We start from the raw sequence: 57,671 nt of genomic DNA on the forward strand, positions 1-57,671 counted from the left end.
GGGAATATTTAGATCAATAAACTATTTCAATCTGCACAATACCGTTTATACAGATCGACTTCATGGCTTTATTCTTGCCTATTTATTGGGCAAAAACATTAAACTTTTAGACAATTCCTATGGCAAAAACTTGAATTATTTTAAGCAATGGATTAATGATGAAAATCTTGTAGAAGTATTGGCACAAGAACAAAAAATCGATTAGCAAAGCGGGTATTAAAGCTTCATTTACAGCTAAAAACTGACAGCGACTATATTCAAATAGTTGCTGTCAGCTTAGTTAAACAGCGCCCTTCACAAAACCATCATTAACAGTATCATCCACATCTATTAAAAAAACTGTCCAAAATATGTTTCAACACATTGAGCTTTACTTATTTAGCCCAAGCCATGGCCACTACGTTAGCTTTTCTTTAAAGTATCTACCAATTTATTATAAAATCTGGGTGACATAATACGCAGACGTTCTTTAAAAGTTAATATACTATTAAATGTAGAAATGAGTTCAATTTTTCTAGTAAAACTCATATGGCCCTGCCTGATTTCCCTCTCGATTTTAATTCCTGTGTAAATCATATAATTATAATATTCAGATAATTCTTTCGATTGAATTGATTTCTCCGATAACTCTTTATGAAGAATTGCTGCCGTTTCATAGTAACCAGTAGCGTGTTTCATAGACAGTGAACTCGTTGTAATCGAGTTTTTACGGATACGTCGTTGAAAGAATCGATCGGTTAAGACATGGATGTTGGAGGAACTTAAAAATAGTGACGTACTAAAGTAATGGTCTTCATGCAGAATACCCTCGATAAAACGCAGAGCAGGATGGCTGTTATAGCGATAAATGTAGCAACAAGACTGCACAATGTAAGTACCTTCACATCTTGAGTCTACAAACAACTGATGGCCGTTATTATAGTGCTCTTTAGGAAGGTTTCGAGTGTAATCAAGTTTGTCTAATAAACCTACAGGCATATCATCACAAAATGCCTTGGCATTAAACACAACCAAATCGGAATTATCTTTGACCAGCGTATTTACACATTTTTCTAAGGTGTCAGTTAGGATCCAATCATCGCTATCGAGAAAGTAGACAAATTCGCCTTTAACTTTGTCTAACCCCGTATTTCGTGCTGCCGACAAGCCTTTGTTGGGTTGCTCAACAACTACTAATTTTTCAAGAAACTTATCTTGATATTCTAATAATATATTATTCGAATTATCTGTAGAGCCATCATTTACTGCAATTAATTCAAAGTTACGATAACTTTGAGTCAAGACCGAGTCTAAGCATTCAGCCAAATACAATTCGACGTTGTAGACTGGCAATATGATACTTACTAACGGTGATTCTTTCATGGTTAAATTCAACTCTACTTTGCTATCTTAAGAAGCCAAAACCTTATTATTGCTGGTAAAAAAATATCACATCGCGTTTTATAATAAGGTTTTGGCGTTAATATCATTAAGAACAACCGACACAGTGTCGTTATAAAAAACTAACAATAATTCAACTATGGATTAGAACTCGTTCCAGAGTTAAAATTGTAACTGACTTTCTAAATTCTAAACTAAAAATTATATTTGCGATCCAGCCTAAATTTTAGATAATTTTCGGTAAAAAATTGATTTTAAAAAAATTAGGATTTAAGTTTCTTGCGACCGAAAAACATATCGTTAATTTCATTAACTTGTTCCTTTGTATTCTTATAAAAGAGAATAAAAGCGAGTAGGGGATACGAAATCCCGCCTATAACAATTAACACCATAAGCAAGACTATGTCGTTAGCAATAAAATCATCAAGGTAAGTTTTACTACCTGACACACATAAAAACAAGCCTAACGCACATACAAAAGGTGGAACAAGTGTCTTAATCAGTTTCTTGATATCGATATCGATATGGCGAGCAACAATACTGAAGCGCAATGGCAATATCAGGAAGTTAGTGATGACTAAAGCGGTGAGCATCACTGTAACACCAAACCATATAGTTGCCCCGGCAACCAATATATTACTCAGCACACTAATCAGCGTCAGCTTGAACGCCTCTTTGGTTTTTGCTCTGGATATTAATAAATTAGGTAAAAACCAAGCAACGACTGACGGGAACATAATAAAGGCAGAAATCGTCATATAAATTGCGCTGGGGGCAAATTTATCACCGAAGGCGACCACTACAAACGGGTCAGCTATAGCCGCTAAGCCCATAAAAATAGGCAGTACTAGGGTTGCGGTAATCGCCACCATTTTAATATACAGGTCGCCTATATTCGCGCTCTCTTTGGCACGAGAAAAGCTCGGCACCACCATCGAATTAATAGAGCTCATAGTGATTTGATTGATGACTAATTCACCCTTTTTAGCTGCCGCTAATAGTGCAAAACTTGCTGGCCCTAACACGATACCGGTAAACATGTTACTGGCTTTGCGATGAAAGAAGGTCATGATCGTCATCCATAGCAGGGGTAAGCAGAAGCTAATTAGCTCTTTATTGTCTTCTCGGTCGAAGTGAAACCTTGGCTTGAACCCAGAAACATAGGTGAGCAAGGCGAATTCCAGCACGGCATTGACCAACTTACCAATGACCAACGACCACAAGCCATAACCCATTTCCGCTAAGACGATGATCAATATCCCAGAGAAAACAGTGGCAATAAACTTGGCGGTCCCCATTTGCTTATTTTTAAACTCACGCAGTAGTTTACCTGTTACCACCACCTGTAAACTCATAATAATGGTTATGGGTGCCAAGCTGGCCACTACATAAGCGGCTACGGTAGAGTATGAGTAATGGGCGATAGGCGCACCAATAAAGACTAAGCACGCAGCCACCACTAAGCCCATACCAGAAACGAATGTCATGGTACTGGCGGCATATCCGTCGTCCCAGGTTTTACGCTGTACTAAGTTTTGGTTGATACCGGCATTGACCAGAGTATTGGCAAACTCGATAAATAAGAAACAGAAACCCACCAGGCCAAATTCTTCCAGGGTGAGAATACGCGCCAAATAGGCATAAACGGCAAAGTCTATGACGTTCATGCCTGTGCGGGTGATTGAAATCCACATACTGCCTTTTGTGGCTTGTTTTTTAAGTGGCATTGCTTATTTACTCATCCATTTAATCTGCGTGTATCAGTGTTGTTGTATAGCGTGTTATTAATTTTAGGCTTTTATGCTGCCACTCATTTTCTTAAACTCTGTTTGCCTCTTTGCCCCACATTAGCTTTATTAATTCAGCTAAGCTGATGGTCATAATTTGCAGTAACAGGTACACGAGTTGAATCCGCCGCTGGGTAGATAAAGAGGGGCTGGTTAGTACTTTTTTACTCCGCCCGAGAAACATTTTAAGCAGTCGCCAGCAAAAGTGTAATTTTGCCCCTGCCCCACTGGTCGCCAACTGTGCATCCCATGTACCGCCAATAATACGCTGGCGCTTAATGAGTAATTCGCTGACGTTACGTGAAGGGTGCGTTACCAGTGCTTTTTCGCAATAAATAACCTGACCACCGCCTTTTACCACCCGGGTGCTTAGCTCTACATCGCCGCCGGATTTAAGTTTTTGATCGAAGCCATTATATTTTTGCAACAAGGCCATTGAACAGAAAAAATTGGCAGTGATGCATTTTCCATTTTGGGCATTTTGGTCTTGCTTCATGGAAAACAAATTTTCGAAATCAATCGCACTTTGCTCTGTGTGTTTGTTTGGGTCAGGGAAAAACGTCATTTTACCCGCCACTATCACATCACCCGCGACGGCATTGGGCTGTGATTCAATCACTTCTAACAGCGCGGTTAACCACTGGGCTGAGACAATGCAATCAGAGTCAGTAAATGCAGCATATTGCCCATTCATTAAGGTTAAACCGTGATTTCGTGCAGCGTACGAGCCGGGAGTTAGGCACTGAGTTACGGTAAAACCGACATTAGCACTGGGAGCTGTGATTTGTTTTAACAACTCGTAGGTACCATCTGTCGACCCATTATCAATGACGATAATTTCATAGGTATCTCGCGACATACTTTGTTTTTCAAGGGAGCTTAAGCAAGCTTCTATCCGGTCAATATCATTATAAACCGGTATCAGCACACTGATTTTTGGTGATGTAACTGTTGTATTAACGCTGGTATCCACTTTGTTTCCTTTTGTATCGGGTATTTAGCTGTGATTTGACGTTAGTACGTTTGCCCACGCTGCAGATACTTGTTTTTCGCCGTAACACGCCAGCGCTTCTCGCATTACCTGTGTACGGTCTACATAAATCGCGTTTAAATATTTGCGGGAGGTAACCGCCGGATCGAAAATGGTTACAAATTGATGTTGTGATGCTTTCGCACGCCCGAACTTAGTGTCACTGGCAATAATATTACACCCTTGGCCAATTGCATGATAAAACGCTCCGGAACTGATAACAGTCGAATCAGCATGGGGGAGTAACACGAATTGAGTCTTTTTCAATAGGTCGTCCAATTCATCGTTATGCAAAAACTTATTTAGCCATTGCACCTGTAACCCTCGCCGTCCAACTTTTTCTTGCAATAAAGAGTTGTAGTCTGCATCACTACAACGACCCGCTATCTTGAGGGGAATGTCTTTGGGCCAAGTATCCAGTACGTCGTGCAAATTTTTATACGGTTTTACCGTGCCGAAAAACGCTACGAGATAGTCTCGCTTCTCATCTATTAGCAAAGGCTTGTTTATATCTGCAATTAAAGTCGCGTCTTTTTTATATAATGGATGTAATAATGAAGGTTTAGAGCAGTACGCTTCTAAGGAGGTCGCTTTAATCCCCATCACCTTATATAAACCACATAAAAACTTATAGCGGTAATTCGTTTTGCTACCATTATGGGGTTGAAAATTATGTCGCACCCAAATAACTTTTTTAGCGAACAGTTTTGCGAAAATGATCAGTGCTACCATCTTAAAAAAATATTGGCATACCGTTTTGTAGGAACGTCCATAAACACGATCTTCTACCCAGTTCAGTACCACTATGCTGTCTTTTTTAAAACGTAATAAATCAAAAACAAACGAGTGATCTATTTTTTTAACTGGAAAATCAAGACTGCGTAACGCATCTTTATTCAATTCTAAGAACTTGTTTTTGCTACGTGTTGGGTAGATATATAAATTCATACTCACGGCTTACCAAATATTTAAAGCGTCTTAATATTAATGAAATTGGATATCGGTTTTACATTTATCTTTAATGTTAGGGAAGCTTACTTTTACCCAATAATTTTGGCATCAATCTTCGCATGATAAGCGCATTCCAGGTCGCGACCAATCCCGCTTCTTTGATCGATACCCAGATCCACTGCAATTTATTCGATTTGTCACCGATAAAACTCAACACTTGCTCTGACACCCTCTCGCTATATGCATGGGAGCCTAAAAACGCTTTATGCTTTTTAAATGCCTTTAATCTGGGGTAAACCTTTTCGATGGGCATGCTCTTCACTTCGGTCGAAATACTGACGTGCCCCCGGCGATAGTGATAAATGGGTTTAGGGATATTTACGAAAGTTGCCCCCTCAAGTGTGATACGTACAAAGAAATCCCAGTCTTGGCTATTTTTCAGTTCGACGTCAAATTTAAGCTTTTTCGCCAACTCGGCTTTGCAGGTCATGCCACTCATACCGCAAAACTTATTGCCGTTTTTAATCACTTCTTGGGTGATATTGATGATGGGGTTAATGCGGGTTTTGTCTGGGGTTTCCAAGAAGCGAAAGCCGCAAGTCACAGCATCGGCGGTTTGCAGCTCAGCTAAATGTTGTTCAAGATAATCATTATCCCACACATCATCGTCATCAAGAAAGGCAATCACGTCCCCAGTGGCTAGCTCTAAACCGGTATTTCGTGCCACATTAGCACCAGAGGGCTGTTTCAATTTAATATATTGAAATGTGCTGCGATCAAACTGGTCAAGCACATCCTGATAATCCTTTGACGAGTAATCATCAATCACCAATATCTCTTTAGGTTTTACCGTTTGATTAAGCGCCCCTTTGAGTGACTCCAACAGGTAGTCTGGTCGATTGTAGGTCGTGATAACCACGGTAAAGCTGTATTGTTTCATATTTTTACTCAATTCAAATGTCCCTACATAAATAGGACTATATAATTACCTTAACGGGGTGCGACTAGGCGGTTACGATACTTGCAAAGCTAACGTGCCCAAATAGCAATTAAACAGATTTCGCTAATTCACCATTTCATCAATCACGTCTTTATATTGCAATGCCACTGCCGCCCAACTGAACTTACTGGCCTGAACCATGGGCTTGCTTTGCCAATCGGTTTCCAGAGCGGTTGTTAGTGCCTGTGCGTATTGTTCGCAGCTCTCAACATCACACACTATGCCTGCGTCACCGATAATAGTACGGCGCATGGCATCGTCAGGGGCAACGACCGGTGTACCACTGGCGAGCGCTTCAAGGTATACCCTGCCAAACGGTTCGTTAGCCGACGGTAGGGTGAACAAATCAACACTGCGGTAGAGTTTGGGCATTTCATCAAAGGTTAATGACATTTGCATGAAACGGTCTTCGCCCAATAATTCATGCCCTAGGGCGATATAGTAGTCTTTGTCGACGCCGTCGCCGCACAATACCAAGCTGGCTTGAGGTACGTTTGCCATCGCGCTAATAATGAGCTCCATGCGCTTGTGATTTTTGCGGTTTAGTGTGCCCACGCACAGCACTAACTTGCCAGTTAGCGAAAATTCAAATTTGTCGCCGTTTGTGGAAAAACGGCTTAAATCCACACCGTTTGGAATAGCACTAACAGCTTGATCTGGGTACCAAGCGTTAACGGCTTTCACCGTATCTTCGTTGAAGACTACCAAATGATCAGGCTTAAATTTCATGTTGCGCTTAAGAACATGACCATCGCTTAGTAAGCCCGCTCGCTCGGTATACAGAATTTTACTGCCGATAAGGCGTTTTAATACCCATGCGATAGCCAAGCCCCCATAATCATTATTTGGGTAGACGACATCGGGTTTAGACTTTAAAAGGTGAAACAAGTAAGGGAAAAAGCTGGTAGCTGCTTCAATCACCATACCTGGGTAGCCAAACATTTTGCGAAATAAGCCACCGATAAAAGACGTAGCAAGCCAGTTGGCTGAACGTCCTCTTGGCACGCAGGGTAATACCACACTGACAGTGCCGACTTTTTCAGCGCACAGTAGCTCAACATCGTAATGTACCGCCAGGTGCTCGGCCATTTCATAGGCGCTGATTTGCGAACCGCCGTTCCAGCTCACGCCACACTCAGGGTGAATAACCGCGATTTTAATCCGTTTGTTATTTTTATTCGTGGGACTCATGATTTGTTTACCGCCTGGTTCAGCATTAACAATGAATGCTGGGCGATTTGATCCCAATCATATTTGGCCAAAATGTCAGCTTTTGGGGCTTTAGGTATATCAAGCGCTAACTTTTTGGCTAAATCAGCATGGTTGCCCACTTTGAAATAATGCTCTGCTCCTAACTCGATATCGAGGTTAGGCATGATATCACTGAGTAAAACAGGTGTGTCAGCACTGATGGCTTCTAGTGCGACTATGGGTAGGCCTTCGTGGTAAGACGGCAATACAAACAACTTGGCAAACTTGTACAAGGCTTTGAGCTGAGCGCCTTCCCGGCGACCAGCAAAAATAACTCGCTCTGATGCCTTACTAAGCAACTCACGTGAATATTCGTCTTGGTGATCAGTGCTGCCCACTACGACTAATTTTTGCGTAATATCAGTCATCAAATATGCTTGCACCAGATCGTGAAAGCCTTTTTCGGGCACTAAACGCCCTACCGTCACTATGTAGTTTTGTGCCTCGAGTGCCAGGCCCGTTGCCTGCAAATCGTCGAGTGTCACATTGTTATCAAAGTCAGCTAGTGCGCCGTTAGGCACAAACTCAATTTTATGCGCCTGTTTCGGGTTTTCTTGCTTCAGCCTATCTGTTAATGACTTACCCACCACTAATATTTTATTGGCAAAAGTAATGGCCATGGTTTCGCCTGTTTTTAGCAAACCTTTGGCAAAGGCATTCCATTTTTGCCTGTCGTAATCAGCGCCATGGTGGGTTACCACGACTTTCATCCCCAATAAGCGGGCTAGTGGGGTAAATAATGCTGGGCCAATAGCATGTAAATGGATCACATCAGGGTGCACAAACAAACGGGCATAAAATATGGCTACAAAGGTATGCAAAAACGTCTCTAGAAATTTATGCCGCATAGCCCATACAGGAATGACCTTCACCCCTTGGTATTCATAGGGAGTGCTTTTCACATAGGGTGAACGCGCCAATATGGTGACTTGGGCACCTTGGGCGACTAGGCGTGGGTAAAGCTGCTGACAATGGGACTCTATACCGCCCATGACATCGGGTATTCCCCGCAATCCTATTGCACACAATTTCATACTGCTATTACCTTTAATCTTAAATAATCTTCTATTCGTGTAGCGTTTAAATTCGAAACGCTACACGAATGACTGCAAACTTAATGTATCCACACCGAATGCCGTTTAGACGGTCTCTCGGGATATAGGTGGTTGCCCTTTGGCAAAAATGGCACCGGCGATGAGCGCGTAACAAATCAAGCCTTCTATGTTCCATAAAGGCATAGTAGATAAGTTCATGACCATGATACCGAGCACCGAAAAAAACAACTTTTTACCCAGCACTTTTGAGCGATTATTCAATGCTTGCTTGAGCAAGTAAAAGTTCATTCCCAAGAAAAGCGTAATCCCTATATAACCGTATTCGTAGATATATGACACGTACGCGTTATGTGCATAGTGGCTAAATCGTCCGGACCAGTGTTCCGGCCCTAACCCAACCCATTGATTTATCCAGTCAGAAGTAAAAAATGCATATAGGTACTGACTCCATAGGTACACCCGAGATGAGAAAATATCTTTGTCTGCCTCAGAATAATAAATTGGGGCCTTTAGAAGACTGTCGAAATTGGTAAATACCAGGGTAATATCACTAAAGCGCTCGGCCAGACTAGATGACACAACTAAGCCAATGATAATAAAAGGGATCGATGCGAAAGCCAAAATCGGTAACTTGTATTTTGACTCGAATCGCTCACTTAACATGGTTAAAATAAAGATAAGCACCACAGGTAATACTGCCAACATGGAGGTACGATAGTTAACCAATACCAGCAGAAACACGGCTAAAAAAAATATCGGCGCATGAAATCTTATGGTTTTTCGCTCTAACCAACCCAGCACTAAAATAAAGCCAACAATGATCATTGAGAAGGCCGCTTCGTGGTTGTAACCACCTATATAACTAGCAGAACCGTCTGCTTCTGTTGCTTTCACTTCACCCAATAGTATCGATAATATTTGCAGTGATACGGGTAATAAAAATGGTACCAAAAGGGTCTTAAACACTACTTTTGCCGACTGCAAACGTAAAGCCAAGAATACCCCTGCGCTCAGTACAAAAAAGTAGCCCCACTTTACGAGTACGTTAATTAACCCTTTGTATTCTTGATTGATGACACCACTTACAATAATTACGGCAAAAAATGCGTAAAAAATTAGGTATTGGCGCAAGCGAAACGTAATGTTCGGTAGTATTAAAATACCCAACAGCACCACCGAAATTGAACCTAAGGCATTAAGTGAGAACCCGGCAATGAAAGGGTCATAGGTGATTTGATGAAATGCAGATAAGGTGTAACGCAGCCATAAAGCAAAAACGACGAATATCAGGTATTTATTCGCAGTATTTTTGCAGGTTCTAAATACAATTATCCCGCAAATCAAAGCCATAATTATTTTTACAATATCAAACATAAACGAGAGTTCTCATTTTTTGCAAAAACGTCATGATTATTTCTTACCCGAATCGCTTGATAGGCCTAAACTAGATTTCTTCAAAATATCAAGAGGCCCTTTTTCCGAGATAACTTTCGCAGGTATCCCCCCAACAGTGAGATTGCTATCGAAAGATGTATTTACCACTGCGTTAGCCCCCACTGCAACATTGTTGCCTAATGTAATATCACCGTATATTTTCGCACCAGGACCAATATAACAGTTGTCGCCAATCACGGGCGGGTTAGCTTTTTTCGACAATCCCCCTCCAACATTGACGCAAACATGAATTCGACAATTTGCACCGATCTTACACCTTCCGTTGATTACTATCGTTCCTGCGTGAGCAATAGAAAGACCTGGACCAAAAACATTTGCAGGTATTGAAAACCCCAATTTTCTTCCTAAGCGCCTGACTTTTAATTGTAAATAAGCGGCATAACTTTTTGTAAGGATATTTGATGCGGTGTTTTTTACAAATTCAAGCTTACGTAGTGCTTTTTGAAAATGCCAGATGTCATGCGTTAGGTGATCTTTTAAACTACCTTTTACGTTCAGCGCCATGCGATCTTGTTCTAAATAATGATAATAGTCAGATTTTGTTTTAATCATTTGTCGTTTCTTTAATTTCAGTTTTTTTAAGCGCCTTATTCATTACATTACTAAAGGTCGCCTGCATATGTTGATATGAAAAATCCAGCGCTCGTTGTTGGCTTTTTTGCTGGTATTTTTCAATCGAACCTTGTTCTTCCATGACATTGATGGCGCTTTTAACTGCATCAATATCATTCACTTTACATAAAACCCCGTGCTCGGCCGCCAAGTAACTCTCTGTTCGGGTGTTGTTGTCCCCGGTGAGTATTTCAGCTGGGCCAGATTGGCAATTCGTGGCAATAACGGGTTTACCTAAACACATGGCCTCGGCAATACCGTTCGGAAACCCTTCCGCGTTAGAAGTAGAGACTAAATAATCGGCATTGACTAAATAGGGGTACGGGTTTTCTCTGAAACCGAGTAAATGCACTCTTGATTCAACGCCCTGCTCTTTTGCCAGAGCTTTAAGTGCTGGCATGTCTGGCCCTTGGCCTAAAATCACCAAATCGCGCTGACTGTCGCTTTTCGCAAATGCCTTGATCATTAAGGTGAAGTTCTTGTTTGCCACTAAGCGGCCAATCCCAATGCAATAGGTTTTTTGCGGCAAGTCATTGACGGTTATTTGAGATTTTTCGAGTAGGCTTGCCTGATCATAAGCGTTATACATTACGCTGCATTTCACTGCAGGAACCGCGTAGTTGTCGACTAAGTCTTGCATCACCCCTTGGGACACAGGCACCACACATGTGGCTTTAGGGTACACGGCTTTGACCATGAATTTACTGATGAAACCGGTGCGAGATGTCGCAAAATGGCTACTGGTATTGACCCGTTCGCTTATTACGCTCGGAATATTTTGCCGCTTACCAATGATAGTACTGACCACATTACTACGTGTTAAAAAGCTAACGAGTAAATCAGGCTGAGTTGTTTTTACCCATTGACTCAACTGGCGATAGCTGGGGATTAATTTACCCTTAGCATTTAAGGTAACCTTTTCAACGTAATCTGGACACTGCTGTTCTTCAGGTAAATCATCCAGCAATAATAGGTAAACTTTACACTTTTGACTGGTAAAAGTGTCTTGCATGGTGCGTAACAAGTTGCAAATAACCCGTTCTGCTCCGCCGCCTTCAAGGGAATTGATCACAAAGGCGATAGATTTATTACTGTTATTAAACATTGAATGCTACATCTCTAAATTAAATCAAAATCCATATTGCTTTAGTGGCAGCAATGCATGATCACGCTTGTTTGTTGTTGCTTCACCTTGATTACGAGATGCGACAATCTTTAGCCTTCAAGCAAGCATAATACCAAAATTATGCAGCGAGCACATAAAAGACAGAAGGCTTTCTTATTCGGGTTCAAGTTAACCCAGCAACCATGCTCATTATTCATCTGGTATATTGCCCTCGCTTTATTATGAGCGTAGCGCTTGTGCATTTAATTATTATGACACGAGCATTCGGTTATTGTCGTGATGACGGCTGCAATCGCTATAAGTTAGGCGTTAGGCGTTAGGCCCTATACGATAGCCGCTTTGCACAAAAGCTCACCGCAATCACGATGAGTGTTACTATGCATGATAGTCACCTAAATATGATTGCCGTAAATTTCTGCGCTAACGCGCGTCAATTTCAACACCTAAGGCTAGTGATAATCTTTAAACCACTGAACAAAATTATTGATCCCGTCTTGTAGTTTTGTTTCTGGCTTGAAGCCTATTTCTTTTTCTAAGTTGGTAATATCAGCAAAGGTTCTGACCACATCACCGTCTTGCATAGGTAAATAGTTTTTGACAGCTTTTTTCCCTAATGCATTTTCTATGCAGCGAATAAACTCTTCTAACTCTACAGGCGTGTTGTTGCCTATGTTATACAGTTTATAAAAGGGAGATGATTCTGACGAAGCTGCCGCCTCTGTGTTTGGCTGAGGTATCACGTTCTGTATGCGCAAAATGCCTTCCACTATATCGTCTATATAGGTGAAATCTCGCTGCATCTTGCCTTGATTAAACACTTTAATCGAGCGGTCGTTGACCACTGCATCAGTGAAAAGGAACGGTGCCATGTCTGGGCGCCCCCAAGGGCCATAAACAGTGAAAAAGCGTAAACCGGTTGTCGGCAGAGAATACAAATGGCTATAGGTATGTGCCATAAGCTCATTGGACTTTTTCGTTGCTGCATACAGTGACACAGGGTAATCGACCCGGTCATTTTCAGAGAAAGGGATTTTTTTATTCGCGCCATAAACTGAACTGGAAGACGCATACACCAAATGCTCAACGTTATTATGCCGACAACCTTCAAGGATTGTGGCCATTCCCGTTAGGTTCGAGTCGATATACGCCATTGGGTTTTCAATCGAGTAACGTACCCCTGCTTGCGCCGCTAAATGAATAACTCGCTCAAACTTTTCTGCAGCAAATAACGCGGCAATAGTGTCTCGGTCAGAAATGTCTAACTTTACAAAGGTGAAATTAGTGAAATGCTCAATACGTTGCAGGCGGGCTAATTTTAGTTTTGGATCATAATAGTCATTCAGGTTATCGAGTCCGATCACCTCATGCCCTTGTGAACAAAGTTTCTCAGCAACATAATTACCAATGAATCCAGCGGCGCCGGTTACTAAATATTTCATATGTGATCTCGTTAAAAATGTGTTGTGAATACCAACTCATACGGTGACAAGTCGCTCATCTTGCCTTGGTAGGCTTGGTATAGCGCAATTATGCGGCTATTGATTGTTCTAATGCTGCCAGAAGTGCATTATCTCAAAGCCGAAGGCTTTAATGTAGTTAAATATCGCTGCATCAAAGAATGCATTTATCTTATTCATATACCTTTTGCATAGATTGCCCCTGCACATATTGCACCATTTCACGCTGTGGAATAACAGGTTTGTTGCTATCCACTGGCTAATCAAGTTCGTTTTGGCTGCGATGAAATACCCCCGAATGCCCCGAAGCAAGATGATGTTGCCGCCAACATAAAGGCGAAAAATAAGAATGCTTTGCCATTGCCAATTAGGTTAACGTACTATCCATTCTCAATATTAACATATTGTATTGCGTCGGCTTTATGGTGAGCATAGCGCTTTTGCGTTTTATTATTATGCCATGAGTGCTCGGTCATTGTCGCCTCGAGCAATCAGGTTAATCACGTTTGATTGCATTATCCCCAACCGTTGTTTAGGTGGGTAAAGGATTTCGTTAGGCCCATGCGTTTTTTTTGTTTCATCATTACTACAGTGTTGTTTTTATTCCTGTTACGTGCGGTAGCGGATAGCAATATTGTATTTAATGACGCGCTGTTTAACAAAATTCGTGATCAATACGATGACGACGCCCTTGAGCGCGTGCAGAACTGGCAACAGTTGTTGAACGACAGCCACGCCCTGCCCATTGATGAAAAACTCTACCAAATAAATAACTTCTTTAATGAACTTGATTTCGTCGATGACATTGAACATTGGGATCAAGATGACTACTGGGCCACACCGGTAGAGTTTTTAGCCACCCATGGCGGCGACTGCGAAGATTTTGTGATCGCTAAATTTTTTAGCTTGAAAGAGCTTGGCGTACCCGCTGAAAAGTTGCGTTTAATGTACGTTACCGCAACCCGCATAAGGCAAGCGCACATGGTGCTGGCCTACTACGAAGAACCAAATTCAGTACCCTTGGTACTCGATAATATCAACCGCCGTATTTTACCCGCTTCGCGTAGACGTGATTTGTTGCCAATTTATAGCTTTAACGGTGACGGTTTATGGTTGGCGAAAGAGCAAGGCCGTGGGCAAAAAGTGCAGCAAGGGGGCAACAATAATTTATGGAACGATTTAAACAAACGAATGCAAATGGGCGATTAATGATGCGTAAGGAAATCTGTTATGCCGTTGTCTAGACAACTGGGGTTAAGCCTACTGGCTGTGCTGATATTGGTGTTTATTGGTACGCTTTGGATCAACGTAAACAACACCCGTGATTTCGTCGCTCAGCAGCTCGCGTCACACGCGCAAGACACGGCAACGTCCTTGGGCTTGTCAATCGCACCTTACATGGCTGAAGCCGATGACTTGCCTGTGGTTGAAACCATGATGAACGCTATTTTCGACCGAGGCTTTTATCAGAGCATGGTGTTACGTGACGCCAAAAAACACATTTTGCTCGAAAAACACAATCCTAATAACGTTGAAGATGTGCCTAAATGGTTTCGGGAAATGCTGCCCCTTGAGCCCCCTGAAAGTGCCACCGATATTAATGACGGCTGGACGATGGCAGGTTCCTTAACCGTAAAAAGCCATCCTGGTTTTGGTTACCAACAATTATGGCAAAACGCGGTGCAAGCATTTTGGATGATTTTAGCCGTTTTCATCACAGCGCTGTTGATGTTATATGCCTTGGTCAAAATGATCACCACACCACTGTTGGCGGTGGTAAAACAAGCCGACGCCATCAGTCAGCAACAATTCGAGCAAATCAAACAGATACCCCGCACACCAGAGCTCAAACGTATTGTGACGGCAGTTAACCGCATGTCCGCTCAACTGGCTAAATTATTTACCCAATTAACCAATCAGGCAGAACGTTACCGTAATTTCGCCTATCAAGATCCATTAACGGGTGTGGCCAATAGACGTGCCTTCGAGCTGGCTTTTGAGCAACTGTTAGCTGATTCAGAGCAGCACTCTCAAGGCTACTTATTGCTCATCCGATTAACCAGCTTAAATGAAGTCAACAGCGAACAGGGTTATCAAGCCGGCGACGAATATGTGAAGCTGGTCAGCCAAGAATTAAAAAACGCACTCAAGCAACCCGAACTAAATGGGGTTTTATACCGTGTGTCTGGGGCTGACTTTGTTGTCTTGCTTGAAGACGCCGCAAAACAGCCTTGCATTAGCTTCACTCAGGCCATTATTGCCCAGCTAAATGCCATTGAAAAAAGTGAGTATAGATTAGGCACTGCACACGTAGGGGTGGGCTCTTTTAGTTTTGGTGATTCACGAACCGATGTATTAGAGCGCGCTGACACGGCATTATCTGGCGCCAGTGTAAACAGCGAAAAATGGCAACTGGCCCAGCAACATGATGTGCAACACAGTAATACCCAGTGGCGCACTCAGTTGAATGCCATTTTACAGCAGAACCACGCGGATTTTGTCGCCCAACCGATCAAAAACCACAAAGGCGACACATTATACGCTGAGTGGTTTGCCCGTTTTAGTACCGGCCAAGCGCAGGGCTATTTACCCATGGGACAATTGGTCCCGGCATCGGTGCGACTGAACTATGCTCAAAAATTAGATGAACTGCTGATTGCCAGTGCCCTCGCCCAACTAAATGACACACCACATGTCATTGGTTTGAATGTGTCCCGTTTATCCCTTAGCCAAGCAAGCTTTCATCAATGGTTAATGAATACTCTACCCCAAGATGGTGCGACGTGCGCCAAGCTGGTGCTAGAAATACCTGAGCGTGCGCTTGTTAACGGCACCCAAGACCTCGTCCATTTTATTGGGCAGTTAAAATCTCGCGGCGTGCGAATCACTGTTGAGCGGTTTGGCGCACAATTAGCCGCGATCACCCATTTACGTAAAATTCGCCCCGATTATTTGAAACTAGATGGCCGCTTTGTTCGTAATATACATAACGAACCGGATAATCAGCTATTTGTGCAGTCGCTGGTTAATATTGCCCATGGGCTAAATATTCAGGTGATTGCCGAAATGGTCGAGTGTGATGCAGAGGCGCAGTGTTTGCTGGACTTGTTTGTAGACTACTTACAGGGCTATCACATTGGTATGCCTACCGATACCAGCGTATCGACTTCAAACGTTAGCTAAAAATGGAGTCCTATTAACTAAATAACGACCGCTAATATTTATAAGCCTTTATAAATATTAGCGAAATAGTCAGCTAACCGTTACTTGATCGTTAATAATGACCATTAGCAAATCACTGAAAAGGTACGTTTTTTTACCTGGTCGACCTTAGTCTAATGTTGCTTTTTCAGTCAACTAAACTTATCATCCCAGTGTTGTTAGTGAGATCCACGCTCACACACTTATATATTGGAGCTTTTATGCGACGTTTACTCATTTCCTTATTGTTGTCTGGTGTCATGATTGCACCTGTCGCGCTAGCACAGCAGGCTGGGGTAAAAAATCAGCCAGCACAGATAAATGCTGAACAGCCCGCTACAAAAGCTGCGCAACCTGACGAGCCGCAAAACATATTGTTTGGTGATGACAAGCAACCAGGTCGCACTATCCATTTAAAAATAATCGAGTTAACCACCAGTGGTATTGCCTTAAATGACGCGGTAGAGCAAACGATTGCCAATGTCACTCGGGAAGAGGATGCTTTATTGAGCGGCACGGCTAGGTTAGTGGTGGGCTTGAATAAAGGAATTAGTGCCAATTTCATGCGCAACATGGTGAATTTCAATAAATTAACCGATACCACCAAAGGCTCAATCGAAACATTTCCAGGCGATGCTGCCAACATTATTCAGCTTGCGGTAACGCTTTACCCTAGTTTTGCCCAAGACGTCATCGACGCCGCTATTACGACCGGTGAAGTCGAGCCCAATGATGCGTTATTGGCCGCTATTGCTGCAGGTGCGGATCCAACTACTGTATCTTCCGCTACAGCTGCGGGTGGTAATGTTGCTGTTGCTGGTGTCCCTGCGGGCGCAGGTGTCGGTGCTGGCGGTGCTGGCGGTGGCGATACCACTGCCTCAACGAACTAGTCTTATTCTGTTTAACAAAAGCCAGGTTTAAAACCTGGCTTTTTTATTTATAATCATTACGTTATAACCAATATCTATTTTCCAAGCGGCTAAAATGGCACAAAGGGATCTTTTGAACACCAAACTTCATCGCTACTCATTTTACGTCTTATTAGGTTTGCTTATTTGGCTACCTATTCCCCTAGGTTCAAATCGCCCTTGGGCTTGGGGGTTAATGGAATTAGTTATTTTTTCGCTATCGTTAACCTGTGCTTATTTACGCAAACAACAAGCATGGATGGGTTTACGCGCCTACAGATTACCCATAGGACTATGGTTAGCATTTTTAGCCTTAGCAACGCTACAAGTTATTCCAATGCCGGCGCAGTTAGTTGCATTTTTAAGCCCCACCAGTTACGACACTCAATTAGCTTATGGCGTAGCGCAATTTCACCTATCGCTGGATGTGGGGCAAAGTCAGATAAATTTACTCAAAAGCCTGAGTTATTTTTGCTTGCTGATTGTCGTTTTGGTATTGGTTAACACGGAAAAACGTTTACGCTTGATATTGCTGACCATACTTGCCAGCGGCGCCTTACAAGCACTGTATGGTACCTTAGAAATATTATCAGGCACGCAATACAGTTTATTATTCGGTCTACCTGTTGCTGACGTCGCCACGGGCAGCTTTGTGTATAAAAACCATTTCGCAAACTTCATCATGCTATGTTTGTCCGCAGGCATAGGCTTGATGGTTGCAACACTGCAAGGTAACCAAGGTGGCACCCGTCGTGATTTTATCCGTTCTATTCTTTCGACACTTTTGGGCAGTAAGGCGCTGATACGAATTAGTCTAGCCATTATGGTGATTGCTTTGGTTATGTCCCGTTCACGTATGGGTAATGTTGCGTTTTTTGCGGCTATGACACTGATTGGTATATTGGCTTTGCTCATCATCAAAAACCGCAGCCGAAGCTTGTCTATTTTAATTATAAGCATGTTTGTGATCGACGTATTTATTGTGAGTGCTTGGTTCGGTTTAGATAAAGTACAGGAGCGCTTAGAGGCAACTAGCCTTAGCCAGGAGGGGCGCGACGAAGTGGTTATCGACGCTTTGCCCATGGTACAAGACTTCCCCGTATTTGGTTCCGGTGGCGGTAGTTTTTACAGTACATTCCCAAGCTATAAAGTGGCCAATATCAATTCGTTTTATGACCATGCCCACAATGACTATCTGCAAATGGCCATAGAATACGGCTTATTTGCAACGTTACTATTAGCCATGTTGGTCATTTGGTGTTTCTTAAAAAGTATCCGGGCCATGCGAAAGCGTAGGCCGTCGATATTTAAAGGGACTGCCTTTGCTTGCTGTATGGCAATGCTTGGTATGGCGATCCATATGACGGTAGATTTTCCGCTGCAAGCTCCGGCCAATGCCTGCTATTTTGTGGTTTTTTTGGCGCTGTCATTGTCGATAAACCAATTAAAAGTCACAACGGGTAAAAAGCGCCGCGTTAAACAGGTGAGCACATGAGTACTAAGTTCAGTGGGCCGATAGAACAAGACCCCGCGATTGTGAATTTGCTTGAACGCATGCCTCCCGCGGTGCAAGCGTCATTTAGCGAAGAGCAGTTATCCCACCTTAGAAATGCGGTCAGTAGTCGTCAGTGGGGTCATCATCCTATCGATTTACGCGGCACTATACCTTGGCTTAAATATCGTTATTACTACGTGATACTCGCGGGGAAAAACCACCGTAATATGACCCGAGCGCAATTGCGTGCAAGCCGATTCGTTAACGCACTCATGTTAGCTGGGTTTATGACCTTCTCTGCCGTGATAGGGTTATTATTACTGTACTTATTGAAATCAGCCGCAGGTATCGACTTATTACCCGATTACTCATTTGGGATTTGGGACTGGTTTAAGAGCTAACGTATTTGCCTTAACGCAGGTATTTAGCTAGGTCTTTTCGACTTGGACAATGAGGGATCATGCGCTGAACAGACAAAGGTTCGTTTCTAAGCCATCGGCAGACACGTTTATCTGCTTGGTATTGTTTTATCAAAGCTAGCACTTTTGCTCTACTTTTCGAGTCGCGCAAACCTAAGCTTATGCGCTGGTAAAACGTTTCACGAATAGACAATAACATAGGGTGATTGGAGGCATATAACGCCATACCTAATTGCACATAGAGCAGATGTACTTCAGGTTTTTTCGGTCCCAGCGCATTGGCATGCTGTAAATAGGTCAGCATTTCGTCATCAAACTCTTGTTGGCGCCATTTAATCATAGCCAACGACGCCCAGGTAACGGGCCATAACGGACGCAACTGGGTTGCTTTTAAATAATGTGCTTTGGCCGCACTGAGCGCTTGTTCTTTGTCCTCGTAGCCTGCTAACGCACCCCACTCATAGACTTGGCCTAATAAATCCTGATAAAGCGCATGACTAGGCTGGCTATCTATAGCTGATTCAATTGCTGTTTTGGCTAACTGGTATTCACCCACTGTTTGCTCGTTGCCCTGCTCTTGCCAAGAAGCCAAGATATTGCGCACTTGATAATAATCAAAGCTGGCCGCGGTAAACTTCAGGGCAGCGATAAGACAGACAAAGGCCAAGAATGCAAAACACAATACCGCCACATACTGCTTAATAAATACTCGAGCGTCAGTAATCGTGCGGGGAAATGCTATTGCCATTGGTTACCTTGGGTAATCAACCAGGGGGTGGTTTTAAATAAACGCTGGGCACAGTCCTTGCCATTTAACGCTGCGACTTCCATATAAGCTTTATCCATATCATTTGGCCGGCGATGTATGCTATGCGTATCGGACGCCACATAAGTGATCAGGTCCTTTTGTAAAAAGACTCTGGCGGTCTCACGCACTGCATCAGAGAAGCGTCCAATGAAAGCGCCTGCTGTGATCTGAAATAAACAACCGATGCGCTTAAGCATATAGATACGCTCAGGATTGGCAATAATCTCACGGTTGCGTTCAGGGTGAGCGATAACCGGCTGAATATTATTCTTAAGCAGCCAACGTAATAAATTTTCTGTGCCTGGCGGAATATGACTATGGGGCAACTCAAGCAACATAACGTCTTTGTCGTGCCAGCGCCCTAAGAACGGAATTTGTCCTGTTTTGTGCCACAGCATAATATCTGGGGTAATTCTCAACTCTGCGGCAAAGGATAATTTAAGAGGACATTGTGCTTGGGCTAAATGTGAAACAAGAGATTGGTAGGCTTGGGAGATTGTACTTGGGTCATTATCAAAATAACCTTGATGGATATGAGGAGTGCACACCATGTGTGTCACCCCCACCGCAACCGATTGCTCTGCCATTGCTAACGACGCAGCTAAATCAGCGGCGCCGTCGTCAATTCCGGGCAATATATGGCTGTGTAAGTCGATCAAGATTGTTTGCTATTTTCGGCCTTCATGTCGGTATTATAACTGTGATATCCATACTGGTCATAAAAACCTGTGTATTCACCGTGTTTTTTTGCTTTGCGCAAATCAACTTGGTTTAACACCACACCATCGACTCGGTGACCCATTTGCAAGAAACGGCTCAAACCGCTGGTTATCAACTTGTCACTGGTACTATCAGCCTTAACCACATACACAACAGAGTCACATACTTTAGACACCACTATGGCATCACTGACTGCTTGGGTTGGCGCGCTATCCACGATTATGTGCTCGTAACGCCCTTTCAAGTCTTGCATCAAAACTTTAAAGCTGTCAGAAGCCAATAGCTCTTGCGGGTTTGGCGGTACAGTACCTGCACAAATTAAATCAATCCCTGACATTTCGTCAGTCACTATGCACTCTTCCAACGTATGGGTGCCTGCAATTAAATTAGCAATACCTGGCTGAAAGCCCGGCAGACCAAATTGACTGGCGAGCGTTGGGCGGCGCAAATCAGTGTCAATTAATAACACTTTACTCAATTGGCCTATAGCGAATGCTAAGTTAATAGATACGGTACTTTTACCTTCTTTGGGCACACTTGATGTAACCAAGATGGTTTTTGAAGGCTTGTCGATATTCAGTAATTGTAAACTGGTTCTTAAGGTACGCACTGCTTCACTAAAGGTGTGTCGTTTGCCGTCGAAGAAATGCCTGATAGATAAGTTTTTCTTCTTATTGTGTGCTTCCCATGGGATCAAGCCCAACATACGTTGGCCCAGTTTGCGCTCCACATCTTCCACTGAACGTATGCCGCTATTGAGTGCATCCATGGCAATGGCTAAGAACACACCAAAGCCCAGACTGACAATAAATGCAGCCGCAATGATGAGGCCTTTTTTAGGTTTAAACGGACCGCCTGGCGGTACCGCTAAATCGAGCATACGCGCATTGGCTGACTCAAAACCACCTAATTCAGACGTTTCGTTGAGACGAGTGAAAAACGAGCTATACAACTGCTGGTTGATGTCCACTTCGCGCTGCAGCGCTTTATGCCGACTTTCGAGATTGGTTAAACTACGGAAGTTCTCTTTGTTGTCATTTACTTCTCGTTTAAGGGCAGCTAGTTTAAGTTTAGCTGTGCTGAATTCAGTATTCACCCCTGAGACCAAAGAACGAATTTGATCGTTCAAGCTGTCTTGAATTGAACGCAGTTCTGCTTGAGCGGCAATCATCTTAGGATGCTTGGGGCCGTATACCTTATTTAATTCAGACACACGACTTTGGGCACCTATTTGCTCACGCTTAACATTTTGCACCGCAGGGTGATTAATGACTTCGGGTAAATCAGCTAACTCACTGATTGTGGCACCTGAATTAACTTGATTGTATAGGGTCTCAGCGCGGTTATAGGCGGCTTGGGCACTAAGCAGTTGTTGACTGAGTTCTTGCAGTTCATCTGCCGCTAAACCAACCACACCGTCTATGTTCACTAACTTTTCAGTTTCATAAAACTCAGACAGGCGCTTTTCCGCAGTGCTTAACTTGGTGCGCAACCCTTGCAGGCTTTCGTTTAACCAAGTGGTCGCTTTGGTGGTCATATCTAATTTAGACTCAAGGTAATTTTCGATATAGACATCACCTACTGCATTAGCCGCAAGGGCGGCAAACTGACGATCTTCGTGCTCGAAACTTATCTCAACAATTTGCGTATTAACTAGCGGGTTAATCTCCAGCGCCTGCATCACTTTGGCTGTGGCATATCGTTTGCGTGCATCAAGTTGCTGCGCTTCGGTCAATACCACAGTCTCTTTTTGCGGTAAAAACGGCAATGCACTGATAGCACTGGCTTTAATCGCGGCCAGTTGCTTGCTAATAAAATTTGCTTGGCTATCTGCGTACCCAGGTGCAAAGGTAGGATTCTCATAAAGTTTCAGCTTTTCAACTACTTTTTCGGCGATTTGACGAGATTTTAAAATTTCGTATTGAGTTTGAAAGTACTCTTTGCGACTGGAATCAAGGCCGTATACTTCTTCAATCGAAAGCACCTTAGCTTGATTCGATTCAATCAGTAATTTAGCCGTTGCCTTATATTCTGGCGTGATCGACATCACGATAAGGGCTACCAGTACGGTAATAAAAACCGCAAGACTGATTATACGCCACAAATAACGACGAATAGTTTGCCAATAATGGCCTAAATCGATCATTTCTGAACTCAGCAATTTCGCCTCTAATTGTCCGTTTGATTGCGCTGACATAGTTATCTAGATACCTTTTAAAAGAAGCTTTGCTGCACGGTAACAATGTCACCCGGCAATACCACATCAGTAGATCGAGCGCTCAACTGTTCTTGTTGACCTGACTCATTCTCCCTGCGTATGAAAATTTTTGTTTTTGAGGCTCGCTCTGTGTAACCTCCCGCCAAAGCAGCGGCTTTATCCACTGAAAGACCAGGCTGATAAGGGTAACCACCGGGTCGTTTGACTTCACCATCAATAAAGAAGGGGCGATAATCAATCACAGTCACGGAAACTGAAGGCTCAATGAGGTAATCCCCTTTAAGACCCGCATACAGCTTGGCCTCAAGTTCGGCCCCAGTTAAACCAATAACGCTGAGGTCCCCTAAGAATGGGTAATTTATTACGCCATGATTAGGTAACTTAGTCGTCAAGGATAAATCGGGTTGGCCAAAAACGGTTACTTTTATTACATCCCCTGAACCCAGTTTATATTGACTCAAGCTTGCATCTAACGACCAAGCTGCACTGCTAAAAAGCACAAGCCACAACCATAATACGGTTTTTGCTTTCATGTTTACTCCAAAAAGGGATGAAGACTAAAGGGTCACTTTTGCCGTTAAACGATAAATATTTTGATCAAAATCAATAACATCTTGGTTACTATCACGTTCGCTGTAGGTGTAACCTAAATTAAGCGTTAACCAACGTCTAAACTCATAGATTACAGCAAAGTTCAGATCAGTAATATCGTCAGTGCGCCCACTTCCCTCGTAACTGTCGTCACCTACTGCCACACCCGCTTCTGTTCTTAAGCGTTGTAGCCATGCATGACGCCAACGTAAAGAAATATCTTTGCGTCGAATAAAGTCACCATCTCCGTTGGTTTCTCTCGCTTCATTTTGCGAATCAAGAATAAAGCTTGTGCGATCTATAGGCTCCCAAACTATGCCGGCTTGCCATTTCAGACCGCTAAAGCTAGTGCGCCCTGCGGCATCAAAATCTTTATTTTGATAACCAATCTTGGCATATCCAGACGTTGACGCTGTGGACTGCCACTGAGCACCGACCAAATAACTGGTTTCAATGCTGTCTCGTGTGGCTGTTCCTTCAGGTAAAAATTTATATTCTACGTTGGATAACGTCGTTTCAAAAAGTAAATCAGTCGCTGAACCAATGTTGTAATAAAAGGTTCCACCAACTGTACTTTTGGAACGATCACGAGCCATATAAGAGTCAGTATCAATTTTGTAATCTAAATCACGATAATTGACGTTGAGATCCAATCTTGCTTGGGCGCTCAACGCGCCGTATGAATATGTAAAATCGACTTCACTCTCTTTAAATTCATCAGGTGATGAAAGTTCGGCTCCTGCTCCTCGAGAAAATGCGGTCCCGCGACCATCATGACCATCTTCGAAGTCTATACTGCTTTTAATGCGATGCCGGCTGTTTAACTCATAATCTACTGCTGCGAATAGCAAGTGATCTGTGTAATCATCAGCAGAACTGGAAAAATAATCGCCTCGGGAAAGCTGGTATCCAAAACGCAAGCTATTCAAACCAAAGTTATTGACCAGGGTAAACTTGGGCACAACGATGCTAAACCAACTGTCTATTTCTTCTTCATTAGCCCGAGATTGGGTTACGTTGTCATTAAATCCAACGGTAGTGGTTAAAGTAGGCACTAATTCAAACGCACCTAAGTCAATTCCCACTTCTTCTTGAGCAAATGAAGATGAACATACACATGCCAATCCTATAGCGCTTGCTAATTTAGTCTTACTCATTCAGTCATCTCTGTTTTAAAAGTTAAAATGTCATTTTAATGAAACTAAGTGTATCAATTATCTAATGAAATTAGTGTTTTGTTAGTTAAAATTTGTGAAATTTTTTTACTAATAAAGGTTTCAAAGTAAACAATGCGAAAATTACATAAGGCAGTCGGCTAAGCGAAATCTATGCCATAAAGCGTATGTTCGCTTAACTAGTGCTATATAGCCTTTAATGATAAGCCGAGCTTGTTAAACCAAGACGACGCCATGTAAAGCATGTAACTATTGCAAAATACGGATGACAAATATTCCTGCGGCTCACTCATGTAGTGGGTTAGCAAACCCATGATCATCCAAGACAAAGCCATTTTGGCGCTTATTGGCGCCTTAATTTGACGATTATATTACGGTTAGGTTTTAAACAAACAAGACTTTTCTGTTTATTTTTCATACGCTTCATGTCATCCAATATTCATATTTTGGCGCTTTACTAACATTAAGTGAAGCTCTTCCATCGAAACTTTGGCCTTATTTTTGCTTAGAGATTAACAGACAAACAGAAAAACCATGGCTCATTAAGCGAATAGGTTGAAGACGGCAAACGATAGCATGCTTTATTTAGCAATAATTTCTCTGAGTGTCATAAAAGAAACAGAAATATGTCGTAATTATACAACAGAATAGCGTGGTATAATGGGCAATGCTGATTTGAGGCAACTTCAACTTTTCATCAAGATGTTGAAGTTAAATGGAATTTTTTAAATTTATAGATTTATTAATGTTGGAAATTAGCGACATTTGCGTGTCGCAAAATAAAGACAACATTTATTCGAGGAACAATTATCTTCGAGTCCTATGAATTTAAATCGTTGTACGTAACGTTTATGGTAGAGACATCATGCATAATAAAAGCCCTGGTGGCATTATTCAAAGTAACCAAAGCAGCTTTTCAACTCTTTATCGTTTAGTCGATATGGTTATCATTACCTTAGTGTATTTCCTTGTTCTGTTATATCAGGGCTTGCCCATAACATCTTCCGAGCTATTGTTACTTTTTGTCAGCATTATCTCTTATATGTTATGTGCTGAAGCCGTAGATTTATATCGCTCGTGGCGCACCGCACCCAATACCATGATGATTAAATGGGCAATGATCGCCTGGGGCGTTTCTTCTCTTGCCACCACCACTTACGCCTTTATTTTCCCTGACAGCATTATAGCGTCAAATTTCGTTATTTTAGCGTGGCTGGTAATGTGCGCACCGACGTTAGTTGGCTGGCGAGTCGCATTTCGCGAAATCTTATTTCGCCATCGTAAAAAAGGTCATAATACCCGCAAAGCGATCGTTATTGGTGCAACGCAATCTGGTTATAGTTTAGCGACGCAAATAATGGAAAATGATCAATTGGGGATCATTTTCAAAGGTATGTACGACGACCGTGCACCTGCCCGTATACCCCATGAAATTCAGCATCAAGTGATGGGAAATGTTCAAGACGCCATCACCCTAGCCAAAGAAAGTCAAATCGATTACATCTACATTGCTATGCCCATGAGCGCTGAAAAACGCATCATGCAGATATTGAACATGTGCAGTGATACCACAGCAACGGTTTATATTATTCCTAACTTCTTTATGTACAACCTGCTGAATGCTCGTTGGCAGAGTGTTGGCTCTATTCAAACCTTGAGTGTGTTTGATACCCCCTTTCAAGGCGCTGGTGACGTGACAAAACGTCTCGAGGATATAGTGGTTTCATCGCTTATATTAACCATGATAGCCATACCCATGCTGTTTATAGCGCTTGCGGTAAAATTGACATCCAAGGGACCGGTTATTTTCAAACAGAACCGCTATGGATTGGATGGCAAGAAAATAAAAGTCTATAAGTTTCGCTCCATGACGGTGCAAGATAACGGCGATAATGTTCAACAGGCGACCAAAAATGATGTACGTATTACGCCTTTAGGTGCCTTTTTACGCAAAACGTCGTTAGATGAATTACCCCAATTTATTAATGTGCTGCAAGGCCGTATGTCAGTGGTTGGTCCCCGCCCTCACGCAGTAGCACACAACGAAGAATATCGTAAGTTGATTGAAGGCTATATGTTACGCCATAAAGTTCGCCCAGGTATTACCGGTTGGGCACAAATTAACGGCTTTCGCGGTGAAACTGAAACCATCAATAAAATGATTAAGCGTGTTGAATATGATTTAGATTATATTCATCGCTGGTCGGTATGGATGGACATTCGCATTATATTAGCCACTGTGACTCGCGGTTTTATCAATAAGAATGCTTATTAACTCTGGTTAATTCTTTACCAATGAAACGCCGAGCTAGTCGCTCGGCGTTTTTGTATGCGCTTCAATAATTTACGCTATGGTTACTCATTTTCACTCGGCTTATAAATTTTAAACTCTCCACCAGCATGCAAAAGACCAAACATATGCAATAAACCATCGTAGTAACGATACATGCCTGTTGGCGCATCCTGCTGCCACAAGTAATTTAACATTTCGGTGGAAAACGGGTTTTCACTAATAGATGCGCCCACGCCGTTCATTGCGGTGCGTCCGTGGCTGCGATAATCAATACCTGGCTCTCTCGTACCATCGACTTCGTAAACCGCAATGAAGTCTCCGTATTGCTGTACTTCACTTTCGAAGAAACTGACTTGGCGCTCAACCAATGCTTTTAACTCTGATGATTGACTGACCCAATGGTAATCCATGGCCATATTGCCCATTACACGAAATGAGTCATAAGCACTTTTATGACTATCAGGATTGAAGCTTGTGGGCTGCGGTAAGCCGTCATGGCTTGCATAATCACTGAACAAACCCGTTTGTAGATGGGCCGCTTTTAGTAAGTACTGGCGACTGATTTCAGCGGTTTCATGCCAATAATCGTTGTTTTCATCTGCCCACAAAGCCCACATTTCATAGAATGCGGGTAAGTGATATGACGGATCAGAGAAACTTTCCACGTTGGTGGTGGTAACAAACTCCACTTGTTGATAAACAGGATGCATCATTAGCCGCGTGCTGCTGTTATCAGATTTAGTAAAAATCATGTCATGGAGTATGTCATTCGCTTCTTGCTGGTAATCAAATATACCTTCGCGACTTCCCCAGCGATTATTCGCAAGGAATAGCGCCATCGCAAAATATTCTTCGCCATCAGGTGCAGGGTTAGTATCGATAGCGATGTAAGGCGCATTTGCGCTCAACCGCCACGCGAAAAAGTCTTTGCTGCTACCGGTCTTGTTTTGCATTTTCGCTTTAGTGAAGCGCCACAATTTGTCGAAGGTATCTTGATCGTTCATCATTACAGAAATCATCATGCCGTATGACATGCCTTCTGAGCGAATATCATCAGAATCAATGGCTTTAATAAATGCCATATCATCACCGACACCAAACAACACACTAGTGTCAGATAATTCAGGTACAGGCTGACTTGGCATGTCCCCAGCGATGAAAAAATTGTCGACTTGTATATCTTGCGACACGTCAGCCGCTTTGCCATTAGCAACAAATTGCACTCCAATACCGCGCAACTGACTAAAGTCGAAAGCATCACTGATGTAGCCAAAGTCGCTATTAGCGCCCACGTGACTAAATCTTAGGGTGACAAATTCATCCGCCGTGAACCCCGCCACCATGGTGTACCCCAAATAAGCAGGTTGATAATTGGCGTCTTCTAAAAAGAGTTGTAGCGCCATATTGCCATCTTGCACATAAGCAGATGGTAGTTTGATATCAAAACTGATATCTCGGCCTTCGTTTATATCTAACGCTGGGAATTGCTGGTACTTGACTGTAAATGCATCGTTTTCGGTAAGCCAATTTGGTTTGATTGCCAAAACATTATTATTTGCGCTATCAATTTCGTCTGCACTAATATTACGCACCGACAGACTAGGCGCAATAACACTCCCGTTATCGACTGACACGTTCCATTGGCCTAGCCCTTCATCAAACGAATCCTCGAAGCCTGGACTGGTATCACTGCCGTCTAAACTTGGGGGTTGGTAAATACTTACTTGTGAAACGCCTATTTCTCCACCGACTTCAGTACTTTTGCCATTACTTAAAAACTGAAAGCCAAGTTTCGCTACATGACTAAAATCAAATCCTTGTGAAAGATAACCAAAGTTTGTATCAGGCCCCACGCCATTAACCGAGATGGCGTTTGTCGCAGATTGCGTTAATGCACGATAAGCGAAAAAACCTATCCCACCAGATGTGCCTTGAATAAATAGTTGAACCGCCATCATGCCATCATCGGCATATGCCTGAGCAATCCCCATCTCATACTCTACGTTTACCCCTTCGGTAGTATCTATCGGGGTAAAATTATTCGACACAACGGCCAATGTATCGCCGTTGCTTTGCCACGAAGGAGTGATAATCAGGGCACCTTCTCTTTGCGATAATTTAGCATCAACTTGTGTGCCGTTGTCAGCATACCATTGCCAATTTTCAGTGTTTTCTGCAAAACCAGCATTATAAACTCGCTCACCTCGGCTAACTTCTGGTGGCTCTTGATCTGGCATCAACTCAAACAATTGCTGATAAGTGGCATTAATTTTGGCCGTGACCTGTTCTTGTGTCGCTAAGCCTCGCTCGACAAAATAATTATTGTACTGTCCAGTATGGTAAGCAGAGCCTGACGAGAAATCATCACTGATCCTATTCCCCATTTGCTGATAATCTATCTGCCAGTTAAAGTCATTCTCATTGAATCTGACTCTTCGGTTCTGAATGAGAACGAAGGGAGTTCCAAGCTCCAATGAACTATTGGCCGCAATATCGTCAGCGTGCAGCGACCCCGTCACAATATTCGAATTGGGATTAGACGACGTAACATCAATAACTACGTCTTGTACTGGGCCAGCGTCGTTTTTAAGCATCACTAGAAACTCATAGCGATAATCACTGCGCCCTACCCGACTTTTACTTTTTAATGTTAACCCTTCAACACTGACTTCGCCGTATGACAAGGTACTAATTGACGAGCACAAGACTGTCCCCAGAGCGAGAAGAATGCCTTTGCTGACGACACTTGGCTTCATAGAAGGAGTTACGCTGGTGTATTCATTCAAAGGAGTGGTTTTCATGGGGCTTCTCCTTTACCGATCATAAGCGCGTGTTGATTGCGACTATTCTTGCTCGCCTGACGGGATCTTCTTGACGTTACAAAAACGAGGCCAAATATACAGACACTTATCAAATACAATGCCACCCCACTTGGCGCGTTAACGGCTTGTACTTTATTAAGTTGGAATTGACCTGCACTTGTCACAGCAAATGTATTGGCATCATACGTTTCAAAGCGCTGTATCGTTCCCAGTGCATCTAATGCCCCTAGCCAATCAAACATAACTGACATGCCGCTTAAAGTTTCACCCGCAAGTAAAGGAGAGGCAAGTGCAAGGCCATCAACGAAACCGTCTTCCTGAAAGCCAAATATGTCTTGTGCCGGCGCAACAAACATATCCCAATCGATGGGACTGCTTAACAGCGCTAGGTTGTCGAATAACCCATATTCGAAATATACGATAAGTCCATCAATGCTACTTTGACCATCGTTGTAAAATTGATAGTTCGCTTGATATTGTTGATCGTTTAATTTAGTTACATCAGTGCGAACCAGCAGCGCTTTGGCATCTAAGCTGCTAAATAGAAGGGTGGTTGTAAGAGCCAAGAACAGTATTATTTTCATCTAATTCCTCTTTTATATCTTCTCGTGTGTAAGTTATGTCGTGATGCGTTTCAATTTTGTACAAGGTGCAGTCGATAGTATTTGCATCAATGCTACTGATAGAAACATGCCGCCCACCTTATAGTCACAAAGACTACTCCGACCAAGACAGGAAATTAACACAAAATTTACATTTGGGGTTTTTCATAAAAGTAAAATAAGACTGCATAAAAAATGAGCGCCTTAATATCTGTGACTTTTAAGCATAAAAAGCCGAGACACATCGAAGATGTGCTCGGCAAAAGGTGTTACACAATGAAATCTTTTTACGGGTAACTATTAGGCCGCCTCGATCTCATCGTTCGCACTTTCATCTGGGGGAGCGGAGTAAGTAATCAAATGCGCCGAGTGTCGTTTGGATCCATCGCCCGTCGCAATAATAATTTGTTTGTAGAGGGGAGTAGTGACATCAACGGCAGCAAAAACACCTTCAATAGTGGTTTTTCCTCGCTGACCCACTTCAATCTCACTGCGTGCGGTCAATTCGATATCGCCTTTGAGCTACTCCATGTCTGCCACTAGAGCGATTTGCATAAATATTCCCATCAACACGACTTGTTTATTACCTTGGCTCACTCGGTTTTGATAGGTCAACCCTGTTACACGTTTACCATCACTAATAACTTAAGTGGTCATAGCAAATAGATAATATGAATGACTGTAAATTGCTTAAATTAATTAAAATCGATTATCCCCACAGTCAGCTTTATAAATAAGTGTGAACGCTAGATAGAAAAAAACCGCTTAGCAAGATGCATAAGCGGTAAAAATATCTCTGCTAACGCGCCGGAGCACACTAGAATTATTGATTTTATTATACTGAGTGAACTTGAGAAATGTTATCGATTAACCTCTCGTAAAAAGCGCTTAACGAGAAAGCGAAACGGTGAGCTTTTCAGCGCTGACTTTTTCGGTTTCAACAAACTTAGACCATTGCTGAGCCATACCTTTACTGCTTTTAAACGCTTCGGCTTTGGCAAGCTCATTTAGTGCTTCGTTATATTGGCCTACATTGAAAAAGGCCATGCCTTTAACCAAATGAACGGTACCTTCGTTACGCAAACCACCCTTGCTAAGTGCAGCTTCAGATGCAGCAATCGCTTGTTGCCATTTTTCCATGTTCAAGAAAATTTGCCCTAACTGAGCATCTAACTCACCGTCGTCAGACAAGTCCGCTGCGGCTTTCATCACGGGAACCGCTTCATCGTTTTCTTTGGCCAACACCCAACATTGAGATAAAAACTTGAGGTTTTTAAGGTTTTTCTCTAGCGCACCACTGTCAAAGCCTTTCTCAATCAATCGTGCTCCTTTAAAGGGCATTTGATGGTAATAGTACAACTGCGCTAGATTGAACATATCAGAACCGCTTTGAATATAACCTTGTTGATAGGCCGTTTCTAAAATAGCAAGCTGCTGTTTTTCTTCCCCTAACTCACCATACATGCCACCAAGTTGCAGCCAATACTTTGGCTCATCAAAATGCTTAACTAGCTTCAATAATATGTCTTTGACTTTTTCTGGCTGTTTTAACTCGTAATAAACAGCGCGCTGCAATACATACCAATTTTCATCGGGAATATCGTTTTTTGCTTCTTCTAATGCAACGGCTTTGTCAATGTAGCTAGCCGCTTTAGCATAAGACTTCTGTTGATACATCGCCTGAGCTTTGAGTACGTAATTTTTGGCAGGTATTTCAATATTTGGATTGACCGCTGCATTTAATGTTTCCCAGCGCTCTAAAAATGCCACGGTTTTATCATAATTACCCCGCATCATGTGCAGTTGCGCCAAGCTAAACAAGGTACTTAGCTCGAATGATTCTGGGATCGGCTGCTGCTCAACCACCTGCTCAAATGCAGCAATAGCCTCGTCAAAACGCTCCACGTTGTAATAAACAAAACCATAAAAGTTGTACATCATCGCTAGCTCATAACTGTTCATAGAGCTTGCTTTGCTTTTCACGTTATCTAACGCTTCTATGGCCTCAGCGGTTTTGCCCTCGTCAGCCAAGCCCTGAGAGCGTGACAATTGGTCGTAAACCTTGACTCTAAGTGCCGGGGTTCTGCGGGTTTCACGCTTACTCGCTTCTTGTGCTTGTGCCCCTTTAACAGCGAAGGGGGATAGGTTGACACCAAGGCCAACTAGCGCACATAACACCAACCCTAAAGCCTTGCATGATAGGTTATTGTTTCTGATATTTATGACGTTCATCATGCCCCCAATTAACCATCAATCTGGAAAGTAATGCGGTTTTGTACTCCGGCTACTTCAGCCGCTTCACCGTTTACTACCCGTGGTTTGTATTTAAATTTAAGTGCCGCATCGATAGCAGCCTGATTAAATAAATCAGCAGGTTGCGCCTCAACAACGAACGGGTCTTTTACGGAGCCTAGCTTGGACACCGTAAACTCAACAATCACAAAGCCTTCTATCCCCCGTGATAATGCACGACGAGGGTAAACTGGTGCGACCTTCACAATGGGTAAATATTCACCGTCTCCTGACTCAAGCGCTAAACCACCGTCGAGGGATAATCCTTCGTTAACGTCGGCACCGAAGTCCATAGCGTTACCTTGTGCATTAGGTGTTGGCGAGTCCATTTGCGGCTGTTCCATTGCGGGTGGTGGCTGCTCAGGTTTAGGCGGCTTCTTAGGTTTACGATCTTTTTTCTGGGCGGATTCTTCTTTTTTCACCCTGACAAAATCGAGCACACTGCCCTTTGCCGGCTCTGTTAACGCACTGCCACCACTTTTAATCAGTGATTGCATAACGAAGAACAAGCTCAAAGTCACAACGGCCGACAGAACGATTGCTAGCAAATATCTAAGCATGATCTAGGGCTCTTGAGCGGCTATAGAGACATCAGTAATACCCGCGGCACGCGACGCGTCCATCACCTTAATCAAGGTTTCTGTGGTCGACTTTCTATCCGCTTGAATCACCACAGTACCTTGTGGGTTTTCAGCATGAAGGCGCTCAATATTGGCTTGCACGGCGCGTACGTCGATACGGCGTTTGTTGATCCAAATTTCACCTTTATCACTGATTGCTACCAAAATATTAGCGCGATCTTTTTTTACGGCAGTAGCAGCCTCTGGGCGGTTTACATCGATACCCGACTCTTTTACAAAAGACGCGGTGACAATGAAGAAAATCAACATGATAAATACCACGTCAAGCATAGGCGTCATATCAATTGCCGCTTCTTCTTCGTCCATCAAATTTTGAAAATGTTGTTTCATATCAGTCTCTTTTTAGGCGCAGTAGGCTGGCTACTGGCGCTCTATTGTCAATGCGTCTTCAAGATGCGTGCGTTCTGATTTAGTCGTACGGGCTAACCATGTTGAGGCAAAAACCCCAGATAGCGCGCCGACCATACCGGCCATAGTAGGAATGGTTGCTTTTGACACACCCGATGCCATAGAGCGTGCACTACCGGACCCCGAAATAGCCATTACATCGAACACTTCGATCATGCCGGTTACCGTTCCCATTAAGCCCAACAACGGGCATAGCGCGACTAACGCTTGAATGATGGGAATGCCAGATCCTAGGCGCAGACTGACCCGGGAAATCATGGCTTGGCGAATTTGCTCAGCATTCCATGAACGGCGATCTTTACGGGCCTTCCAGGCAGCGATGGTTTCTTTTTTATATGCCTTGTGCCAAATGAACACGTATAACGTTCTTTCTAGAATGAGCAACCACATAACGAATATCAGGAACCCAATGACCAATAAAACTTGGCCACCGGTTTCAGTAAAATCTCGTATCGCTTCGAAAAATTCCAACATAGCTAATTACCTTAAGCGCTTGGCGTTGAACTTGTTTCCATACGCTCAGCACGCTCTGCAATCACACCTGACGCCTGCTCTTGTAAGATAAAAACCACATCTTTTGAGCGCGTGTTAAGCATGGCGTATAACAGGGTCATAGGAATAGCGACGACTAAGCCAAGTACTGTCGTTACCAACGCAGTAGAGATACCGCCCGCCATCAACTTAGGGTCACCGGTGCCGAACAAGGTAATAGCTTGGAAGGTATTGATCATGCCGGTAACTGTGCCCAGTAAACCCATAAGCGGAGCAACAACTGAAATGATTTTGATCATCGTTAGGTTACGCGACAACTTAGGTATTTCACCCAAAATTGCTTCCGTTAAATGCAGCTCTAGTGACTCTGTATCTGCTCGAGGATATTTGTCGCGTACTTGCATCACACGGCCAAGAGGATTGTTATCGGTAAACTTGTCAGACTTAAGCTGCTTATTTACTTTGGCTTTGATCAAGGTCAGTGTGATTAAACGCTCTAGTGCTAACAATAAACCGAGCGCGCCCACGATAAGTATGATGTAGCCGACTAAACCACCCTGCTCAACACGTTCTTTTAAGCTTGGTGCTTGCACTAATAACTTAAGAATTGAACCGCCTGTGGGGTCTAAACCGAATTCAACCAAATCACCGTTTGATGTTTGTAGCTCCTGGGCACTAGCGGTATAACGACCCGCTGGCTGGCGAATTAACTCACCTAGGGAATTTGTTGCGCCTTCATAGTCTAAGTATTTACCATCAGCAATAAGCGCGAACGTACCAACACGCACTACTTCCTTGCTCACTTTCGCGCCACCGGCTTCGACCACGTCTGCGTTGAAACGTGTGACCTTACCTGACTCGGTCATTTCACGTTGCATTTCGAACCAAACACGTTCGATTTCATCAATAGACGCCAGCTTTGAGCTTGAACCCATTGATTGTGCCATCTCGTCTAGAAATTCGGCGCGGTTAGGAATTTGCGCTGAAATAACAGAATTGAAGAATTTACTCTTGGTATCGCCAGCCACTTGTTGAAGCACACCGAACAACTCTTTAAGCGAACCCAAACGTTTTGTTAATGCGTCGTTTAAATCGCCTAATTTGAATTCATTTTCTTCAAATTGGGTCTCTAATGTTTCTGAAGTAGTAAGCGCGTTGTCACGCAACTTTCCCGCATCACGCAGCATTTGATCTTGTTCTGCGCGTTGTTGTGCAAAGTCTTTCTCACGTTGAGTATTTTGTTTGCTTTGTTGAAACTGACCTTGCTCAAGTTGCTTTAACAATGCGTCTAAATCTAATGCTGATTCTTTCTTAGGCAGGGGATCAGCGGCCATCGCCGTGTTTGCCATTAACGAAACCATCAACGTAAGTGCTATATTTTTAACTAATTGATTCATCTTCATCGTGCTCTTAATCTGTGATCGCGACAGGCAACATCAGTAAGTCTGGTGCCATTTGTTTTTTGGCCATACGCAGACCTTTTGTCACTTGGGTACGGTAACTAGACGGTAATGTGTCCCACTGTTGGGTTTTAGCATTCCACATACCTTGCATGCCTGCGTCACGCGTTTGGTATATCAACGCGGTACGACCAACACGAAGGAAGTCAACGTTGCATTCTTGTCCATCTATGGTTTGCAAACCTGCGTAAGCTTCAAGTGTGCGCCCGTAGTCCATTTCGACTTGGTAGGCTTCCATCACGCGGCGGAATTTTTCAGATGGGGCAACATCGGCTTTATCCATCATGCGCTTCAAATCAGCAATTCGTATTGCCCGCTCCTGGGCTAAAAAAGGGACGTCTAATGCGATGAATTGCTCTAAGCCGTCTATCATGCGCATCATTAGCGGCGTAATTTGACGCTCGATGACACTGACATCATCAATTGCTGCATTTAAATCCGCCATTTCTTGTACTTGATTGGCTATTTGCTTACGCAACTGGGTGTTGTATACATCTAACCCTTCCGTCTCTTTATTAATCGTCTTGAATTGCTGCAACTTGTTATCAATCTGGTCATTGATCTTATTGATTTTCTGTTGAGACGTAGCAGCTGAGTCATTGATCTCTGTCGCTTTTTCAACGGCTGGCTTAAGGTATGCATCTTCTTGGGCATAACCAGATGCAGATAAAAGCAAACTTACACTGAGTAAGCTAGCTGTTAACTTAGTAGTAGACTTCATGTACTCAAACCCTATTTGAAGGAAATGGCGAAACAGCGTAAACCTTTCGGATTAGCCAGTTTCATTAAGAATTTGCGCAAGGATAGGGGTTACTCGTGGCATTTTTATGACAGCGATATGACGTATAAGTGACAGTAATATTTCACTAATGTGACATCCTTGTGGGGTATAGGCTGCCTGCTTATGTATCAGGCAGGTCAGTCAATCATCGTCCTATTATTTTGCTTAATTCCCAGGGCATTTCCGTCATTCCACTGCGGAATCCCCTCCTTTATGACACTTGTCTTTACTTTTTATTACTCGCAAGGCTAGCAAGTTGTTCAAATGTCTCTAATATTTGCAGCGTAAACGAGGCAAATACTGACAATGTGCTAAAGTGCAAAGCGCGAAATTAGCAAGACATTAATACAAGACTTAGGCACAATATGCCGCCTTATTAGTCTCGTTTTTTGTATGAAATATCCGGGCAAGGTTAATAACCTTAACGTGTGATATTTAAGCATTTGATTCGACTAAAGATTAGCTCTTCGCAATGCGAAAAAATGCGATGATACAATCGTAGAGTTACATACTTACTATAACCACACATTTACTAGCGGTGACACAATGACCAATTTACATAAAGCAGCATTAGCGGTTTGTATTCAAAGTGCACTTTTCAGCCACGCCCTTAATGCCCAGGAAGCCCCTGCAGCAAAAGACAAAGGCTTAGAAAAGATCACAGTTACAGCGCAAAAACGTACGCAAAGTATTCAAGAAGTGCCTATCTCCATTGCGACCTTAAACGGTGAGCGTTTCGAAAGCATTTTCTCTGGTGGTGACGATATTCTCGCCCTTGCCGTACGTGTTCCTGGCTTATACGCCGAATCGTCTAACGGCCGAGTTGCCCCACGTTTTTATATTCGTGGTTTGGGTAACACTGATTTCGATTTAGCCGCCTCACAGCCCGTATCCATAGTGATGGACGATGTTGTAAAAGAAAACGTGATCCTGAAAAGCTTTCCGTTATTCGATGTTGAGCAAGTCGAAGTGATCCGCGGACCACAAGGGACTTTATTCGGTCGTAACACCACAGCGGGTATAGTTAAGTTTGACTCGGTAAAACCCACGGAAGATTTTGACGCTTACGCCAAAATGAGCGTAGGTAATCTAGGTACCGTTAATTTTGAAGGCGCGGTCGGCGGCGGTTTAGCGGAAGATCTTTCTGGTCGTTTTTCGGTGTTATCACAAGACCGTGACGATTGGATCGATAACGGCTTTACCGGTGAAAATGATGCCTTCGGCGGCTTTGACGAAAAAGCTTGGCGTGCTCAACTGCTATACTCGCCAATGGAAGACTTCTCTGCCTTACTTAACGTTCACGGTCGCGAGTTAGACGGTACCGCATCGGTATTTCGCGCTAACGTATTCACCAAAGGCAGCAACGATTTAAATCAAAATTTTGACCGTGACAAAGTTTATTACGATGGCGACATCGACGGAAACGGTGCTGACAACAACCCACAAGAATATGAAAACTACGGTGCATCACTTAAGCTTGAATTTGGCTTAGACAACATGTCATTTACCTCTATCACAGCCTATGAAGAAGCGGAAGGCACAAGCCTTGGTGATATTGATGGTGGCGTTTATACAAATGACTTAACCACACCCGTGCCCGATGGAATTACCTCGACCATTTTTAACGCAGGATTCGAAGACGTCTTAACCTTCCCCGGCACTATCGGCTTCAGTGCGGTGACGCAAGATCGGTTAAACGACTTGGAGCAATTCACCCAGGAAATCCGTTTAGCCAGTGAAACCGATGATGCCCTTAGTTGGCAAACCGGTGCATTTTATTATGATTCATCATTTAACGTGACCAGCATCGATGGCTTCTTTGGCGCAACCACAGTATTCCATGAAAACACCACTTGGGCAGTGTTCGGTCAAACCTCGTATGAAGTGAACGAGCGCTTGAACGTCACCGGCGGCGTGCGTTACACCCATGACAAAAAATCGTTGCGTGTGGGCGAGCAAAACGTCAACGGCTTCGCATTAGTTATCGGTGCAGCCGAAGTTCAAGACTATGACGACATCAATGTAGATGACGGACAAGTTAGTTGGGAGCTAAGCGCTAATTATAAGCTAAATGACGATACTTCAGTATTTGCGCGTTTAGCCAATGGCTTTAGAGCACAATCAATTCAGGGCCGAGACGTTGCCTTCGAAGGGGCTCCTTCAGTAGCCGATGCTGAAACCATTAACTCTATCGAATTTGGATTTAAGTCTGATTTACTTGATAACACTCTACGTTTAAACGCCGCGACGTTTTATTATCAAATCGATGATATGCAGTTATCTGCCATTGGCGGTGGTGCCAATAACGTTGCGTTAGTTAACGCTGATAAGGGCACGGGTTACGGCTTTGAAATTGATGCCCAATACGTTGCCAGTGATTATTTGACGTTCACAGCCGGTTATAGCTACAACAAAACGGAAATTAAAGATAATGCACTTACCCTGTCACCCTGTGGCGGAAACTGTACCGTTCTTGATCCTGTAGTCAATGGCTCCAATGTGTTAATCGATGGCAACCCGTTCCCACAAGCACCTGAAACGATCTTTACCTTCACAGCACGTTATGCAGTACCGGTCGGAAATGACGGCGAGTTCTTCGCGTTCACAGACTGGGCTTACCAAGGCGATACGAACCTATTCTTATATGAGTCAGTTGAGTTTCAAACAGACGGCAATGTAGAAGGCGGTTTGCGCATCGGTTACGAAAACTTCGAACATAACTACACAGTTGCATTGTTCGGCCGTAACATCACAGATGAAGAAAACGTAAAAGGCGCGATCGACTTTAACAACCTAACCGGTATCGTTAACCAACCGCGTATCTTTGGTATCGAAGCGAAAGTAAGCTTCTACTAAATGGTTTTAGCCGTTGTTAGCTATGTATTTCAAAAGATGCATGGGTAACAATCGCAGGCACAACAAATACAAAAAAGGCAGATGATGATCTGCCTTTTTTATGTCCGTTGGTGAATGCCCAATTAGAAACACTCAGGTATCAACAACTAAGGGCAAACGCTTTCGCTGTTTGCCCGTAAGTACTAAATAGCCGTACTCGGCGTTTTCTCTTTACGTATCGCCATCACCATAAATAACAACACAATTACCCCTTGGGTCAACAACCCTTGCCACGTAGCAGATATCCCCAACCAACTCACGGACACGTCCATGGGGAAAGGCGCAATGCCAACCACCGCCGCTTCTTGTAGCGCAGAAATTCCTTTACCCGCCAACACAAAGGCCAGAATAAGCATAAAGTACGAGCTAAGCGCAAAGAATCGTCCAATTGGCAATTTCACCGAGTATTTAAGCATCAACCAAGTAATGAGCGACAGTGCGGCCACAGCAGCCAGTAATCCGTACCACACATAACTCACTTGGCTACCATCACCCACAGCTTGGGTAAGCAGAGACTGGTAGAACAAAATGGTTTCAAAGACTTCACGATAAACCGAGATAAACGCCAGCCCAGTTAAGCCCCATAATGTACCTGTGCTTAAATGGCGCTCTACGTTATTTTGAATATACTCCTGCCACACAGAGGCTTGCGTTTTGCTGTGCATCCAGTAACCCACATAGAATAGTATACCGGCAGCAAGCAGTGCAGCACCGCCTTCCATTAACTCACGGGATGCGCCACTGATATTAATCAAGTTCTCTGCTGCCCACCATGTCAAGCCACCAGCAATTAACGCTGACACCCAACCCAAATGCACGTAACGAATGGCGTCATAGCGCTGGGTTTTCATAAGCACAGTGATCAACGCCAATACAATTAATAGTGCTTCTAAACCCTCGCGTAATAATATAATTAACGAAGCAGAAAACATCGCATTATTAGACAGCACTTGGCCGGTTAAGGTGTTATCAACTTGCTCGAGCTGCCCCAGAATTTGCTGTAATTCTGTCGTTACCTGTTGCTCATTTGACGCAACACTGAGTACATTGCGAAAACTGAGTAACTGACGCTCCACCGACTTACGCAACGCGCTGTCTCTGGCATCTAGGTTATTTTCAATCAGCTCAAAGCCATCTAAATAGGCACTAACGGCTAACGTCTGTGCCTGGGCTAAATTACCTTCTTGGTACGCCTTTACCGCTGCAATTAAATTCGTTTTGGCGGTCGCGATAGGCGAGTCTGATTGGCTAAAAAACACCTCAGGCATCCCGCGCCATTGCTCAACTTGGGTCAGGGTTAAATCTTCATGCTGACCAGCAATTTGCACTGGGTTATTGTTGATCCAGCTTTGCAGCGTCATATTCGGTTGAACGTCATTGACGTGGGTCTTATCAGAAGTTTGAGCAAACGCTAAGCTGCCGGCATAAAACGCCAAAGACCAACGCTGTTGATCGTTAAGCTCGGTAAAAGCACGCATCGCGGTATCGTTCAAACCGGCGCTAATAGCATCATACAAACCCAACAATGAACGATTTAGCGCACGCTCTTTGTCGGTGAAATTGGTTGGTTGCGGGCTAAATGATTTCGCTAGGGGGCCATTGCCCTCTCCCGCCGGGCCATGACAGGCAGCACAATTAGTCGCGAACAGTGTGTCCACTTGTGACTGAGGCAACAGCTGTGCAGGTAATTGAAGTGCAGGCGACATGGCCAATAACTGTTGGCGTATTTGCTGGGTCAAGCCCTGAATTTCATCCATAGACGACTTAGCTAAAATCGCCCGTTGTAATGCCTGGGCATTGGCTATCACTGAAGTTTGGCTTAAATCAAAACTCGCTTCGTTTGCATCTCGCAGCGCTGTGCCCTTTTGCAAAATCAAGCTGGCAAATTGCTGCATTTCTGCAAATTCATCTTCACTTGCTACTTCGCCATTGACCACAGCTTCAGAGTAATCAACACCTATGTACTCAGCCATCTGCAATATTTGACGGCTTTCTTTAACCACATCAATCTTGCCCTGTTGCTGCGCCGAAATAGAGGCAGAAAAAAACGTACTCATCATGAGCAGCAAAGCCAATACCAGTACTTTTGAGCCCGACGGGCTCTGGCGCATAGTGAGTGAAGAAAGTAAGCATTGTAGATAAGGGGGTGAAAATGTCATCAAAAGTATTGCCTTAGAAATATTATATGCCTTTGTTATACGCTAACCAGTCTGTACTAGGCCGAGCAACACACAACAAATGAGAATCATTGCCATTCTACTTTTTCAACCATGCTTAAGCAAACTTATTGGCACACAACATTCGCTTTAGCCATGAACCACAAATAAAGGGTAACAATATGATTTATAATTAAATTATTGACATTCCAGCGTAAGAGATAGCCGATACATAAGATGTTACAGAGTGAGTATTTTTGCTCTTTGCCCAACGAGCACACATCAGCACTGTTGTTATCAGGCTTAAGCGGCCTTGTGCAGCAAGATACTAAATTCAGTTTGCCCGTTTGCAGACTCGACGTTAATCGCCCCCCCTTGGGCTTCGATGATCGCTTTGGCGATGGCCAACCCCAAACCTGCCCCATCACTGTGTCGTTGGCGGGAAGGATCAACTCGATAGAAACGGTCGAACAGATGTGTTAAATGTTCCTGAGGAATTGTTTCTCCAGGATTTTGTACCGAAATACTGATCATATCGCCGTTTTGTTCACTAAGTCTGACGGTGACGGTTTGCCCAGCCACAGTATGGCGGATCGCATTCGATAATAAGTTTGTCAGCGCGTGACGAAGCAAGGTCTGATCTGCACTGACATAAGTCACGTTTCCTGTTAGTTCCAGCCCTATCTGTGACTCTTCTGCTAACGCTTCAAAGAATTCAAACAAGGCATTGATTTCCTCTTTAAGAGACAGACTCTGTTTTTGCGGCTTGATTAAACCATTTTGACTCTTGGCCAGCAGCAACATGTCGCTGATCATTTTATTCAACCGTTCTTGTTCTTCTAAGTTCGAAAATAACAGGTCACGATATTCATCGTTACTGCGTGCTTTAGACAAGCTCACTTGGGTTTGGGTAATAATATTTGTTAAAGGGGTGCGCAATTCGTGGGCAATATCGGCACTAAAATAAGACAAGCGCAGAAATCCCTCTTCTAGGCGGTCAAGCATATGATTGAACGAGTACACCATATCTTCCAGTTCAGAGGGCACTGCATGTTTATCTAGCCGCACATCGAGCTTATTGGTTTGTATATGCCGCATTTTGTCACTTAAACCACGTAAAGGACTCAACCCCTGATACACAGCAAGCCATGCGGCTAATAAAGTGAGTAGGCATGAACCTAACAATATGTACCAGAGGCTATGTCGTAATTCCGTTAGAAAATGTGAATGAAAACTCATGTCTATAGCGCTGATCACGCGATACTCTGCATTCGAAGTTTTAATTAAGGTCACCACACCGCGGAACATATTATCGCCGAGCTGCCATTGCTGAATATCGCTTTGCGTGAATTGAGTCGAAACGGGGGCGTTTTTCGCCACGTCGACGAAATCCAATGCGGAATTACTGAAAAAAGGCCCACTGCCACCAATAGCCACTTGATAATAAACCCCGTGATGCCCTGCCACGGCTAACGATAAATTCTGTTGTTCGTCGGCGACTTGCCCATTGTGCTGCACTAAAGCTTCTTCAATGGAATGCACAATAACGGCGAGTTCTTCCCCATCTTGCTGAACAAAATGGTGTTCAATGGAGCTGATCAATAAATGGCGTACGAGAATAAGGCACACTGAAATGGTTATCGCAACAAACAGCACCACTCTGATGGTGAGTGACATGGGTCTTCGATTAACGATTGTCATCAGATAGCTCTTCGTCCAGTTTGTAGCCCATACCACGAACGGTATGAATTAATTTCGGCTCAAAGTTATCGTCAATTTTTGCCCGTAAGCGCCGTATGGCCACGTCAATCACGTTGGTGTCACTGTCAAAATTCATATCCCACACCTGAGATGCAATCAGCGAACGAGGTAACACTTCTCCTCGTCTGCGCACCAATAATTCAAGTAAACAAAACTCTTTATGACTCAAGGAAATTTTCGTCCCATTGCGCATCACCTTACGCTTAGGCAAATCCAAGTGTAAATCTGCCACATGCAGTTGATCTTGCACTTGAGTAATGTGACCACGCCTGAGTAATGTGCGTACCCGTGCTAACACCTCAGAAAAAGCGAACGGCTTGGTTAAATAATCATCAGCCCCTAATTCAAGGCCTTTTACCCTATCGTCAACACTGTCTCGTGCTGACAAAAAAAGGACGGGTGTATGATTATTCGCCTCACGCATAGACTGTACTATACGCAAGCCACTTACATCGGGCAGCATCACATCTAAAATAATCACGTCAAAGGATTCAGTCATCGCCTGATGGTGCCCATCTAAGCCATTACGCGCCAATGCCACCATAAACCCGGACTCAGTTAAGCCTTGCTTCAGATAATCACCGGTTTTTACTTCATCTTCTACTATCAGTAATCGCATATTCAGTTTTAGCCTTGGTGGATGTTCATAAGCTTGCGCTAGTTTACCTAACAGCAAGGTGACCGTAAGATTACAACTTTGTCATCTTTGCGTCATGTCGGTGACAGGTGCATTTAAGTAGACTGGCAGCATTGAAATAGAAGATAAAGGTTAAAGGTGATAAAGAATGAATTCGTTTACTCGGCAGTTTCCTGAGTCATTACCACGTCGCCGCTTTGTGCAAGGATTGGCAATCGGCGGAGTATTGACCTCGGTTCCCACGGTATTACACGGCGCGCCTCGCTCTCAGGACTTAACCTCGACAGGTTATGCACCACAACTGAGTGGCAAGACTATTAATTTGGAAATTGGCGCTGCCCCTGTCAATTTCACCGGTGTTGTGCGTATGGGAACCACCATAAATGGCTCTATTCCTGCGCCAACGATTCGTCTCGTTGAAGGCGACGAAGTTACTATTAATGTAACAAACCGCTTGAACGTGCCGAGTTCCATTCATTGGCATGGCATTATTCTGCCTTACCAGATGGACGGTGTGCCAGGTTTGAGTTACCCCGGTATTATGCCGGGTGAAACCTTCACCTACCGCTTCACCTTAAAACAAAGCGGCACATATTGGTATCACTCTCACAGTGGCTTTCAAGAAATGACCGGCATGTATGGCGCGTTAATTATCGAGCCAAGAGAAACCGACATTATTCACAGCGATCGGGATCTTGTGGTGCAGTTATCTGACTGGACAGATGAAAACCCCATGCAAGTGTTTGGTAAGTTGAAAACCCAAAGTGATTATTACAATTTCAATCAACCCACAGTTCAAGACTTTGTTAGAGATGTAGCAAAGAATGGCCTTAACAGTGCACTCGCTAACCGAAAAATGTGGAATGAAATGCGCATGAGTCCCACAGACTTGGCTGATTTGTCAAACGCCACATTGACCTATCTGATGAATGGCACAACCCCCATGGGCAATTGGCATGGTATCTTCAAACCCGGTGAAAAAGTGCGTTTGCGCTTTATTAATGGCTCAAGCAATAGCTTTTTCGATGTGCGCATTCCTGAATTAAAAATGACTGTTGTTCAGGCTGATGGACAAAACATTGAGCCGGTCAGCGTCGATGAATTTCGTTTTGGCCCGGGAGAAACCTATGACGTCATTGTGCAACCTAAAAATGATGCCTACACCCTGTTTGCGCAAAGCATGGACCGTAGTGGCTACGCCCGTGGCACGCTAGCCATAGCAGAAAGTCTAGACGCCCCGGTTCCGGCACTGGATCCGGTGGAATGGCTCACCATGTCTGACATGATGGGCGATATGTCAAACATGTCAGCGATGAACTCGTCAACGGATCATAGCCAACACAATATGCAAAGTGGCTCTTTGGCTGTCGCATCAAGCACGGTGCGCCATGCCAGCACCGAATATGGCCCGTCGGTAGACATGCGCGTCGATACGCCACGTACTAATTTAGACGACCCAGGTATTGGCTTAAGAAAGAACGGACGCCGGGTACTCACCTTAGCGGATTTGCATTCTCTGGCTGGTATTACCGACCACCGTGAGCCGGAGGCAGAAATAGAGCTGCATTTAACGGGCAATATGGAACGCTACAGCTGGTCAATTGATGGACTCGAATTCGGCGAAAGTACACCGGTACATATGAAGCACAATCAACGTGTCAGGGTCATTTTGCAAAATGACACTATGATGACGCACCCGATGCACTTACATGGGATGTGGAGTGATTTAGAAAACCAACAATCGGCAGTGCAAGTAAGAAGACACACTATTCCGGTACAACCGGCACAGCGAATTAGCTTCTTAACGACGCCTCATGATGTGGGCCGCTGGGCTTGGCATTGTCATCTTTTATTTCATATGGACGCGGGCATGTTCCGTGAAGTGGTGGTCGCATGATAAATCCTCTAAACACGCTTTCAGCTGCGGGTATCTTATTCTCTTGCAGTGCTTTGCTGACCAGCCAAAACGTTGAGGCGCAGCAATATTCTGAGCAGAGCGCCGCTGCACAAGAGCAGGCATCTGGCGCAATGGATCACAGTAAGATGGCCCATAGCAAGATGGATATGGACGCCACGGATCAAGACGCCATGGATCAAGACGCAATGGATCACAGCAAGATGGACCATAGCAAGATGAACATGGACGCCATGGATCAAGGCACTATGGATCACAGTAAGATGGACCATAGCAAGATGGACATGGACGCCATGGATCAAGGCACTATGGATCACAGTAAGATGAACCATAGCGAGATGGACATGGACGCCACGGACCAAAGCACCATGGATCACAGCAATATGGACATGGACGCCATGGATCAAGGTGCAATGGATCACAGTGCAATGAAAATGCAACCTCAAGGCGGGGAGGCACCCGCGAATGCTCGCGATCCCCATGCTTATTCATCAGGTTATACCTTAACGGACGGGCCCTATGCGCTGGCTATCCCGAAGCGACTTACCTTAGCGGACGAACACAGCTTTTGGTCAGTATTAGGTGACCGACTAGAGTACAACAACGATGAAAACAGTACTGTCTATGACGTGCAAGGGTGGTATGGCACTACTTTTGAGCGTGCAGTCGTAAAAGCAGAAGGCGACGTCGTTCAAGGCCAGCTAGTAGAAAGTCAGACTGAGCTGCTCTGGTCCCATGCGTTTGCTGCTTATTGGGATACCCAGTTAGGCATTAGATATGATCAATTTGATGAAGGTGAAGATCGCCGTTGGTTAGCATTTGGCTTTCAAGGCCTTGCCCCTTATTGGTTTGAAGTCGATGTCAGTGCTTATTTAGGTGAGAATGGCCGTACAGCAGTGTCTGCTGAAGCAGAATACGAGTTGCTTCTCACCCAACGTTGGGTATTGCAGAGTCGCGTTGAAATGAGTCTGAACGGCAAAGATGACGAAATAAATGGCGTGGGGAAAGGACTATCGTCCCTTAGCGCAGGCCTGCGTTTACGCTATGAATTTTCACGCCAATTCGCGCCCTATGTCGGCATAGAATGGACACAGAAATACGGTAACAGCGCTGACTTTGCCCGAGCACGGGATGAAGAAGCCAGCAACACCAGTGTGGTAGCCGGATTGCGCTTTTGGTTTTAAGCAAATCCCAGCCACCTAAACCCTTTTTAATCACCAAATAACATCAACACTATTATCGAGGTTCAAATGAAAAGAGTAAAAATCGCCGCTTGTATATTAGGCTTAGCCATCAGTGCCTCCAGTTGGGCCCATGTAGGACTAAAACAGGCCTCTCCGGCACAGGACGCTATGCTGATGCAAAGCCCGAGCAACTTGTCACTGACCTTCAGTGGTAAAGTTCGCGTCATTAAGTTGAGCATCAATGCTGACAATAAAACTCCTGTGGAATTTGGTTTCAAGGCAAATGCGGATGCTGAGTCAATGTATGAGTGGCCCTTACCCACCCTTGCAGCAGGCAGCTATGGGGTTAATTGGGTCGCCTTAGGTGAGGACGGGCATAAAATGTCTGGCCAATATCAATTTACTTTGCACGGGCAAGGCATGATGAAAGATATGCCTATGGAAGATACCTCTCACAACGCACATAAGCACTAGGTAACGCAAGCTAATGGATGTATCCACTTGGTCAATTTTATTACTACTAACAAAACTGATTAGTTATGTAGGCGTAGCTGCTTTCTTCGGTGGCTTATTGATAACCTACATGCTGGTAAAAGACCAAGGGGGTAGCACGAGCAGCAATGATGAATATTGCTCGGTTATTTATCGCTGGCAACTAAAATGGCTCGTCGCATCCCTAATTGCGGCCCTGTTGTACCTGCCATTGCAGGCCGGCTCAATGGCAGAAACTGGATTATCTGGCATGGTTGACAGCATGATGCTAAACATCGCTTGGCAATCTGTGCTGGGCACGCAAACCTTGTGGCGGATATTGAGCCTAGTATTAATAATCGGCTGGCTGCTATGGATACACCTAAGCCAAGGTAAGATGCCGCTAAATTCCAACTCAGCTCAAGGCCGTTACAAACCGAGCCAATACGCCTTAGGCTTGATATTTGGCTTGATACTCGCGGCAAGTTTTTCCCTATCAGGTCACCCGGTTGAACTGGGATTAACGGCACAAGTACTATTAACCTTGCATGTCATCGCAATGGCGAGTTGGGCGGGTGCGCTATGGCCACTATATATAAGTTGTCGCCTACTCCCCAGCGATAAGCTTGGCCTTATCATGCATCAATACGGGCAAATCGCTATGGTCATAGTCGCCATGTTGATCATATGCGGCGGTATATTAATTGTGCAGCTACTCGGCTCAGTTGGCGAGTTATTTACTTCTGGCTACGGGCAATTAGTTTTGCTCAAATTAACATTAGTCAGCAGTATGTTACTGTTAGGCGCATGGCATAAGTTTTCTTTGGTACCTGAGTTGCTCCGCAGCCATAACCCTTCACCGCTCAAAAAATCCATCGCGTTCGAAGGCATCATTTGCGTTGGTGTGTTACTTGTCACCAGTATATTTACTACTTTAGTGGGACCTGTGATGCATTAAATGCAGCTAACAATTACAATAAAAAAGGCAAAAATATGTTAATAAATACCGTACGTAATACATTGATAGCAAGCGCAGTCATATTCTGCGCATCATTCTCATTAAATATTTATGCCCATGGCAATGAAGTGCATGAAACAAAAGATCCCATGTTTGTCGGTCTAGAGTTAGCACCCGCAAAAACCGTAAGCGCTTTTCATCAAGCTTTAAAACAAGGTGACCAAGCCGCGGCCCGGGCGACACTGGCTGATGATGTGTTAATATTTGAGGGGGGTGTCGAGCGCTCAGCCGACGAATATGCCAACCACCATATGTTAACCGATATGAAGTTTTTAGCTCAGATGAACAGTACCCCGTTAGAGCAACAAGTCTATGTGTTAGGTGATCTTGCTTACTCAGTTGCCAGAAACCGTACCCAGGGTGAATACAAAGACAAAACCTTAGACTATATTGGCTTTGAAACCATTGTGCTTAAGAAAGTCGATGCTCTATGGAAAATTGCTCATATTCACTGGTCAAAATAACGAGGTGTACATGCATTCACAGCATATTATTCTTTTACTCACGTTGGCATTACCGATATTAGCTGGCTGTTCGGAGCCGGTACCGGCGCCCTTAGAGCAAACGACTCAGCGTATACCTGATTCAGCACAAAGCGAGCAAAGCGTCAGCTTAAGGGTTTACAAAACGCCGTCTTGCGGCTGTTGTAAAAAATGGATAAGTCATTTGGAAGATCAGGGCATATCCACCAGCGCCGTCAATTTACCTGACTTGGAAGAAGTAAAATTTAATTTTGATATCGCTCCACGTTATCGTTCTTGTCATAGTGCAGTTTCTGAAAACGGTTATGTATTTGAAGGACATGTACCGAGTAAATTCATAAAACAGTTTTTAAATGATGTGCCAGCAAGAGCTATCGGCCTTGCAGTACCTGGCATGCCCGCCGGCTCTCCGGGTATGGAAATGGGTGATAGATTTATGCCTTATCAAGTGCTGCTATTGCAACGAGATGGCAGCAGCCGAGTGTATGCAGAGGTAAGCAGTTATGAGGAACAATTTTAACCCTTAACCTCTTGCGTGTGGCTTTACCCCTTGATACCCAATCAGGGGGCTTTCTCATAAAAATTCATGCCAATTGACATACAGTCACCTACATTTCAATCAGAATCACAGTGCTAAAGTACTATGTCTGATGTCTTCGCTACCGCCTATATTCATTGCTGTCACACGATAAGAATAACGAACGAGGACAGCAAAAATGAACATAAAAGAGAATTACAGAATACAACTTTTTACGCTGCTAGCCTGCCTAGTACTGCCTTTTTATGCCTTCGCCTGCAAAGATGCAGTCGTACTGGTACACGGCAATACTGCCACCCCAGCTAGCTGGGATAATACTTACAACTATCTATTGAGTAATGGTTATAGCAGCAGCGACATATATCGCCCTGATTGGGGCTCAAAATACTGCGCAGCGTGTAATAATCATAGCGGCAGTGAAGAACCCCCTGTGCGCCAAGCAATACAGAGTGCCTTAGCCTCCTCCTGTACAGGCAAAATTGATGTCATCGGCCATTCTATGGGTGCAACCTTAGCCGCACAGCAAATTGATAAGTTAGCGGCGGCCAGTCAAGTGGATACCTTTGTGGGGATTGCTGGGGCATTTTTAGGGCTCAAAAGTTGTGGTTATTATCCTTATAATGTGTGGAGTTCCACTTGTGGTTCAGCTGGCTTATCCGTTAGCAGCCCATTTTTGGATAGTATTTATAATGTCCCGCTGGCCTCTAAAGTCTATTCGATCAAAAGCTATATAGATCAGATCGTATGCTCGACTGGCAGCTGTACCATAGGTGGTGTGCACAGTAGTCGTATTGCAAATGAAGACGCTACGTTTAGTTATTCATTAGGTCATTTTGGCTTACAAACCGATACCGCACAGAAGCAGTATCAGTTAATTCAATAGCATTTAGCAGGCAAAAAAATAGCCGCAATGCGGCTATTTTTTGAAGACCTAAAAAACGTTTAAAAATCGTATTTATAACTCAGCTTGACTGTGGTTCCAATAGAACGCGTTCTTACCGAAAGGCCATTCTGCGTGACGTCCTGATCCTCACCTAACAGATTTTTAAGCGTCAACTTTACGGTTGAGTTAAAATCTGGATAGTATGAGTAGGTTGCGTCTAAAGAATGAAACGGTTGTTCAAACGAATCTTCACGACCATTGATCCCTGACGCCAGAATACGCTCACCAAATACGTTGTACACCAGTGAGCCACTGTGGTTGCCATTTGCAGAATCGTAACTTAATTGCATATTTACAACATATTGAGAATGACCCGTCATTCGTTTTGATGTATTCGTTAGGTTACCCGCTGAAGCTGCATCAATTTGTACTTCGGAGTCACTTAAAGTGATATTCCCTGAGGTAAAGAATCCGTCAGATACCCAACTCAAGTCATATAACCATTCAGCTTCAACACCATATACTTCTGCTGTTTCGCCGTTCGTGAAACTCGCTGTGTAGCTCGAATCACCTACATTTAAGACGGTTTCAATCGGGTTAGCGATATCTTTGTAAAAAGCGGAAAGCGCTAAGTTATCACCATCATCGAAATACAATTCATAACGAAGGTCATAGTTTTTCAACGTTGTTGAACTAAGCGTCGTACTGCCCGTTGTACGAATGTCCGTTAACGGATCGTTGTAACCAACCGGCACCACTTCACGTAAGTCGGGACGCACCACGGTCTCCCCATAACCGAAGCGTAACTGGTAATCATCACCGCCGACGTAAGTTAAGCTGAGCGCTGGATAGAAGTCATCATCATTTACGGTGCCGTTAAGAATATCTTCTTCGCTGTAATAATTATCAGAATCTTCTTTAGTGAATATCAAGCTCGAAGATGACAATGAAACTTGCTTAAATGATTCGTAACGTAAACCACCGCTAATACGCCAGATGCCTTTATAAAAAACATCAAAGGCTGCATAACCTGCATCGATTTTCTGCGCGGCTAAGTAATCATCCGCTTCGGGAGCAATAGGTTCATTAAAGTTAATCAACATATTCGTATCAATGAACGCGTCGCTTAGATAATTCGTTAACGACAGAATTTCTGACTCGTTATCATTCACAACAATCGACGAATTGCTATTATCAAGGAAGAAGCTTGAGGTTGTATAAATACGAGCTCGGTCAACAAAATCCCAACCACCTGTTATCTCGACTTCCAGATCCTTGAATGTCAAAGGCAGCGTGATATTGCCACCCCAAGACTTCATGTTGTCTTCCATATCAACGAACTGATAATTTGCCCGCCCCTGAGCACCATCAATGAATGAGCCCGTGTAGGCGCCATTATCATACGTATCAGTGAACTCGTACGCGACATTTAAAGGGTTATTCGTTTCCGCACTCGATTCTGTGTATTGCCAATCAACACCGACCCCCATGTAGTCAAGGAATGTGTGCTGCCCACGAAATTGATCTACATCCAGAGTGCGTTCTTCGTAGTTGAAACTATGAGTGCGATCGGCTTCATTATCAGCAGCAATAGTAATGTTTTGGCTCGGATTTTGTGAAATTGAGATTTCCGATTCATCTTCATTATCTTCGATGTAAATTTTGGTATAGCTAACACTGTGATTATTTAACTTATAACCGAGGCTCAACAGTCCGTTAAGGCGCTCTTCTTGAGTGGTCATCTGTGACTCAGAAAAAGTATCAAAACAAGAGTTTTGCACATCTTGTGCGGTAGCAAGTTCACTCGAGCAATCACTGATTGGTGTTGCACTGGTCACTGCGCTAGAGCGGTCTGAATACGTCCACTTATTGTCATACGCTAAAGAGGCTAAAAAGCCAATTTGACCACCTAAAAATTCTTCGTCGACACTATTGCCTATAAAAGCTTGGGCTGAATAGTTAGGGTCTAACGATTCATCTTTTAATGTGAAATTCCGTGGAAGCGACTTAGCCAAGGTTTTGTTAATGACATTTGCTTGCGCTGCGGCTGTGGTATCACCTGAAACCAAATTATCTTTAGCAATAATATTAGCTAAACCAAAATCCCCGCGATAAAAAGGAATAGCATCAGCTAATGCTTGAGGGAGCCCATCATCATTTCGATCATAGGTGTAGCCGTCTGAGTTATTACTATTACCTTCGATACCCACTTGAATGCCAGCAACAAACTCGCTCGGTATCGCTTTGGTACGAATATCAACATTTCCCCCACCAAAGGCAGCGGGCATATTGGGCGAATACGCTTTTTGAACAGATAAACTTTCGATCACGTTTGCTGGAAAAATATCCAGCGGGATAACGTTACGTGTTAAATCTGGGCTGGGAATACTCGCACCGTTTAACCGCGCGCTGGAGTATCTCTGACCTAAGCCACGCACATAGATAAACTTACCGTCTACCAAGGTTAAACCCGTCACTCGGCGAAGCGCTGACGCAGCATCGCTGTCACCGGTACGTGAAATTTGCTCTGCGCCAAGAATATCTGCGACAAAAGCCTGATTTTTGCGCTCTTCGATTACGGCTGACGCCGTGCCTTGTAGTCGAGAACCTGTCGCAACGACCTCTTCCATGACCTGGCTTTCTTGCGCGAACGCGTGACCGGCACTCACCAAAAGCCCTAGTCCTACCGAGTAGGCGACCTTTTTAAGTTTGTATTGATTGCTCACCTTAAACTCCTCGCTATAAATCGAAAAATAGGCGCTACTAGGCGCCTATTTATCTGATACAAAATGGGTTACTCGTCTGCAGCTGCGTTTGTAAACGCGTCGTTCGCCCAGTTGTACCAATCAGAAGTAGTATCGGTGTCAGATACAGCACCAATGAAGTCTGTCGCTTCAAAGAATGCATCTAGCGTAGAAGCATCAAATGCGGGAACAGTGATATCAGCACTACTCGTCAAGGTTGCGAAACCATTGGCAGCTAACACATCTGCATTTCCGCCGACAACTTCACTCGAGTTTGCCTCAAACCATTCTTGAACTGTTGTTGAATCGCTACCAGAGGTAACCGTTTCATTGCCAGCGTTAGCAAGCTGAGCACATGCGGCAACTGAGTTATGAATTGAAGCTGAGCCGTTAACGATAACCTCAGCAGCATCACCGCTATAGTTAATACACCAAGTTTGCGTGGCAACTGGTTTCACTAATAAGGTGTTGTACCAAGTAGCAGAAATCATATCGTCTAACTTAATAGCGATTGATTCGTCATCATCACGGATAGATAAACCGTCAGTGGTCAATACCGTCACGTTAGCGATAACAGGTGCTGATGCAGGCGCTTCGGCAGAAGACGTACCTTTAACACCATCAGACTCAAAACCACCGTTACCCATATTAACGGTAACGCCACTAGCGTTAACCACAGTACCTTGCTTGATTAACACGTACTGAGCACGACCCTGCCAACCCGCATCAATGTCTAAGCTGTCATCTTGGGTGTCAGTAATAACTATGTGCTTAAGATCGACAGCGCCACCGAATAACTCAATACCGTCATCAAAGCCTTGATAGATATCAACATAATCAATTTCAGTACCTGAACCAACGGCAAACAAGCTTAGCGAATTCAAATCGTTACCTGCTTCTTGGCCTGCTGGTAAACCACCAGCATAATGAATTTTTACGAACTTGATTGTTCCACTATCATCAGCATTGTCACTTCCGCCGTAGTAGCTGGTGACACCTTCGCTTTCTGCGCTACATGTGCTTGCTGCACGTTGAGCATCGGTACACTGATCAGTAATACCAAAACCATCAATCATCATGCCGCCCCAGTCGCCGTACTGAGGACCATTACCAACTGAGTCGAGACGAGTAAATTCATTTACTGACGTAAAGGTAATTGGATCGACAAGTGTACCTTCAGCCTCAATATTCGCGCCACGATTCACCAAAACGAAAGAAGTAGACTGGTTAAATGCCACCGTTGCCCCCGCTTCCACAGTGAGTGTTGGGCCATCTGTGTCGATAGTGCAGGTGCCGCCGTCAGTGTTACAGCCTTCGCCAACCACAAGTGAGCCGAGGAAATAATGGACACCATCATTACTCAAATCAACAAGCGTCACATCTGTGCTCAATGGATTACTCGCACTTACGAAAGCGGTAGAATATGAACAATCTTGGCCGTCATATGTTCCTTGAACCGTCTCACCACTCGTATTTTCATAAGAGGCACAAACGTTGGTTGTGCTATCACCACCACCCGTTGAAGGATTAGTTACGCTGTTATCTACACTATTATCTACAACAGTTGGAGTAACATTGATGTCTCCACCACAACCGGCTAGTAATAAAGCAGTTGCGACTGCTGATGCTTTGAAAAGGTTTTTAAGTTCCATGGTGCTCTCCGATAAACGCGTGATTTTTTAATGTGTTTAAAAATTTGCACGAAGATTACCGTGGCTCGGTGACATTTTTGTTACATATAAAAAGTGTCAGAAAAGTTTAATAAAAGTGTCATGAACAAAGTCAGCATCAGAGCGGTAAATCGTTACCAGAAAAAGGATTTTCTTTTTATTTCAAGGAACTAAGGCGGCGACATCAAAACGTCATTAGATGTCAGCCATTAGACAATTTTGCGCTGGGGGCTACGGCTTTACTGACAGTTCAGGGGAAAAGGCAAATGAGAACTCACTGCCCTCACCTACTTTACTCTTAATCCGCAGGCGCGAATTATGATGATTTAATACATGCTTGACGATTGATAAGCCCAAACCTGAACCGCCAGTTTTACGTGAACGTGCTTTGTCCACGCGATAGAATCGTTCCGTCAAACGGCCAAGATGTTTAGCTTCAATACCGTATCCATTGTCTGTGACTAAGTAGGTGGCTTGCTGATCGATGAGTTTCCACTGCAGATGTATTTGACCTTTTTCTTGGGTGTAATGAATAGCGTTAAATAATAGATTTGAAAAAGCGCTACGCAGCTCGGTTTCTACCCCATAAACACGCAGTTCGGGGTCAATCTCCATTGTTATAGTGTGTTGTTTAGCGTCATTTAAGGTATCCGCTTCAAGTTTAATGGTATTAAGAATTTGCGGCACATCGACGATATTTTCAGTCGCGCGTTCGTTACTGGCTTCGATACGTGATAACACTAACAGCTCTTCAATCAAGCATTGCATGCGTGTCGACTGCGCGCGCATCTCATCAAATGCTTTGGCTAAAAAGGCCTCTGAAATATTCGTTGCCCCGGGCAAGGTTTCCAAATAACCATTTATCACAGTTAATGGCGTGCGTAACTCGTGAGATACATTTGCCACAAAGTCTTTGCGCATTTTTTCAATTTGGGTGAGTTTGGTCACATCCCTTATCAGCAATAAAAGATGCTGGTCGCCATAGGGCATAATGCGGTATTCAAGAATTCGTTGATCGTTGACTGGCGAGGGAACCTCAATCGGTTTTTCATACTCTTTATTATGATAAAACTCCACAAACTGTGGATGGCGAACCAGGTTGTAAATTCTACGACCAGCATCATCAGGCCAGCGCAAACCAAGTTCAATACGCGCCAAGCGGTTACACCAAATAATAGCAGCGTTGGCATCAACGACGACCGCGGCATCAGGCAAGGCCTCAGAGCCTTCCCTAAAACGCTTCACTAACACGCCTAGCTCTTTACGCTTTGCTCTATTGCGTCGTTGCAGGGTATATATGCCATCATAAATATGCTCCCAAACTCCATTAACTTTGGGAGGCGTTATTTTCTTGCTCTGCCACAACCAATGATTAAGGCGATAGATATTCCAGTAGTGACTGGCAAGCAGCAGCAGTGCACCAATAGCGATGGCCCAACTCAGTTCTGAAAAATACCAGCCAAGTAGGATCACCACCAGAAAATAGGCCGCAACACGGCCAAGGCTTCTTAGCCATGAGAAAGGGTAATACATGGCAGCAACTGTTCTCCTTTGCAGCCGAATTAGCAACGAAAGCGGGAATTTCCCTAACTACACCTTCACAGAGAATCGATAACCAGAGCCGCGCACCGTTTGGATCATGTTGTCATGACCAAAACGTGAAATAGCCTTACGCAAGCGCCTAATATGCACATCGACTGTTCGGTCTTCTACGTACACGTTAGTACCCCACACATTATCTAGCAATTGTTCACGGCTATAAACGCGCTCAGCATGAGACATAAAGAAGTGCAGTAACTTAAATTCCGTCGGCCCCATATCTAAAGGTTCATCATTAGCGCTGGCTCGATGAGAAACAGGATCGAGTTTTAAACCGCTAAACTCGATAAGTTCATCACTGGACGTAGGCGTAACCCGTCTGATAACCGCTTTTATTCGCGCCACTAGCTCTTTAGGTGAAAAGGGTTTAGTCACATAATCGTCGGCGCCAGAATCTAGGCCGCGCACCTTATCTTCCTCTTCACCGCGAGCGGTAACCATGATAATTGGAATGTCACGGGTAAATTCATGTTGTTTCAAACGTTTGGCCAATTGCACACCGCTGCCACCTGGCAACATCCAATCCAATAGAATCAGGTCCGGATAGGGTTCAACCATCTTTTCCAGCGCAACATCAAAATCTTCAGCTTCAATGGTTTCATAACCCGATTGCTCTAAGACAAATTTCAACATTTCTCTGATTGGTGCTTCATCTTCAACCAGTAATACTCGTTTGGCCATTTTGGCTTTCCTGTTCATGACAAAGTCCGTAATTATTCGTTAGCTCTGTGACATATTTATTAAAGTTACCATAAAGAGTGTAATAACCATGCCTAAAAGCATCAAAAGCAACTGGGTTTTTGTCATATCATGGGAATATATCTATTATTTTCAAATACTTGCTTTTTATTACAACGAGATGGCAATGATTGATAGTGACTTGTTAATTTTATCCATTACGCATATTCTTACTTTTCATCGTTCTCACGGATTGACAAATGACTAACGAAAAAAGCACGTTATCAAAGAAGCTTTTAACACGTGTTCTGTCGGTTTATTTTATATTAACCCTCATAGTAACAGCGGGACAAATATTTACCGAGTATGTGAATGCAAAAAGTCATATTGCTGGTGAGTTACAAACCCTCAAAAACACCTTCAGCACAAGCTTAACGCGCGCCATGTGGGAGTTAAACATGGCCCAGGCTAAGTCAATTGCCACGGGATTGATGGAATTGCCCATAGTCGAAGGCGTGCAAATTCGTGATGAAAATGGCCAATACATTGCCAACTTAGGCCGCACCACAGAACAGTCCCAGTCGCCCATAATTAAGGGCACAGTGCAGGA

General features: G+C 43.8%; 47 protein-coding genes and 1 pseudogene (1 of these 48 running past the window's edge). 16 read left to right on the top strand and 32 right to left on the bottom strand.

The genetic code is table 11. The features are described 5' to 3' along the window. Positions 1-205 (top strand): annotated as a pseudogene (locus tag GPLA_RS23930) (polysaccharide pyruvyl transferase family protein); the annotation flags it as partial. 197 nt (positions 206-402) lie between these two features. Here GPLA_RS23930 and GPLA_RS06410 read toward each other — a convergent pair. The 11 genes from GPLA_RS06410 to GPLA_RS06460 all read right to left on the bottom strand — a co-directional run bounded on the left by GPLA_RS06410 (position 403) and on the right by GPLA_RS06460 (position 13,086). After that, positions 403-1,362, bottom strand: a complete 960-nt coding sequence (locus tag GPLA_RS06410; protein WP_007104048.1) for a glycosyltransferase family 2 protein — start codon at positions 1,360-1,362, stop codon at positions 403-405. Positions 1,363-1,643: 281 nt separating this feature from the next. Beyond that, a complete protein-coding gene (locus tag GPLA_RS06415; RefSeq protein WP_007104049.1) occupies positions 1,644-3,107 on the bottom strand; it encodes an oligosaccharide flippase family protein in 1,464 nt (487 codons plus the stop codon). 91 nt (positions 3,108-3,198) lie between these two features. Continuing rightward, positions 3,199-4,140: a glycosyltransferase gene (locus GPLA_RS06420; RefSeq protein WP_007104050.1), complete on the bottom strand. Its 942-nt coding sequence runs from the start codon at positions 4,138-4,140 to the stop codon at positions 3,199-3,201. A gap of 24 nt (positions 4,141-4,164) precedes the next feature. Then, on the bottom strand, positions 4,165-5,145 hold the full coding sequence (locus GPLA_RS06425) for a glycosyltransferase family protein (protein ID WP_007104051.1): 981 nt from the start codon (positions 5,143-5,145) through the stop codon (positions 4,165-4,167). Positions 5,146-5,221: 76 nt separating this feature from the next. Beyond that, the gene (locus tag GPLA_RS06430) at positions 5,222-6,088 is read right to left on the bottom strand and encodes a glycosyltransferase family 2 protein (RefSeq protein WP_040514053.1); all 867 of its coding nucleotides are present in this window, start codon (positions 6,086-6,088) and stop codon (positions 5,222-5,224) included. A 123-nt stretch (positions 6,089-6,211) separates the two neighbouring features. Then, positions 6,212-7,339 (bottom strand): glycosyltransferase, encoded by a 1,128-nt coding sequence (locus tag GPLA_RS06435; RefSeq protein WP_007104053.1) that lies wholly within the window; start codon positions 7,337-7,339, stop codon positions 6,212-6,214. Then, a complete protein-coding gene (locus GPLA_RS06440) occupies positions 7,336-8,433 on the bottom strand; it encodes a glycosyltransferase family 4 protein (protein WP_040514055.1) in 1,098 nt (365 codons plus the stop codon). Before GPLA_RS06440 ends, GPLA_RS06435 begins: the two co-directional genes overlap by 4 nt. A 105-nt stretch (positions 8,434-8,538) precedes the next feature. Next, entirely contained in the window at positions 8,539-9,828 is a 1,290-nt protein-coding gene (locus GPLA_RS06445; RefSeq protein ID WP_007104055.1) for an O-antigen ligase family protein, read from the bottom strand. Between the two features lie 36 nt (positions 9,829-9,864). Then, complete coding sequence (locus tag GPLA_RS06450; RefSeq protein WP_007104056.1) at positions 9,865-10,461, bottom strand: serine O-acetyltransferase; 597 nt, start codon at positions 10,459-10,461, stop codon at positions 9,865-9,867. Beyond that, a complete protein-coding gene (locus GPLA_RS06455) occupies positions 10,454-11,626 on the bottom strand; it encodes a glycosyltransferase (RefSeq protein ID WP_007104057.1) in 1,173 nt (390 codons plus the stop codon). Before GPLA_RS06455 ends, GPLA_RS06450 begins: the two co-directional genes overlap by 8 nt. 470 nt (positions 11,627-12,096) lie before the next feature. Then, positions 12,097-13,086, bottom strand: a complete 990-nt coding sequence (locus tag GPLA_RS06460) for an NAD-dependent epimerase (RefSeq protein WP_007104058.1) — start codon at positions 13,084-13,086, stop codon at positions 12,097-12,099. 579 nt (positions 13,087-13,665) lie between these two features. Between GPLA_RS06460 and GPLA_RS06465 the strand changes: the two genes are divergently transcribed. The 5 genes from GPLA_RS06465 to GPLA_RS06485 all read left to right on the top strand — a co-directional run bounded on the left by GPLA_RS06465 (position 13,666) and on the right by GPLA_RS06485 (position 19,109). Then, positions 13,666-14,313, top strand: coding sequence for a transglutaminase-like cysteine peptidase (locus tag GPLA_RS06465; protein WP_007104060.1), 648 nt, complete (start codon positions 13,666-13,668; stop codon positions 14,311-14,313). A gap of 21 nt (positions 14,314-14,334) precedes the next feature. Further along, positions 14,335-16,287, top strand: a complete 1,953-nt coding sequence (locus tag GPLA_RS06470) for a bifunctional diguanylate cyclase/phosphodiesterase (protein WP_007104061.1) — start codon at positions 14,335-14,337, stop codon at positions 16,285-16,287. A gap of 239 nt (positions 16,288-16,526) precedes the next feature. Then, positions 16,527-17,195 (top strand): hypothetical protein, encoded by a 669-nt coding sequence (locus tag GPLA_RS06475; RefSeq protein ID WP_007104062.1) that lies wholly within the window; start codon positions 16,527-16,529, stop codon positions 17,193-17,195. Positions 17,196-17,307: 112 nt separating this feature from the next. Next, positions 17,308-18,708, top strand: a complete 1,401-nt coding sequence (locus tag GPLA_RS06480; protein ID WP_007104063.1) for an O-antigen ligase family protein — start codon at positions 17,308-17,310, stop codon at positions 18,706-18,708. Further along, the gene (locus tag GPLA_RS06485) at positions 18,705-19,109 is read left to right on the top strand and encodes a hypothetical protein (protein WP_007104064.1); all 405 of its coding nucleotides are present in this window, start codon (positions 18,705-18,707) and stop codon (positions 19,107-19,109) included. Before GPLA_RS06480 ends, GPLA_RS06485 begins: the two co-directional genes overlap by 4 nt. Before the next feature lie 10 nt (positions 19,110-19,119). Here GPLA_RS06485 and GPLA_RS06490 read toward each other — a convergent pair whose 3' ends face one another. From GPLA_RS06490 to GPLA_RS06510, 5 genes are read right to left on the bottom strand one after another with little or no spacing between them, the layout of a single operon-like run. Continuing rightward, positions 19,120-19,875, bottom strand: a complete 756-nt coding sequence (locus tag GPLA_RS06490; RefSeq protein ID WP_007104065.1) for a VpsP family polysaccharide biosynthesis protein — start codon at positions 19,873-19,875, stop codon at positions 19,120-19,122. Continuing rightward, positions 19,866-20,594 (bottom strand): tyrosine-protein phosphatase, encoded by a 729-nt coding sequence (locus tag GPLA_RS06495; RefSeq protein ID WP_007104066.1) that lies wholly within the window; start codon positions 20,592-20,594, stop codon positions 19,866-19,868. Before GPLA_RS06495 ends, GPLA_RS06490 begins: the two co-directional genes overlap by 10 nt. After that, a complete protein-coding gene (locus tag GPLA_RS06500; RefSeq protein ID WP_007104067.1) occupies positions 20,591-22,852 on the bottom strand; it encodes a GumC family protein in 2,262 nt (753 codons plus the stop codon). Before GPLA_RS06500 ends, GPLA_RS06495 begins: the two co-directional genes overlap by 4 nt. Before the next feature lie 17 nt (positions 22,853-22,869). Continuing rightward, the gene (locus GPLA_RS06505) at positions 22,870-23,406 is read right to left on the bottom strand and encodes a polysaccharide biosynthesis/export family protein (protein WP_007104068.1); all 537 of its coding nucleotides are present in this window, start codon (positions 23,404-23,406) and stop codon (positions 22,870-22,872) included. A 24-nt stretch (positions 23,407-23,430) separates the two neighbouring features. After that, entirely contained in the window at positions 23,431-24,621 is a 1,191-nt protein-coding gene (locus GPLA_RS06510; protein WP_007104069.1) for an outer membrane beta-barrel protein, read from the bottom strand. Positions 24,622-25,504: 883 nt separating this feature from the next. Between GPLA_RS06510 and GPLA_RS06515 the strand changes: the two genes are divergently transcribed. Further along, the gene (locus tag GPLA_RS06515) at positions 25,505-26,914 is read left to right on the top strand and encodes an undecaprenyl-phosphate glucose phosphotransferase (protein WP_007104071.1); all 1,410 of its coding nucleotides are present in this window, start codon (positions 25,505-25,507) and stop codon (positions 26,912-26,914) included. A gap of 80 nt (positions 26,915-26,994) precedes the next feature. Here the strand turns inward: GPLA_RS06515 and GPLA_RS06520 are convergent, their stop codons facing one another. The 9 genes from GPLA_RS06520 to GPLA_RS06560 form a co-directional block, all read right to left on the bottom strand. Continuing rightward, the gene (locus tag GPLA_RS06520; RefSeq protein ID WP_007104072.1) at positions 26,995-29,733 is read right to left on the bottom strand and encodes a glycosyl hydrolase family 8; all 2,739 of its coding nucleotides are present in this window, start codon (positions 29,731-29,733) and stop codon (positions 26,995-26,997) included. Beyond that, positions 29,730-30,338, bottom strand: coding sequence for a hypothetical protein (locus tag GPLA_RS06525; RefSeq protein WP_007104073.1), 609 nt, complete (start codon positions 30,336-30,338; stop codon positions 29,730-29,732). The genes GPLA_RS06520 and GPLA_RS06525 overlap by 4 nt, the downstream gene beginning before the upstream one ends. A 318-nt stretch (positions 30,339-30,656) precedes the next feature. After that, entirely contained in the window at positions 30,657-30,860 is a 204-nt protein-coding gene (locus GPLA_RS23935) for a hypothetical protein (RefSeq protein ID WP_007104074.1), read from the bottom strand. Positions 30,861-31,244: 384 nt separating this feature from the next. Then, positions 31,245-32,588, bottom strand: a complete 1,344-nt coding sequence (locus GPLA_RS06535; protein WP_040514058.1) for a tetratricopeptide repeat protein — start codon at positions 32,586-32,588, stop codon at positions 31,245-31,247. Between the two features lie 11 nt (positions 32,589-32,599). After that, complete coding sequence (locus tag GPLA_RS06540; RefSeq protein ID WP_007104076.1) at positions 32,600-33,208, bottom strand: energy transducer TonB; 609 nt, start codon at positions 33,206-33,208, stop codon at positions 32,600-32,602. A gap of 3 nt (positions 33,209-33,211) precedes the next feature. Beyond that, positions 33,212-33,619 carry an ExbD/TolR family protein gene (locus GPLA_RS06545; RefSeq protein WP_007104077.1) on the bottom strand — a complete coding sequence of 136 codons (408 nt, stop codon included), beginning with the start codon at positions 33,617-33,619 and terminating at the stop codon, positions 33,212-33,214. 30 nt (positions 33,620-33,649) lie between these two features. Then, entirely contained in the window at positions 33,650-34,171 is a 522-nt protein-coding gene (locus tag GPLA_RS06550) for a MotA/TolQ/ExbB proton channel family protein (protein WP_007104078.1), read from the bottom strand. An 11-nt stretch (positions 34,172-34,182) separates the two neighbouring features. After that, positions 34,183-35,586: a MotA/TolQ/ExbB proton channel family protein gene (locus tag GPLA_RS06555; protein WP_007104079.1), complete on the bottom strand. Its 1,404-nt coding sequence runs from the start codon at positions 35,584-35,586 to the stop codon at positions 34,183-34,185. Positions 35,587-35,599: 13 nt separating this feature from the next. Continuing rightward, on the bottom strand, positions 35,600-36,370 hold the full coding sequence (locus tag GPLA_RS06560) for a DUF3450 domain-containing protein (protein ID WP_007104080.1): 771 nt from the start codon (positions 36,368-36,370) through the stop codon (positions 35,600-35,602). A 606-nt stretch (positions 36,371-36,976) separates the two neighbouring features. Here GPLA_RS06560 and GPLA_RS06565 point away from each other — a divergent pair. Further along, positions 36,977-39,286, top strand: a complete 2,310-nt coding sequence (locus tag GPLA_RS06565; RefSeq protein ID WP_007104081.1) for a TonB-dependent receptor — start codon at positions 36,977-36,979, stop codon at positions 39,284-39,286. Positions 39,287-39,468: 182 nt separating this feature from the next. On the opposite strand, the gene GPLA_RS06570 is transcribed toward GPLA_RS06565, so the two are convergent. The 3 genes from GPLA_RS06570 to GPLA_RS06580 form a co-directional block, all read right to left on the bottom strand. Beyond that, positions 39,469-41,385, bottom strand: a complete 1,917-nt coding sequence (locus tag GPLA_RS06570) for a cytochrome c/FTR1 family iron permease (protein ID WP_040514070.1) — start codon at positions 41,383-41,385, stop codon at positions 39,469-39,471. A 399-nt stretch (positions 41,386-41,784) separates the two neighbouring features. Beyond that, a complete protein-coding gene (locus GPLA_RS06575) occupies positions 41,785-43,182 on the bottom strand; it encodes a heavy metal sensor histidine kinase (RefSeq protein ID WP_040514060.1) in 1,398 nt (465 codons plus the stop codon). Further along, positions 43,169-43,861 (bottom strand): heavy metal response regulator transcription factor, encoded by a 693-nt coding sequence (locus GPLA_RS06580; protein WP_007104084.1) that lies wholly within the window; start codon positions 43,859-43,861, stop codon positions 43,169-43,171. The genes GPLA_RS06575 and GPLA_RS06580 overlap by 14 nt, the downstream gene beginning before the upstream one ends. Before the next feature lie 166 nt (positions 43,862-44,027). Between GPLA_RS06580 and GPLA_RS06585 the strand changes: the two genes are divergently transcribed. The 7 genes from GPLA_RS06585 to GPLA_RS06615 all read left to right on the top strand — a co-directional run bounded on the left by GPLA_RS06585 (position 44,028) and on the right by GPLA_RS06615 (position 50,370). Further along, complete coding sequence (locus GPLA_RS06585) at positions 44,028-45,776, top strand: copper resistance system multicopper oxidase (RefSeq protein ID WP_007104085.1); 1,749 nt, start codon at positions 44,028-44,030, stop codon at positions 45,774-45,776. Next, a complete protein-coding gene (locus GPLA_RS24325) occupies positions 45,773-46,978 on the top strand; it encodes a copper resistance protein B (protein WP_007104086.1) in 1,206 nt (401 codons plus the stop codon). The genes GPLA_RS06585 and GPLA_RS24325 overlap by 4 nt, the downstream gene beginning before the upstream one ends. 66 nt (positions 46,979-47,044) lie before the next feature. Beyond that, positions 47,045-47,452, top strand: coding sequence for a copper resistance CopC family protein (locus GPLA_RS06595; RefSeq protein ID WP_007104087.1), 408 nt, complete (start codon positions 47,045-47,047; stop codon positions 47,450-47,452). A gap of 13 nt (positions 47,453-47,465) precedes the next feature. Beyond that, positions 47,466-48,407, top strand: coding sequence for a copper resistance D family protein (locus GPLA_RS06600; RefSeq protein ID WP_007104088.1), 942 nt, complete (start codon positions 47,466-47,468; stop codon positions 48,405-48,407). Positions 48,408-48,442: 35 nt separating this feature from the next. Next, positions 48,443-48,931 (top strand): YybH family protein, encoded by a 489-nt coding sequence (locus tag GPLA_RS06605; protein ID WP_007104089.1) that lies wholly within the window; start codon positions 48,443-48,445, stop codon positions 48,929-48,931. A gap of 10 nt (positions 48,932-48,941) precedes the next feature. Beyond that, entirely contained in the window at positions 48,942-49,469 is a 528-nt protein-coding gene (locus GPLA_RS06610) for a DUF411 domain-containing protein (protein WP_007104090.1), read from the top strand. A 196-nt stretch (positions 49,470-49,665) separates the two neighbouring features. Further along, positions 49,666-50,370, top strand: a complete 705-nt coding sequence (locus GPLA_RS06615) for an esterase/lipase family protein (protein ID WP_007104091.1) — start codon at positions 49,666-49,668, stop codon at positions 50,368-50,370. A 59-nt stretch (positions 50,371-50,429) separates the two neighbouring features. Here the strand turns inward: GPLA_RS06615 and GPLA_RS06620 are convergent, their stop codons facing one another. From GPLA_RS06620 to phoB, 4 genes are all read right to left on the bottom strand, one after another. Further along, complete coding sequence (locus GPLA_RS06620) at positions 50,430-53,096, bottom strand: TonB-dependent receptor domain-containing protein (protein WP_007104092.1); 2,667 nt, start codon at positions 53,094-53,096, stop codon at positions 50,430-50,432. A gap of 68 nt (positions 53,097-53,164) precedes the next feature. After that, positions 53,165-54,766 carry a hypothetical protein gene (locus GPLA_RS06625; protein WP_007104093.1) on the bottom strand — a complete coding sequence of 534 codons (1,602 nt, stop codon included), beginning with the start codon at positions 54,764-54,766 and terminating at the stop codon, positions 53,165-53,167. A gap of 249 nt (positions 54,767-55,015) precedes the next feature. Then, positions 55,016-56,317 (bottom strand): phosphate regulon sensor histidine kinase PhoR, encoded by a 1,302-nt coding sequence (gene phoR, locus GPLA_RS06630; protein WP_007104094.1) that lies wholly within the window; start codon positions 56,315-56,317, stop codon positions 55,016-55,018. Positions 56,318-56,374: 57 nt separating this feature from the next. Beyond that, entirely contained in the window at positions 56,375-57,064 is a 690-nt protein-coding gene (gene phoB, locus GPLA_RS06635) for a phosphate regulon transcriptional regulator PhoB (protein WP_007104095.1), read from the bottom strand. A 257-nt stretch (positions 57,065-57,321) separates the two neighbouring features. Between phoB and GPLA_RS06640 the strand changes: the two genes are divergently transcribed. Then, positions 57,322-57,671, top strand: partial view of a sensor histidine kinase gene (locus GPLA_RS06640; RefSeq protein WP_007104097.1) — the 5' end (the start) only. The gene runs 1,378 nt beyond the window's last position; only the first 350 of its 1,728 coding nucleotides appear in the window; it begins with the start codon at positions 57,322-57,324; its stop codon lies beyond the right edge, outside the window.

Source organism: Paraglaciecola polaris LMG 21857, assembly GCF_000315055.1.
Taxonomy (GTDB): Bacteria; Pseudomonadota; Gammaproteobacteria; order Enterobacterales; family Alteromonadaceae; genus Paraglaciecola; species Paraglaciecola polaris.

Coding starts and splice junctions, on each gene's coding strand:
- GPLA_RS06410 (WP_007104048.1), bottom strand. CDS start 1,362: ATGAAAGAATCACCGTTAGTAAGTATCATATTGCCAGTCTACAACGTC.
- GPLA_RS06415 (WP_007104049.1), bottom strand. CDS start 3,107: ATGCCACTTAAAAAACAAGCCACAAAAGGCAGTATGTGGATTTCAATC.
- GPLA_RS06425 (WP_007104051.1), bottom strand. CDS start 5,145: ATGAATTTATATATCTACCCAACACGTAGCAAAAACAAGTTCTTAGAA.
- GPLA_RS06430 (WP_040514053.1), bottom strand. CDS start 6,088: ATGAAACAATACAGCTTTACCGTGGTTATCACGACCTACAATCGACCA.
- GPLA_RS06435 (WP_007104053.1), bottom strand. CDS start 7,339: ATGAGTCCCACGAATAAAAATAACAAACGGATTAAAATCGCGGTTATT.
- GPLA_RS06440 (WP_040514055.1), bottom strand. CDS start 8,433: ATGAAATTGTGTGCAATAGGATTGCGGGGAATACCCGATGTCATGGGC.
- GPLA_RS06445 (WP_007104055.1), bottom strand. CDS start 9,828: ATGTTTGATATTGTAAAAATAATTATGGCTTTGATTTGCGGGATAATT.
- GPLA_RS06450 (WP_007104056.1), bottom strand. CDS start 10,461: ATGATTAAAACAAAATCTGACTATTATCATTATTTAGAACAAGATCGC.
- GPLA_RS06455 (WP_007104057.1), bottom strand. CDS start 11,626: ATGTTTAATAACAGTAATAAATCTATCGCCTTTGTGATCAATTCCCTT.
- GPLA_RS06460 (WP_007104058.1), bottom strand. CDS start 13,086: ATGAAATATTTAGTAACCGGCGCCGCTGGATTCATTGGTAATTATGTT.
- GPLA_RS06465 (WP_007104060.1), top strand. CDS start 13,666: ATGCGTTTTTTTTGTTTCATCATTACTACAGTGTTGTTTTTATTCCTG.
- GPLA_RS06470 (WP_007104061.1), top strand. CDS start 14,335: ATGCCGTTGTCTAGACAACTGGGGTTAAGCCTACTGGCTGTGCTGATA.
- GPLA_RS06475 (WP_007104062.1), top strand. CDS start 16,527: ATGCGACGTTTACTCATTTCCTTATTGTTGTCTGGTGTCATGATTGCA.
- GPLA_RS06485 (WP_007104064.1), top strand. CDS start 18,705: ATGAGTACTAAGTTCAGTGGGCCGATAGAACAAGACCCCGCGATTGTG.
- GPLA_RS06490 (WP_007104065.1), bottom strand. CDS start 19,875: ATGGCAATAGCATTTCCCCGCACGATTACTGACGCTCGAGTATTTATT.
- GPLA_RS06500 (WP_007104067.1), bottom strand. CDS start 22,852: ATGTCAGCGCAATCAAACGGACAATTAGAGGCGAAATTGCTGAGTTCA.
- GPLA_RS06505 (WP_007104068.1), bottom strand. CDS start 23,406: ATGAAAGCAAAAACCGTATTATGGTTGTGGCTTGTGCTTTTTAGCAGT.
- GPLA_RS06510 (WP_007104069.1), bottom strand. CDS start 24,621: ATGAGTAAGACTAAATTAGCAAGCGCTATAGGATTGGCATGTGTATGT.
- GPLA_RS06515 (WP_007104071.1), top strand. CDS start 25,505: ATGCATAATAAAAGCCCTGGTGGCATTATTCAAAGTAACCAAAGCAGC.
- GPLA_RS06520 (WP_007104072.1), bottom strand. CDS start 29,733: ATGAAAACCACTCCTTTGAATGAATACACCAGCGTAACTCCTTCTATG.
- GPLA_RS06525 (WP_007104073.1), bottom strand. CDS start 30,338: ATGAAAATAATACTGTTCTTGGCTCTTACAACCACCCTTCTATTTAGC.
- GPLA_RS06535 (WP_040514058.1), bottom strand. CDS start 32,588: ATGAACGTCATAAATATCAGAAACAATAACCTATCATGCAAGGCTTTA.
- GPLA_RS06540 (WP_007104076.1), bottom strand. CDS start 33,208: ATGCTTAGATATTTGCTAGCAATCGTTCTGTCGGCCGTTGTGACTTTG.
- GPLA_RS06545 (WP_007104077.1), bottom strand. CDS start 33,619: ATGAAACAACATTTTCAAAATTTGATGGACGAAGAAGAAGCGGCAATT.
- GPLA_RS06550 (WP_007104078.1), bottom strand. CDS start 34,171: ATGTTGGAATTTTTCGAAGCGATACGAGATTTTACTGAAACCGGTGGC.
- GPLA_RS06555 (WP_007104079.1), bottom strand. CDS start 35,586: ATGAATCAATTAGTTAAAAATATAGCACTTACGTTGATGGTTTCGTTA.
- GPLA_RS06560 (WP_007104080.1), bottom strand. CDS start 36,370: ATGAAGTCTACTACTAAGTTAACAGCTAGCTTACTCAGTGTAAGTTTG.
- GPLA_RS06565 (WP_007104081.1), top strand. CDS start 36,977: ATGACCAATTTACATAAAGCAGCATTAGCGGTTTGTATTCAAAGTGCA.
- GPLA_RS06570 (WP_040514070.1), bottom strand. CDS start 41,385: ATGATGAGTACGTTTTTTTCTGCCTCTATTTCGGCGCAGCAACAGGGC.
- GPLA_RS06575 (WP_040514060.1), bottom strand. CDS start 43,182: ATGACAATCGTTAATCGAAGACCCATGTCACTCACCATCAGAGTGGTG.
- GPLA_RS06580 (WP_007104084.1), bottom strand. CDS start 43,861: ATGCGATTACTGATAGTAGAAGATGAAGTAAAAACCGGTGATTATCTG.
- GPLA_RS06585 (WP_007104085.1), top strand. CDS start 44,028: ATGAATTCGTTTACTCGGCAGTTTCCTGAGTCATTACCACGTCGCCGC.
- GPLA_RS24325 (WP_007104086.1), top strand. CDS start 45,773: ATGATAAATCCTCTAAACACGCTTTCAGCTGCGGGTATCTTATTCTCT.
- GPLA_RS06595 (WP_007104087.1), top strand. CDS start 47,045: ATGAAAAGAGTAAAAATCGCCGCTTGTATATTAGGCTTAGCCATCAGT.
- GPLA_RS06600 (WP_007104088.1), top strand. CDS start 47,466: ATGGATGTATCCACTTGGTCAATTTTATTACTACTAACAAAACTGATT.
- GPLA_RS06605 (WP_007104089.1), top strand. CDS start 48,443: ATGTTAATAAATACCGTACGTAATACATTGATAGCAAGCGCAGTCATA.
- GPLA_RS06610 (WP_007104090.1), top strand. CDS start 48,942: ATGCATTCACAGCATATTATTCTTTTACTCACGTTGGCATTACCGATA.
- GPLA_RS06615 (WP_007104091.1), top strand. CDS start 49,666: ATGAACATAAAAGAGAATTACAGAATACAACTTTTTACGCTGCTAGCC.
- GPLA_RS06625 (WP_007104093.1), bottom strand. CDS start 54,766: ATGGAACTTAAAAACCTTTTCAAAGCATCAGCAGTCGCAACTGCTTTA.
- phoR (WP_007104094.1), bottom strand. CDS start 56,317: ATGTATTACCCTTTCTCATGGCTAAGAAGCCTTGGCCGTGTTGCGGCC.
- phoB (WP_007104095.1), bottom strand. CDS start 57,064: ATGGCCAAACGAGTATTACTGGTTGAAGATGAAGCACCAATCAGAGAA.